The organism is Gemmobacter caeni (assembly GCF_003054195.1).
Classification (GTDB): Bacteria; Pseudomonadota; Alphaproteobacteria; order Rhodobacterales; family Rhodobacteraceae; genus Gemmobacter; species Gemmobacter caeni.
In genome coordinates, this window is the sequence record NZ_QBKP01000008.1 from 166,199 (window position 1) to 219,950 (window position 53,752).

At 58.5% G+C, this 53,752-nt stretch carries 72 protein-coding genes (2 of these 72 cut by a window edge); 46 read left to right on the top strand and 26 right to left on the bottom strand.

Going from position 1 to position 53,752, the window contains the following annotated elements:
* The 18 genes from C8N34_RS13955 to C8N34_RS14040 all read left to right on the top strand — a co-directional run.
* On the top strand, positions 1-426 hold the 3' portion of the coding sequence (locus C8N34_RS13955; RefSeq protein ID WP_108129325.1) for a hypothetical protein. The gene continues 201 nt to the left of window position 1, outside the view; 426 of the gene's 627 nt are visible here — the last part of the coding sequence; its start codon lies off the left edge, out of view; its stop codon occupies positions 424-426.
* Positions 419-943: a hypothetical protein gene (locus C8N34_RS13960; RefSeq protein WP_145693619.1), complete on the top strand. Its 525-nt coding sequence runs from the start codon at positions 419-421 to the stop codon at positions 941-943. The genes C8N34_RS13955 and C8N34_RS13960 overlap by 8 nt, the downstream gene beginning before the upstream one ends.
* 46 nt (positions 944-989) lie before the next feature.
* Positions 990-1,775, top strand: a complete 786-nt coding sequence (locus tag C8N34_RS13965) for a phage tail tube protein (protein WP_108129327.1) — start codon at positions 990-992, stop codon at positions 1,773-1,775.
* 15 nt (positions 1,776-1,790) lie between these two features.
* Entirely contained in the window at positions 1,791-2,228 is a 438-nt protein-coding gene (locus C8N34_RS13970) for a phage pre-tape measure protein (RefSeq protein ID WP_108129328.1), read from the top strand.
* 8 nt (positions 2,229-2,236) lie between these two features.
* Positions 2,237-2,494 carry a hypothetical protein gene (locus C8N34_RS13975; protein WP_108129329.1) on the top strand — a complete coding sequence of 86 codons (258 nt, stop codon included), beginning with the start codon at positions 2,237-2,239 and terminating at the stop codon, positions 2,492-2,494.
* Entirely contained in the window at positions 2,494-6,306 is a 3,813-nt protein-coding gene (locus tag C8N34_RS13980; protein WP_108129330.1) for a phage tail length tape measure family protein, read from the top strand. The genes C8N34_RS13975 and C8N34_RS13980 overlap by 1 nt, the downstream gene beginning before the upstream one ends.
* A gap of 70 nt (positions 6,307-6,376) precedes the next feature.
* A complete protein-coding gene (locus C8N34_RS13985) occupies positions 6,377-7,651 on the top strand; it encodes a hypothetical protein (RefSeq protein WP_108129331.1) in 1,275 nt (424 codons plus the stop codon).
* On the top strand, positions 7,648-12,093 hold the full coding sequence (locus C8N34_RS13990; RefSeq protein WP_108129332.1) for a coiled-coil domain-containing protein: 4,446 nt from the start codon (positions 7,648-7,650) through the stop codon (positions 12,091-12,093). Before C8N34_RS13985 ends, C8N34_RS13990 begins: the two co-directional genes overlap by 4 nt.
* Before the next feature lies 1 nt (position 12,094).
* Positions 12,095-12,550 carry a tail fiber assembly protein gene (locus C8N34_RS13995; RefSeq protein WP_108129333.1) on the top strand — a complete coding sequence of 152 codons (456 nt, stop codon included), beginning with the start codon at positions 12,095-12,097 and terminating at the stop codon, positions 12,548-12,550.
* A 73-nt stretch (positions 12,551-12,623) separates the two neighbouring features.
* Positions 12,624-13,844, top strand: a complete 1,221-nt coding sequence (locus C8N34_RS14000) for a hypothetical protein (protein ID WP_145693617.1) — start codon at positions 12,624-12,626, stop codon at positions 13,842-13,844.
* Positions 13,845-13,854: 10 nt separating this feature from the next.
* Positions 13,855-14,547 carry a hypothetical protein gene (locus C8N34_RS14005; RefSeq protein WP_108129335.1) on the top strand — a complete coding sequence of 231 codons (693 nt, stop codon included), beginning with the start codon at positions 13,855-13,857 and terminating at the stop codon, positions 14,545-14,547.
* Positions 14,547-16,991, top strand: coding sequence for a baseplate megatron protein TIM-barrel domain-containing protein (locus C8N34_RS14010; protein ID WP_108129336.1), 2,445 nt, complete (start codon positions 14,547-14,549; stop codon positions 16,989-16,991). The genes C8N34_RS14005 and C8N34_RS14010 overlap by 1 nt, the downstream gene beginning before the upstream one ends.
* An 8-nt stretch (positions 16,992-16,999) precedes the next feature.
* Positions 17,000-17,239, top strand: a complete 240-nt coding sequence (locus tag C8N34_RS14015) for a hypothetical protein (RefSeq protein WP_108129337.1) — start codon at positions 17,000-17,002, stop codon at positions 17,237-17,239.
* Complete coding sequence (locus C8N34_RS14020) at positions 17,236-17,439, top strand: hypothetical protein (RefSeq protein WP_108129338.1); 204 nt, start codon at positions 17,236-17,238, stop codon at positions 17,437-17,439. Before C8N34_RS14015 ends, C8N34_RS14020 begins: the two co-directional genes overlap by 4 nt.
* A complete protein-coding gene (locus tag C8N34_RS14025; protein WP_108129339.1) occupies positions 17,426-19,759 on the top strand; it encodes a phage tail protein in 2,334 nt (777 codons plus the stop codon). Before C8N34_RS14020 ends, C8N34_RS14025 begins: the two co-directional genes overlap by 14 nt.
* A gap of 71 nt (positions 19,760-19,830) precedes the next feature.
* Positions 19,831-20,547 carry a peptidoglycan-binding protein gene (locus C8N34_RS14030; protein ID WP_145693616.1) on the top strand — a complete coding sequence of 239 codons (717 nt, stop codon included), beginning with the start codon at positions 19,831-19,833 and terminating at the stop codon, positions 20,545-20,547.
* 1 nt (position 20,548) lies between these two features.
* On the top strand, positions 20,549-20,728 hold the full coding sequence (locus C8N34_RS14035; RefSeq protein ID WP_108129341.1) for a Pam3-gp28 family putative phage holin: 180 nt from the start codon (positions 20,549-20,551) through the stop codon (positions 20,726-20,728).
* Positions 20,729-20,762: 34 nt separating this feature from the next.
* Positions 20,763-21,131, top strand: a complete 369-nt coding sequence (locus C8N34_RS14040) for a hypothetical protein (protein ID WP_108129342.1) — start codon at positions 20,763-20,765, stop codon at positions 21,129-21,131.
* Here the strand turns inward: C8N34_RS14040 and C8N34_RS14045 are convergent.
* From C8N34_RS14045 to C8N34_RS25930, 24 genes are all read right to left on the bottom strand, one after another.
* Positions 21,128-21,406, bottom strand: a complete 279-nt coding sequence (locus C8N34_RS14045) for a hypothetical protein (protein ID WP_108129343.1) — start codon at positions 21,404-21,406, stop codon at positions 21,128-21,130. The genes C8N34_RS14040 and C8N34_RS14045 overlap by 4 nt on opposite strands.
* Positions 21,403-21,882, bottom strand: a complete 480-nt coding sequence (locus C8N34_RS14050; RefSeq protein WP_199750683.1) for a hypothetical protein — start codon at positions 21,880-21,882, stop codon at positions 21,403-21,405. The genes C8N34_RS14045 and C8N34_RS14050 overlap by 4 nt, the downstream gene beginning before the upstream one ends.
* Before the next feature lie 170 nt (positions 21,883-22,052).
* A complete protein-coding gene (locus C8N34_RS14055; protein ID WP_108129344.1) occupies positions 22,053-22,346 on the bottom strand; it encodes a hypothetical protein in 294 nt (97 codons plus the stop codon).
* Positions 22,347-22,434: 88 nt separating this feature from the next.
* Positions 22,435-22,734, bottom strand: a complete 300-nt coding sequence (locus C8N34_RS14060) for a hypothetical protein (protein WP_108129345.1) — start codon at positions 22,732-22,734, stop codon at positions 22,435-22,437.
* Complete coding sequence (locus tag C8N34_RS14065; protein WP_108129412.1) at positions 22,731-23,612, bottom strand: FAD-dependent thymidylate synthase; 882 nt, start codon at positions 23,610-23,612, stop codon at positions 22,731-22,733. Before C8N34_RS14065 ends, C8N34_RS14060 begins: the two co-directional genes overlap by 4 nt.
* A gap of 421 nt (positions 23,613-24,033) precedes the next feature.
* Entirely contained in the window at positions 24,034-24,480 is a 447-nt protein-coding gene (locus tag C8N34_RS14070; protein WP_108129346.1) for a hypothetical protein, read from the bottom strand.
* Entirely contained in the window at positions 24,477-24,749 is a 273-nt protein-coding gene (locus tag C8N34_RS14075; RefSeq protein WP_108129347.1) for a hypothetical protein, read from the bottom strand. The genes C8N34_RS14070 and C8N34_RS14075 overlap by 4 nt, the downstream gene beginning before the upstream one ends.
* The gene (locus tag C8N34_RS14080; RefSeq protein WP_108129348.1) at positions 24,746-24,976 is read right to left on the bottom strand and encodes a hypothetical protein; all 231 of its coding nucleotides are present in this window, start codon (positions 24,974-24,976) and stop codon (positions 24,746-24,748) included. Before C8N34_RS14080 ends, C8N34_RS14075 begins: the two co-directional genes overlap by 4 nt.
* Positions 24,973-25,227: a hypothetical protein gene (locus tag C8N34_RS14085; protein ID WP_108129349.1), complete on the bottom strand. Its 255-nt coding sequence runs from the start codon at positions 25,225-25,227 to the stop codon at positions 24,973-24,975. The genes C8N34_RS14080 and C8N34_RS14085 overlap by 4 nt, the downstream gene beginning before the upstream one ends.
* Before the next feature lie 7 nt (positions 25,228-25,234).
* Positions 25,235-25,546, bottom strand: a complete 312-nt coding sequence (locus C8N34_RS14090; protein WP_145693615.1) for a hypothetical protein — start codon at positions 25,544-25,546, stop codon at positions 25,235-25,237.
* Positions 25,543-26,127, bottom strand: a complete 585-nt coding sequence (locus tag C8N34_RS14095) for a 3'-5' exonuclease (RefSeq protein ID WP_145693614.1) — start codon at positions 26,125-26,127, stop codon at positions 25,543-25,545. Before C8N34_RS14095 ends, C8N34_RS14090 begins: the two co-directional genes overlap by 4 nt.
* Positions 26,124-26,405, bottom strand: coding sequence for a DUF2312 domain-containing protein (locus C8N34_RS14100; protein ID WP_108129352.1), 282 nt, complete (start codon positions 26,403-26,405; stop codon positions 26,124-26,126). Before C8N34_RS14100 ends, C8N34_RS14095 begins: the two co-directional genes overlap by 4 nt.
* Positions 26,406-26,464: 59 nt before the next feature.
* On the bottom strand, positions 26,465-26,596 hold the full coding sequence (locus C8N34_RS27150) for a hypothetical protein (protein ID WP_277878236.1): 132 nt from the start codon (positions 26,594-26,596) through the stop codon (positions 26,465-26,467).
* A 22-nt stretch (positions 26,597-26,618) separates the two neighbouring features.
* Entirely contained in the window at positions 26,619-27,167 is a 549-nt protein-coding gene (locus C8N34_RS14105) for a dATP/dGTP diphosphohydrolase domain-containing protein (protein WP_199750682.1), read from the bottom strand.
* Positions 27,168-27,195: 28 nt separating this feature from the next.
* A complete protein-coding gene (locus tag C8N34_RS25920) occupies positions 27,196-27,378 on the bottom strand; it encodes a hypothetical protein (RefSeq protein WP_145693613.1) in 183 nt (60 codons plus the stop codon).
* Between the two features lie 74 nt (positions 27,379-27,452).
* Positions 27,453-28,085 carry a hypothetical protein gene (locus tag C8N34_RS25925; RefSeq protein WP_145693612.1) on the bottom strand — a complete coding sequence of 211 codons (633 nt, stop codon included), beginning with the start codon at positions 28,083-28,085 and terminating at the stop codon, positions 27,453-27,455.
* Positions 28,069-28,230 carry a hypothetical protein gene (locus tag C8N34_RS26385; protein WP_158640699.1) on the bottom strand — a complete coding sequence of 54 codons (162 nt, stop codon included), beginning with the start codon at positions 28,228-28,230 and terminating at the stop codon, positions 28,069-28,071. Before C8N34_RS26385 ends, C8N34_RS25925 begins: the two co-directional genes overlap by 17 nt.
* Entirely contained in the window at positions 28,230-28,937 is a 708-nt protein-coding gene (locus C8N34_RS14115) for a hypothetical protein (protein ID WP_108129354.1), read from the bottom strand. Before C8N34_RS14115 ends, C8N34_RS26385 begins: the two co-directional genes overlap by 1 nt.
* Before the next feature lie 15 nt (positions 28,938-28,952).
* On the bottom strand, positions 28,953-29,168 hold the full coding sequence (locus C8N34_RS14120; protein WP_108129355.1) for a hypothetical protein: 216 nt from the start codon (positions 29,166-29,168) through the stop codon (positions 28,953-28,955).
* A gap of 63 nt (positions 29,169-29,231) precedes the next feature.
* The gene (locus C8N34_RS14125) at positions 29,232-29,441 is read right to left on the bottom strand and encodes a hypothetical protein (protein ID WP_108129356.1); all 210 of its coding nucleotides are present in this window, start codon (positions 29,439-29,441) and stop codon (positions 29,232-29,234) included.
* Between the two features lie 108 nt (positions 29,442-29,549).
* Positions 29,550-29,765, bottom strand: a complete 216-nt coding sequence (locus C8N34_RS14130) for a hypothetical protein (RefSeq protein ID WP_108129357.1) — start codon at positions 29,763-29,765, stop codon at positions 29,550-29,552.
* 28 nt (positions 29,766-29,793) lie between these two features.
* Positions 29,794-30,198, bottom strand: a complete 405-nt coding sequence (locus C8N34_RS14135; protein WP_108129358.1) for a nucleoside triphosphate pyrophosphohydrolase family protein — start codon at positions 30,196-30,198, stop codon at positions 29,794-29,796.
* Between the two features lie 48 nt (positions 30,199-30,246).
* Positions 30,247-30,450, bottom strand: a complete 204-nt coding sequence (locus tag C8N34_RS14140) for a hypothetical protein (RefSeq protein WP_108129359.1) — start codon at positions 30,448-30,450, stop codon at positions 30,247-30,249.
* Positions 30,447-30,641: a hypothetical protein gene (locus tag C8N34_RS25930; protein WP_145693610.1), complete on the bottom strand. Its 195-nt coding sequence runs from the start codon at positions 30,639-30,641 to the stop codon at positions 30,447-30,449. Before C8N34_RS25930 ends, C8N34_RS14140 begins: the two co-directional genes overlap by 4 nt.
* 329 nt (positions 30,642-30,970) lie before the next feature.
* Between C8N34_RS25930 and C8N34_RS14145 the strand changes: the two genes are divergently transcribed.
* From C8N34_RS14145 to C8N34_RS14175, 11 genes are all read left to right on the top strand, one after another.
* Complete coding sequence (locus C8N34_RS14145) at positions 30,971-31,384, top strand: hypothetical protein (protein WP_108129360.1); 414 nt, start codon at positions 30,971-30,973, stop codon at positions 31,382-31,384.
* 50 nt (positions 31,385-31,434) lie between these two features.
* Positions 31,435-31,764, top strand: a complete 330-nt coding sequence (locus tag C8N34_RS14150; protein ID WP_145693609.1) for a hypothetical protein — start codon at positions 31,435-31,437, stop codon at positions 31,762-31,764.
* 36 nt (positions 31,765-31,800) lie between these two features.
* Positions 31,801-31,935, top strand: a complete 135-nt coding sequence (locus C8N34_RS27155) for a hypothetical protein (RefSeq protein WP_277878235.1) — start codon at positions 31,801-31,803, stop codon at positions 31,933-31,935.
* Positions 31,932-32,111, top strand: coding sequence for a hypothetical protein (locus C8N34_RS14155; RefSeq protein WP_108129362.1), 180 nt, complete (start codon positions 31,932-31,934; stop codon positions 32,109-32,111). The genes C8N34_RS27155 and C8N34_RS14155 overlap by 4 nt, the downstream gene beginning before the upstream one ends.
* Before the next feature lie 12 nt (positions 32,112-32,123).
* Positions 32,124-32,324 carry a hypothetical protein gene (locus tag C8N34_RS14160; RefSeq protein ID WP_108129363.1) on the top strand — a complete coding sequence of 67 codons (201 nt, stop codon included), beginning with the start codon at positions 32,124-32,126 and terminating at the stop codon, positions 32,322-32,324.
* Entirely contained in the window at positions 32,321-33,511 is a 1,191-nt protein-coding gene (locus C8N34_RS14165) for a helicase HerA-like domain-containing protein (protein WP_108129364.1), read from the top strand. The genes C8N34_RS14160 and C8N34_RS14165 overlap by 4 nt, the downstream gene beginning before the upstream one ends.
* A gap of 1,242 nt (positions 33,512-34,753) precedes the next feature.
* Positions 34,754-35,047 (top strand): hypothetical protein, encoded by a 294-nt coding sequence (locus C8N34_RS25935; RefSeq protein WP_145693838.1) that lies wholly within the window; start codon positions 34,754-34,756, stop codon positions 35,045-35,047.
* Between the two features lie 11 nt (positions 35,048-35,058).
* Positions 35,059-35,277: a hypothetical protein gene (locus C8N34_RS25940; RefSeq protein ID WP_145693840.1), complete on the top strand. Its 219-nt coding sequence runs from the start codon at positions 35,059-35,061 to the stop codon at positions 35,275-35,277.
* Positions 35,278-35,289: 12 nt separating this feature from the next.
* Entirely contained in the window at positions 35,290-35,700 is a 411-nt protein-coding gene (locus C8N34_RS25945; protein ID WP_145693842.1) for a hypothetical protein, read from the top strand.
* A 12-nt stretch (positions 35,701-35,712) separates the two neighbouring features.
* Positions 35,713-35,904, top strand: a complete 192-nt coding sequence (locus tag C8N34_RS14170) for a hypothetical protein (protein WP_108129365.1) — start codon at positions 35,713-35,715, stop codon at positions 35,902-35,904.
* A gap of 324 nt (positions 35,905-36,228) precedes the next feature.
* A complete protein-coding gene (locus tag C8N34_RS14175) occupies positions 36,229-36,474 on the top strand; it encodes a hypothetical protein (RefSeq protein ID WP_145693844.1) in 246 nt (81 codons plus the stop codon).
* 1,333 nt (positions 36,475-37,807) lie between these two features.
* Here the strand turns inward: C8N34_RS14175 and C8N34_RS14180 are convergent.
* Together C8N34_RS14180 and C8N34_RS14185 are read right to left on the bottom strand one after the other, a co-directional pair.
* Positions 37,808-40,306 (bottom strand): VapE domain-containing protein, encoded by a 2,499-nt coding sequence (locus tag C8N34_RS14180; protein WP_108129367.1) that lies wholly within the window; start codon positions 40,304-40,306, stop codon positions 37,808-37,810.
* A gap of 11 nt (positions 40,307-40,317) precedes the next feature.
* Positions 40,318-40,605: a hypothetical protein gene (locus C8N34_RS14185; RefSeq protein ID WP_108129368.1), complete on the bottom strand. Its 288-nt coding sequence runs from the start codon at positions 40,603-40,605 to the stop codon at positions 40,318-40,320.
* Between the two features lie 159 nt (positions 40,606-40,764).
* Between C8N34_RS14185 and C8N34_RS14190 the strand changes: the two genes are divergently transcribed.
* From C8N34_RS14190 to C8N34_RS26880, 17 genes are all read left to right on the top strand, one after another.
* Positions 40,765-41,295, top strand: coding sequence for a hypothetical protein (locus C8N34_RS14190; RefSeq protein WP_108129369.1), 531 nt, complete (start codon positions 40,765-40,767; stop codon positions 41,293-41,295).
* Positions 41,296-41,319: 24 nt separating this feature from the next.
* Entirely contained in the window at positions 41,320-41,529 is a 210-nt protein-coding gene (locus C8N34_RS14195) for a hypothetical protein (RefSeq protein ID WP_108129370.1), read from the top strand.
* A 146-nt stretch (positions 41,530-41,675) separates the two neighbouring features.
* On the top strand, positions 41,676-42,221 hold the full coding sequence (locus tag C8N34_RS14200) for a winged helix-turn-helix domain-containing protein (RefSeq protein ID WP_145693846.1): 546 nt from the start codon (positions 41,676-41,678) through the stop codon (positions 42,219-42,221).
* On the top strand, positions 42,211-42,591 hold the full coding sequence (locus C8N34_RS14205) for a hypothetical protein (RefSeq protein ID WP_108129372.1): 381 nt from the start codon (positions 42,211-42,213) through the stop codon (positions 42,589-42,591). Before C8N34_RS14200 ends, C8N34_RS14205 begins: the two co-directional genes overlap by 11 nt.
* Complete coding sequence (locus tag C8N34_RS27160) at positions 42,588-42,710, top strand: hypothetical protein (protein WP_277878418.1); 123 nt, start codon at positions 42,588-42,590, stop codon at positions 42,708-42,710. Before C8N34_RS14205 ends, C8N34_RS27160 begins: the two co-directional genes overlap by 4 nt.
* Positions 42,707-44,005, top strand: a complete 1,299-nt coding sequence (locus C8N34_RS14210; protein WP_108129373.1) for a DUF2800 domain-containing protein — start codon at positions 42,707-42,709, stop codon at positions 44,003-44,005. The genes C8N34_RS27160 and C8N34_RS14210 overlap by 4 nt, the downstream gene beginning before the upstream one ends.
* Before the next feature lie 12 nt (positions 44,006-44,017).
* Positions 44,018-44,260 carry a hypothetical protein gene (locus C8N34_RS14215; protein ID WP_108129374.1) on the top strand — a complete coding sequence of 81 codons (243 nt, stop codon included), beginning with the start codon at positions 44,018-44,020 and terminating at the stop codon, positions 44,258-44,260.
* Positions 44,257-44,454, top strand: a complete 198-nt coding sequence (locus C8N34_RS14220) for a hypothetical protein (RefSeq protein ID WP_108129375.1) — start codon at positions 44,257-44,259, stop codon at positions 44,452-44,454. The genes C8N34_RS14215 and C8N34_RS14220 overlap by 4 nt, the downstream gene beginning before the upstream one ends.
* A gap of 53 nt (positions 44,455-44,507) precedes the next feature.
* On the top strand, positions 44,508-45,188 hold the full coding sequence (locus tag C8N34_RS14225; protein WP_108129376.1) for an ssDNA-binding protein: 681 nt from the start codon (positions 44,508-44,510) through the stop codon (positions 45,186-45,188).
* Positions 45,189-45,249: 61 nt separating this feature from the next.
* Positions 45,250-47,211: a hypothetical protein gene (locus C8N34_RS14230; protein ID WP_108129377.1), complete on the top strand. Its 1,962-nt coding sequence runs from the start codon at positions 45,250-45,252 to the stop codon at positions 47,209-47,211.
* 213 nt (positions 47,212-47,424) lie between these two features.
* Positions 47,425-47,730, top strand: coding sequence for a PDDEXK family nuclease (locus C8N34_RS14235; protein ID WP_108129378.1), 306 nt, complete (start codon positions 47,425-47,427; stop codon positions 47,728-47,730).
* The gene (locus tag C8N34_RS14240) at positions 47,727-48,158 is read left to right on the top strand and encodes a deoxycytidylate deaminase (protein ID WP_108129379.1); all 432 of its coding nucleotides are present in this window, start codon (positions 47,727-47,729) and stop codon (positions 48,156-48,158) included. The genes C8N34_RS14235 and C8N34_RS14240 overlap by 4 nt, the downstream gene beginning before the upstream one ends.
* Before the next feature lie 4 nt (positions 48,159-48,162).
* Positions 48,163-49,329, top strand: coding sequence for a DNA-methyltransferase (locus C8N34_RS14245; protein WP_199750760.1), 1,167 nt, complete (start codon positions 48,163-48,165; stop codon positions 49,327-49,329).
* Complete coding sequence (locus C8N34_RS14250; RefSeq protein WP_108129380.1) at positions 49,326-50,897, top strand: SNF2-related protein; 1,572 nt, start codon at positions 49,326-49,328, stop codon at positions 50,895-50,897. Before C8N34_RS14245 ends, C8N34_RS14250 begins: the two co-directional genes overlap by 4 nt.
* 97 nt (positions 50,898-50,994) lie before the next feature.
* Positions 50,995-51,678, top strand: a complete 684-nt coding sequence (locus C8N34_RS14255; protein WP_108129381.1) for a hypothetical protein — start codon at positions 50,995-50,997, stop codon at positions 51,676-51,678.
* 1 nt (position 51,679) lies between these two features.
* Entirely contained in the window at positions 51,680-52,117 is a 438-nt protein-coding gene (locus C8N34_RS14260; RefSeq protein ID WP_108129382.1) for a hypothetical protein, read from the top strand.
* Positions 52,118-52,184: 67 nt separating this feature from the next.
* Positions 52,185-53,752: the 5' portion of a DNA cytosine methyltransferase gene (locus C8N34_RS26880; RefSeq protein WP_108129383.1), read on the top strand. It continues 25 nt past the right edge of the window; 1,568 of the gene's 1,593 nt are visible here — the first part of the coding sequence; the start codon lies at positions 52,185-52,187; the stop codon falls past the right edge of the window.

Here is a 53,752-nt window from a genome sequence, read left to right on the forward strand (position 1 = left end):
CAGACGAAGGCGTCGAACCAGTCGTTACAGGCGGTCATCCGTGGCCGAGGGCAAACCACTTCGCTTGCGAGGTTCGCCGGCAACACCAAACCCACCAGTGGGAAGCAGCGTCCGAAAGGTGGCGGGGTTCAGGTTCAGGTGAAAGCCGGTGGCGCGAAAAAGTTCATCGAGCGGGCCTTCATCATGCAGTTGCGCGGAGACAACCGCGGGCTTGCGGTGAGGACGAAAGACGGGATGCGTCCTCGCGGGGCTTATGTGCCCAAAGAGATCGGCAAGAACCTGTGGTTGCTCTACGGACCGTCTGTTGACCAGGCTTTGATCAATTCCCGGCACGAAGGCATCTACGAAGACCTTGGCCCCGAGGTGCTGGACGCGCTTGACGCAGAGTTTCGCCGCCTGATTGATCTGAGGATTTCTGATGCCTGATCCGTTTCGCCTCCGTGTTATGAAAGCCGTGAGCGCGGCGATCAAGGGGATCACCCCTGCAAATGGTTTCACTCACGACCTTTCTGATTACGTCGACGCGGACGGCATCACGAGGGAGCGGGTATTCCGTGGGCGTGATCTTTTCGGCCCCTCTGACGGGCTGCCGATGATCTCGATTCTGGAAGATTTCCGCGCGCAGCCGATCAAGGCTCAAAGCCCGGAAGGTGGAAACCAGCGGAACTCTTTCCCGATCCTGATTCAGGGATTCGTGAAGGACGACGTGGATCATCCTCTGGACCCGGCATACATGCTTGAGGCGGAAGTGCGTCAGGTTATGGCTGCGGCCAATGTGCGGTACAACATCCTCGGGACGGGCGACCGCGCCCCCTGTGTATCTGACATGGTGATCGGGGCTCCGATCTGTCGGCCGGCAGACAACGAATATTCCACCGTCGCCTACTTCTTTCTTTCGGTGACACTCACCCTCTCGGAAGATCTGACGAGACCCTTTGCGTGATGTGAAAATCACGTTATAAGTGCAACAAACTCAAGGAGTGACGATAATGGGCGTCGAGAACTACAAAATCGGTCGAGGGGAGTTCATGTTCTCCCTGTTCGTTGACCCGCTGACCCGCGTCGAACGCGGTTTCCTTCCGTTCGGCAACTGCCCCGGTGGCACGTTCAATCGCACTGTCGAGCGCATCGAACACATGAGTTCGATGACCGGCGTCAAGACGAAGGACTTCTCGCAGATCGTGTCTTCGACCATGGCCGGGTCTGTCACCACGGACGAAGTTTCCGCGAACTCGATGGCGATGTTCCTCGGCGGCACCGCTGCCGACGTGTCCTTCACGTCCGGTACCGGGGTCACTTCGGTGTTCAACGCCTACAAGGGGGCGACCTATCAGCTCGGCGTCACCGCATCCCGCCCGAATGGTCTGCAACAGATCAAATCGACGCCGGCTGTCACGGTGACGGGCGGCGCCGGGGGTAGCACCAGCTACACCGCAGGCACCGATTACACCATCGACTACGAGCGCGGCACGATCACGTTCCTGCTGGGTGGCACCATCACGGACGGCGGTCAGGTGACCGTCACCTACAGCCACGACGCCTACAGCCGGTTCCAGATCAATTCCGGTGCCATCGAAATCGAAGGCGCGCTGCGCTTCTACGACCGGGCCGAGTTCGGTCAGCGGATGGACTGGTATCTGCCCTGGGTGAAGCTGACGCCGAACGGCGACGTGAACCTGATCGGTGACGAACTCACCTCGATCTCGTGGAACGTCGAGGTGCTGAAGAAGGGCGCAATGGCCGAGGCGTATATCGCCGGCAAGCCGATCGTCTGACGGGGGTGATGGAGGATGACCACCGTTTTCGGAAACTACAGTCGGCCACGGCAGATCGTGAATATCGCCAGCGGTGACGGGGAGATGATCCCCGTCGCTTGCTACGGGCTCGGTCTGGATCACCTCGTTCTGCTGGTCCGCGAATATGCCGAAGTGCTGACGCCGATCTATGAGCAAACTGCATCCGGTCAACTGACTGCGGATCAGGCTATCGCTCTCGTCACATCTCTGATCGAGGAAGTTCCGGCGCTCGTCAGCATGACGATTGCTTTGGGTACCGATGCTCCCGCCGACGAGATGGACAAGATCACCGCACTGACGGTGGGCGCGAAGGTTGAGCTGGTTCACGCGATCGTCAAGGTCACGATGACCAGCGAAGGTGGGCCGGAAAAGATCGTGGAGATCGTCACGTCGGCGTATCGGGAACTCAGCAAGAAGTTCCGCCCGACCTGAAGGAATGGATGTGGGGGCTCAGGAAACAGGCGAGCCTTCTCATCGAAGCCGGGCATCTGAACGCAGGGTCATACACCGTCGGCATGATCCTGGATGAGGCCAGAATTGTTCAGGAACGGCTGAACGCCAGAACCGCTCTGAACGCAGACCTCATGCACCTGGCGATCTCCGCTACTCCGACAGAATACAACAAGGCGGGCGTTGCTCTGGCGAAAAGTGCCGCAAAAGCGCTCAAGGATACGCTGAAGAAACTGCGAGGTGGCTGATGGGCCGTGAGACATTCTCCGATCTCAAGATCAGGGCCACCGACCAGTTCAGCTCGACCCTTGAAAAGGGCAAACGGAACTTTGACGAGTTCAGGAAATCCCTGACCCGCAAGGAAATTGTTCAGGAATCCCTGAAACAGAAAGACGCGATCCGGCAACTTGGGACCGAGATCGAGACGCTTCGCGACAAGTATCGTCAGTATGCGGAGCAGACGCGGCAGGGCGCGGCTACCCGGCAAGTCGGGATCGAAATGGTCCAGACCCGGGCGAAAATTCTGCAAACCAAGGATGCGATCGAGCAGCAGCGCGAAAGCCTGCAGCGCCTTCGCGGCGTAGCTGGTGGAACCTTTCGTGAGTTTTCTCAGCGTGCATCTGAAGCGGCTTCTGCCGCGATCCGGCAAGCTGAAGCCGAACGCAAGGCCACTGCTGTATCGCAGAAGAAAGCGGAAATTCAGGCCCGGCTGAACGCACAGGCCCGCAGTGGTTTTGCTGACTGGAATCATTACATCGAGACCATTCATCGGCTGCAGGCGGCCGAGGAACGCAGCGCGCGGCAGGCTGCCCTGAAGGAGCAAATTCAGGCCCGGCTGACTAGCCGAGTGGTCAGCGGGTTTTCGGCATGGCAGCGACAGATCGGTATTTACGATGCGGAGTCCGCAGCCTTTGTTCGCAGCCATGCTGCCCTGAAACGCGCAGAAGGTGCTGCGACACAAGCTGCCGGTGCGCAGAAGCGTCTGAAGCAAGCCGTGGATGCCACGACGGCATCGGTTCAGCGTCAGAATGCCGTTGAAAGCCGCGTCCTTCCGTTCGGAAGTGCGGCCGGTGGACGCGCATCGCGGGGCAAGAAGTTCGGCGGCGAAGATGCCGGTGTCGAGATGTACGGTCTTCGGCCGTATCAGATGGTCAATCTCGGGTATCAGATCAACGACGTGATCGGTGGCGTGGCGATGGGGCAGGCGCCGTTGCAGATTCTCGCGCAGCAGGCCGGTCAGTTTGCGCAAATCTGGCCGGAAGCCATGGTTGCGCTGGTTCGCGGAGTCCCGATCCTTCTCGCCGCAGGCGCAGCTTTCAGCCCTCTGATTGCAGCCATGATGCGGGTTTCTGAGCAGAAGGAAAATCTGCGGTTCTTCAACCAGCAACTTGCTGTCAGCGCAGACGGCGGCCGATATAGCGCTGAAGGATTGAGTCAGGCGACGCGCGAAATGCGCAAATTCGGCGTAGCGACCGAAGATGCCAGGACTATGCTGATGGGATTTGTTTCAGCAGGCATTGACCAAGGTCAGTTCGTCGGGCTGGGTAGGCTGGCGAAAGACCTGGCCGAAGTTACAGGGCAGGACGTACCTGCTGCTGCTGAAAAAATGCTGACGGCTTTCCGTGGTGGTTCGCAAGGCGTGCGCGACCTTGATCGTGAGATGAACTTCCTCACGGCCTCGCAACTTGATCAGGTTCGTGCGATGGAGCGTGCCGGTAACGCCGCTGGTGCGATGGCACTGGCACAAGGCGCATTGCGTGACAAACTCGCAGCAACGAAGCCTGAACTGACCGAGTGGCAAAAAGCCACGAAAGAAATGGGTCAGGCTTGGGACGATCTCGTCACCGCAGTCGAACAATCCGGTCTCATCGAACTTGCATCAAAGGGCCTGATGCTCGTTGCCATGTCCGCGAAAGGTTGGGCGTATCTTGCGCGAAATGCCAGTGGCGCGATCCAGTCTACCATCGCTCCGAATGACCTCCAACGGATGACAGCACTGACGGATCGCCGCAACAAGATTCTGAACGACATAGCGCGTGACGATGGTGCTTTTGCCCCAAGAACTGCCGCACTGCAGGAAGAACTCGCGGCTGTCGAGGCTGAAATCGAAAGCATTCTCCGAGATCAGAACGAAGCCTACAAAGAGGCTTCCGATCTTCGGGACCAGAACAAAGATGCTTCGGAAGCCGAAAAGAAGATCCAGTCTGACATCAATTTCGAATTGGATCGGCAGATCGAAACTGCTCAGCGTGAAGCCGAACTCGCTGCGCTGACCAATCGGGAACGGTTCATCGAGCAGGGTCTCCTGGAAGCCAAAACCCGCGCAATGGAAGCGCAAAAGGCGCTTGGTCTCGATGCTGTCGGCCTCACCGAGGAACAGAACAGGCTTCTGCGCGAACGTCTCGGAATGGCTTTCGATACCCAAGCCAGTGCCGAACTTATGACCTCATCGGGCATGAGCGGTCTCGTCGACAAGATTGTTGGCGTGGAAAGCGGCGGCAATGCCTCTGCTAAAAATCCTCAGTCAACTGCCACAGGTCTCGGTCAGTTCATCGCAAGCACTTGGCTGGATATGTTCCGGCGCTACTTCCCAGATCGCGCTGCGAGCATGAGTGAAGCGGCTATCCTGGAACTGCGGAAGGAGTCGGCTATCTCCCGCAAGATGGTCGAACTTTACGCAATGGAGAATGCGAAAGTTCTCCAGTCGGCCGGCGTAGCGGTCAACGAGGCATCGCTTTATCTCGCCCACTTCCTCGGTCCTCGCGGTGCAGCAGGCGTCATGGCTGCGTCTGCTTCTACCCCGGTTTCCAGCATTCTTGGGGCAGACCAGATCGCCGCCAACCGCAGCATCCTCGAAGGGAAGAATGCCGGGGAAGTTCGCGCCTGGTCGCAACGGAAGATGGGAGTTTCGTCAGCCGAACTCGATATCAGCCGGGAAATGGTCAAACTGGATGAAGACCGGGCGAAAAAGGCTGCCGACGAAGAAGAAAAGCGCCTGAAGCGTGAAGCCGATTACATGCGTTCTTACGCGGAGCGCATGGAAGGTCAGAAACTCGAACTGTCTCTGCAAACCCAGGAAGCCCGTCAGGCAGCAATCACCAAGGCGCTGTATGACGAGGAACTGAAGGCAAAGGAGGCCGGGCTTCAACTCACCAAGGAGCAGCGCGACGAAATCGCCTCTCTGACCGGGCGGCAGTTTGATAGAGAGAATGCTGAGACGAGGGTGAACCAGATCCTCGAACGGCGCCAGTTGCTCGTGCAAAACCTCACGATGGCGCGCGAAGCCGGCGACGCCGAGGCGATCTCAAAGATCACTGGCGAACTTGATGGGCTGGAAGGCGACCTCGGGAAGGCTATCGACGATGCCATTGCGTTCTGGCAGGCGATCGGTGGGCCGCAGGCGGATGCTGCAATCCTGAAACTGAAGACCCTCAAGGTCGATGTTCAGGTGATGCAGAATGAAAGCCAACAGGTCATCCGGTCATGGAATGAATGGGCCGCAAATCAGGCATCGTCTGGCATCAGCCAGCTCGCGCAGGATATCGCAGCGGGTGAGAACGCCATTGACTCCCTTGGTCGTGCGTTTGCGAAATTCGCGGCCGATTTCCTGATCAAGATGGGCGAGATGATCGTTCAGGCGAACATGCTGAAGATCCTGCAAGGCAGCGGTTTCGGCAATATCGTTGGCGGATTCCTTGGCGGTCTCGGGGTTCCGGTTCCCATCGCCCATACTGGCGGCGTGATCGGCACGGATGCCCTGTCCACCAAAGTCGTGAACCCGGCTGTGTTTTCCGGCGCCATGCGGTATCATGGCGGGGGTTTCCCGGGTCTGAAGCCGAACGAAGTTCCGACGGTTCTGGAAATGGGCGAAGAGGTCTTGACCGCAAGCGATCCCCGGCATCGCAAGAATGGCGGCGGCGCAACCCAGGTTCGCGTCGTCAACGTGCTCGACCCCAACGAAATCCTCGATACGGCAGTGAGTTCCCCCTCCGGTGAACAAAGCCTGATCAATTTCGTCACGAGGAACAAGCGGGCGATCTCGGGCATTCTGGGCAGTTGACGAGGCAGTTGCGAAAACGGCGTCTCGCTGGTAGTTTCACTTAAAACGTGATCCTGTCGGGAAAGGTGAGATGAGCGTATTCCTCCCGGTGGTCCCGAATTGGCGTTTCCCAGTCAGGGACACCTATGAGTTTCGCACCGAGATCCTTTCTTCCCGCGACGGGACTGAAAGCCGTTCGGCATTGCGCGAGCATCCGCGCAGGAAGATCGAGTTCACGGCACTTCTGGACGGAAGTCGGAACCGTGACATGGCAATGGCGATGGCTGCGGGTCGGGACGGACGGTTTGAGATTGCGGATTACACCGCAGAACCGGCCTTCATAACGGCGGTCGCAGCCACGGCAACCACGCTCACCCTGCTTTCTGATGGCCCGCCGTGGCTGGACGGGGCGTTGTCCGAAGTTGCAATCGTGTCGTCGAGGACGGCGCGCAAGGTCACGGTGGCCGGGATCGCGGGGAATACCATCACGCTTGACGGTCAGATTGGCGTCGCAATTCCCGACGGCGCAGCGATCTATCCCGTTCTCGATGTGATCCAGTCGCAGTCGCTCACGGTTTCGGTTTACACTACCAGGCTGACCTCTGTCGACATGGCTTTCGATGTCACGCCGGGCACCAGTCTCGACGATAGCAGCGACAGCGACATTCTTTCGGCCGGCGCCTTCTACGGGCGCTATGTGCTGCTGAAAAAGCCGAACTACATGCGCTCCCCCCGTCTCAATTTCGAGATGACCTTCGAGCGCGTGGATTTCGAGCGTGGGATAGTGAACACCTACGCCCCGGTCCCATTCACGCGCCGCTCGCTGTCTGCTGAATATGTCGGCTTCGACCGACCGGGCGTGCGCGAACTGCTCGACCTGTTTCTGCGGAACAAGGGGAAACTCGGTGAGATTTACGTCCCGACATGGGGGGATGACTTTCCCCCTGTCATCGGGATCACCGGCACCACGCTCACGGTGGCCGGAAGAACGTTCTACGATGCCTATGCGACAGATGAAGCCCACACCGCATTTCTGCTGAAGAAGTCGAACGGGGATATGGTTCCCTTCGAAATCCAGAGCATGTCGCTTTCCTCGGGAAACACGGTTCTGACGCTGGACAGAACGGTTGGGTTGAGCCCCGTGGAGGTTTCATCGGTGTCGTGGATGCACGTCTGCCGGTTTGCAAACGACGCACTGGTGATTGACTGGGAGACGAACACCATCGCCTCGGTCGTCCTGCCATTCATCAGCCTGAAGAACATGCCGGTGGAAAATCTCTATGGGTCCAACTGGATCCTCGCGACCGGCTATTGGCGCGATCTCGGCCAGTGGGAAGACACGGCGACCTGGAAGGATTTCCCATGACCATCGAACCGATTGCAAATGGCGAATCCGGCCATTCGGTACGCCTGAAGCTGAACGAGCTGATCGGCAACCACTACACCAACGCGCAGGGTGCGGCGCTTGAGGATAACGTTGCCCAGCAAATCGCTGATGTGATCGAAAGGGCGCAGGCCGCCGAGAATGCGGCCGAAGCTGCTGGCACGCAGGCGGTTCAGGCCAATGAAACCGCAACCACTTTGCGCAACGAGTTCGACAGTCTGACGGTCGATTTCACCGGATCGTTGCTGGATGCCCTGGATGCGATTCAGGCAGAAGCACAGGCCCAGCTCGACAACGTTGCTCAGCAAGTGAACACCGATCTGGCTGCCGTGCAGTCGCAAGTGAACACCGATCTGGCTGCCGTGCAGTCGCAGATTTCAACCGACCTGTCAGCGATTGCGAGCGACCTTGCTGCCGTCGAAGGCGATATTGTTCAGATTCAGGTGGATCAGGCCGCGCTGGATGCCGTCGTCTCGAATGGGCTTGCTCAGGTAAATTCGGACATCGCCGGGCTTCGGACGGAAATCAACATCGACGATTTGCGCATCTTCAAGGAAGAGGATGCAACGGATCGTGTTCTGGAACTGCTCGCCGGGTTGAAGATGGAACTGGCGTTCACTGACAAAAAGGTCAGGGATGCGGGCATCTATGTCGACCCAGCCAACGGCACGGTGAAAATCCGAGCCCTTGAAAGCACTTCGGAAAGGGTTTCTCAGGCTGAAATCGACATCAACGGCGTCAAGTCGGAAGTCGCGCTGAAAGCGTCCGTGACCTATGTGAACACGGCGATCAGCAACGCGCTTCTGGACCCGTCACAGATTCCGATCGTCGACGAACTGTCGCTGCGGGTCACCGCCGCAGAGGTGCGACTGGATGGTCAGGACGCATTGATTGAACTGAAAGCCGATGCGCTCACGGTGAACGGTATCGAAGTCAGGCTCAATCAGGCCGAAGTGGACATTGACGCACTGGGCGCAGCTATCGCGCTGCGTGTGACCACCGCAGAGTTTCAGGCGGCCGAAAGCCGGCTGACGGCTGCCGAAATCGTGCTGAACGCTCTGGACGTGCCGAGCATCACCGCCACGGTCACAGATCAGCGCGGTCTCGATGAATCCTTCGACGCCAGCGCCTTCTCTTCGCTGGGTGCTCTGCTTGGGGGATATCGCGACCGGCAGAATACGCGCGAGGCGTTCGCATCGGCGCAGCAACAGCTGCGTGCCGTGGTCGATGAAAACTACGCCGCAGAGTCTTCTGCTCGACTGACCCTGGCAGCACTCGTCGATGATACGCGGGCCACGTTGCAGGTTGAACAGATCGCGCGTGCGACCGCAGACGAGGCGATCTCCGTCCAGCTTACCAACCTTGATGCCTCGGTGACCGGCGTTTCAAGCAGCCTGAGTGCCAACTATTATACCAAGGCCCAGACTGACGCGGCGACGGCAGCCGCTACCCTTGCGCTCAAGAGCGAGATGGAAGGTGCCGGGGGCAGCATCGGCCTGCTGTCGGCAACCTTGTCGCAGGACTATTACACCAAGGTTGCAGTCGATTTGCAGCTTGCGCAGGCATCCACGACCCTCACCTCGGGTTACGAGGGTGCGATCGAGGATGAAACCGCGTTCCGCAACCTCGCCAATCTGCTGCAGGCCTATGATGCGATCAAGGGCCAGAGGCAGGCTCTCGCTTTCGCTCAGCAGCAAATCCGAACCGTGGTGGACGAAGGCTTCTCTGCCGAAGCGACCGCGAGAACGCAGCTTGCCGCTCTGCTCGACAATACGCGCGCCACGCTTGAAGTGAACTATTACACGAGATCGCAGACGGATTCTGCGATCTCCACCGCGACGCTTGCGCTGGAAGCCGAATTGACCGGGCCGGACGGTATCGTCAGTCTGCTGGAAGCCTCGCTCGAACAGAACTACTATACCAAAGCAGCGACAGATTTTGCGATCGCGACTGCAACCCTTGCCCTGAAAAGCCAGATGGAGGGGCCGACCGGCAGCATCGGGCAACTGTCCGCCAACCTCACGCAAAACTATTACACGAAGACCGCCGCTGATCTCGCGACGGCAGCGGCAACCCTTGCCCTGAAAAGCCAGATGGAGGGTGCCGGGGGCAGCATCGGGCAGTTGTCGGCCAATCTCTCGCAGAATTATTACACGAAGACTGCAGCAGATACCGCTACGGCGGCGGCAACCACCGCGCTGAAAAGTCAGATGGAAGGTGCCGGAGGCAGCATCGGACAACTGTCTGCCAATCTCTCGCAAAACTATTATACGAAGACTGCGACCGACAGCGCGATTTCCACGGCGACGACCACTCTGAAAAGTCAGATGGAAGGTGCAGGGGGCAGCATCGGGCAACTGTCTGCCAATCTCTCGCAGAATTATTATACGAAGACTGCAGCAGATACCGCTACGGCGGCGGCTACCACCGCGCTGAAAAGCCAGATGGAAGGGTCAACCGGCAGCATCGGGCAACTGTCGGCCAACCTGTCTCAGAATTATTACACGAAGACCGCGGCTGACGTGGCGATGGCTGCGGCCACCGCGACCTTGAAAAGTCAGATGGAAGGCGCCGGGGGCAGCATCGGGCAACTGTCTGCGACCCTGACCCAGAACTATTACACGAAGACCGCGACTGACACTGCGATCTCGGCCGCTTTCACCACGTTGGAAAGCACGATCAATGGCGTGGGGGCGAACGTCGCGTCTCTTTCGGCCAATCTCTCGCAGAACTATTACACGAAGACTGCGGCAGACACTGCGATCTCTGCTGCAAACACGAGCCTGCGGAGCCAGATGGAAGGCTCCACCGGCAGTATCGGGCTGCTGTCTGCCAACCTGTCGCAAAACTATTATACGAAGACCGCAGCCAATACCGCGATCTCGAATGCAACCACCACGCTGAAAAGCCAGATGGAGGGCCCGACCGGCAGCATCGGGCAGTTGTCGGCAACCCTGAGCCAGAATTATTACACCAAAGCTGCTACCGACAGCGTGGTTGCCGGCGCTGTGACGACAATCAATACCTCGATCGGGGATCTGAACGGCGACATCACTGATGTCCGGGCACTGCGTCTGAATAACCTGAACGGCACATCGTTCGGTACGCTGTTGCAGAACCTCGGCGTTGCGTCGAACGGGACATCCGCTTTCGTCACCAACGTCGGCACGGCGATCAGCGATCTTCAGGGGAATGCTTCTGCTGGCTATCTGATCAAGGCTCAGGCCGGGAACGCGGTGTCGTTGCTCGATCTGATTGCGGCCGACGGAAGCGGGGCTCCGGTTTCGATTGCAAAGATTTCGGCGCAAGACATCCTGCTGGAAGGTTCCGTCGCGGCATCGCAACTGGTTGTCACAGATTTCAGCGGCAACCTTGTGCCCAACCCGGCCTTCATTTTCGGGGATCTTCGCGGCTGGTCCGGGGTTCCGTCCAGCTTCTCGGTTGTGGCGAAAGGCGGTACACATTCGGCGCAGCAAGGTTCTCCGACCAAGAACATGCTTCGGATCGAAACGGATACCGGGACGACCCGCAGCGCCATGCTCGCATCTTTCCCGGTTGAAGGGGGGCAGACGTTCCGGTCCCGCTATCAATACGCCACGGGTGGCTCGTCTCGGGATGTTTCGCTTTCGCTGCGGTTCGCCTGGTACGATGCTGACGATGTGCAGATCAGCATTTCGACCGTCGCTGTCGCCAGCAATGCTTCCAACACTTCCTGGGTGACTTCGCCGCTGGGGCAGGCTGTCGCGCCGACGGGTGCAGCGAGAGTCGAAGTTTCGATGCGGCGTCTCTCCGGTGGCGCCGGCAATGCGTATCTGACCAACTTCGAAATTATCCGCCAGCGCACCGGCTCCACGCTGCTGACACCGAACAGCATCACGACCGATCTCGTGACCACGGATGATTTTGTCGCATGGTCGACCGCTCTGTTTGGCGGGCTGATGGCCTCTACGAACTATGTCAGCGGGGAGAGCGGCTGGAGGATCAACGTCAACGGCGACGCCGAGTTCGGCACGCTGGCACTGCGCAAGAATGCAATCACCGTGCCGGTGCGTTCCTACTCGCCGGATTTCGTCGATGTGACTTCCGACAGCAGCTGGACGACCGTCGCCCTGATCAAGGTGCGCAGAACCGGCGTGGCGACCGAGTTCATGTTCACTTGTTCGCTTGACGGCTACGGTTCCGGCTCCGCTCAGTTCAGGTTGCTGCGAGGTACAAACAATGTCGTGCGCAGCGCAAGCGCGGTGACCGGGGAACGCGGCCGGCAGGCGCAGGTGGCCTTCGCAATGATCGACTGGGATGAAGGCACCGGCATGACCACCTACCGCATCCAGTGCAAGAAATCCGATCCGAACGTGACGGCGGGCTGGAACGCCAATCTTCGCGTGTTCCGTCGTTACTTCTCTGCGATCCAGTTCAGGAGATAAAATGCCAGCCTTCATCGTCTATTCATCCCTTGAAGGGGGAACTGATCGCACTGTCATCCGGTACGGGGAGGCACCGGCAGAAGACATCGAGGATCAGGCCGGAACAAATGAGATCGCCGTGGCGGTGCTCGCCTCGCAACTGGATAATTTCTACACCTATGCCCGCATCGTTGAGGACGCTCCCGAGAACACGAGCGGCAGCTATGTGGCGCAGATCAAGTATTATCCAGGTGACCAGTCGTTCGGTTTCTTCATCGGCTCCAGCATCAGTTCCGACATCACAGTGAAGCAGCAACGCGACATTCTGCTTGCGGACAGCGACTGGACGCAGCTTGCCGATGCCCCGTTGACCGCGACCAAGAAGGCGCAGTGGGCGACGTACCGGCAGGCTTTGCGGGACATTTCTTCGCAGCCCGGCTACCCCGGCAGCGTGACCTGGCCCACACCGCCCTCATAATCACTTATTAGTGGAAACTCACTCTGTAATGGTGTAACTCTTGACCTAACTTTGTGGGCGAGAGGTTTCCAGCATGGCGTGGTATCGCACCGGAACGGTGGCCGTAACGAACGGCAGCGCGACCGTGACAGGCACGAGTACACAATGGGTGTCGGCGGCCAAGACGGGCGATGCCATTCATCTTCCTGACGGTCGGATTTACGAGATCCTGACCATCAATTCCAATACCTCGATCACGCTGGCGACGAACTATCTCGGGACCACCGCCAGCGGGCAAGGCTATGCCATTCAGCCGACGCGGGGCGTTGTGCAGAATGTCTACGATCTGCTGGTCTCCTATATGTCGTCGCTGTCGGCGCAACAGGATGGCCCGCTGTCTGGTCGTTTCGGTGACGGCACCGCTTCGGCCCCCGGCATCACCTTCCTCTCGGATCAGGATACCGGCCTCTATCGTCCGAGCGCAAACCAGCTTGCAGCCGTGACGAGTGGTGTCATGCGCTGGCTTCTCACGACCACGGGCTTCACGCTGAACCTGCCGATGACAGGCACCGCCGTGACCCAGAACGACAAGGATACCACGGCCGGGCGGCTGCACAGGACCGATGACAATATCCTGTTCCATGCCCTGCGCCGGTTCGGCGGCTATTATCCGGCCGGGGGCAGTGCAAATATCGACACTGCTGTAGCTGGTGATGCGGGGCTGTATGATGCCACACTCGCAGGGACATTTCCCGCTGCATCAGGTTTTTGGTGGATCACCTCGCAGGCGATATATTCGGGAACGGCACTGTTACAACGCGCCATTCGTTACACCGGAGTGGGTACGCCACCGGCGACGGCAGATGAATATATGCGTATCCGGGCAAACGACGGCACATGGGGCGCCTGGCGGCGGGTCTACAATAGCGGATCGGTTGTCGGTCCAGTCAGTCAGTCAGGCGGTGTGCCTACCGGGGCGCTGATCGAGCGCGGCAGCAATGCCAATGGAGAATACGTCCGCTTTGCCGATGGCACCCAGATCTGTACTGCTCAGAGGATTGATACTACCGGATTAACGGTGGCAGAGGGGCCATTCTACATCTCACCTAATGATCTGACGTGGACTTTTCCCGCGAGCTTCGTCGCCGGTCCTTCCGTGAATATCATGGGTTCTCGGAGTGACCGCTTTGGTGGCGCGTTCTTGCGAGGGGCATCGTCAACGACAGGACAAGGCTTCCGTCTATTTTCAACGGTCGCATTATCAGCATCAGTGAACCTACCGCACTCGTGCATCGCCATCGGCCGCTGGTTCTGAGGGATATACCATGGACATCGTTTTTTCGCCTCTCCGCAGCGACGACAGCCTCTCGCTTCACGTCTCGGGCGACACCGTTACCTTCAACGGCATTTCGTTCAATTTCTCGCAGATCGCGGAAGGAGAAATTCTCCCCGCCTCCGCAGTCGGTTGCAACATGCTGAAAGGGAACGTCACCCGGAGCGGCGGTGCGTTGCAGCTGGAAATCCTGCTGCCCTATTCGCCCGCGGGGGATGTGAACGGGGATGGCGAGATCACCGATATGGATGTGCCGGAAGCAATCCGGTTCCCGGCCCCGCTGTCGATCTCTGAAAATGGTCCGATCTCTGCGCCGGGTCTTTCCGAGCATCAGGGTATCACGGGGCAGGGGACAATCGACTGGTCCAAATTGGTGACCGTCGCACATCAGAAGCAGGATCGCCTGAACGAATGGCGCGCTTCCACTTCGATCCCGAAGCTGGAACTGCTTCTGAACCTGGTGAAAGCCGAAATCATCTCGGAAGAAAGCGCGATGTCGTCGGACATCCCTGCCGAGTTCGTGCCGATCATCGACGCGATGCCCAATCCGCCGCGCGCTGAAATTCGCATTCGCTGGGCGCATCTCGTCGATGTGCCTCGCTCCAGCCCGTTCGTCGGCATCGTGCAGAACGCATTCGGCTGGACTGATGAAACCGTCGACGGGCTGTTCGGCTGGGAGGACTGATGAGCTTCAGCATCATCGAAGCCAGCCGGACTCTGAAGCGCCCCGTGAACCTTTACCTGTTCAAGGGCGCCGATCCCACGCTTGAATCCATGGTCCGGTCGATGGTGATGATCCCGGGCACCACGCAGTTCGGTTACGGGACCACCAAAGTCACGACCGACGACGTGCCGATGAACTTCCTCAACGGCAGCGAACTCAGCGATATCGAAGTGTCGCTGAACGATCTTCTCTCCGTCGCCCCGGACCTTGTGTCGGTCACACTGGTTGTCGCCTGGCACGGCACGGACTTGCGCTGCGGGTCGTGCCAGATCGTGCCCAAGGTAGAATCCGCAACCGGGGCAGACAGCCCTTACGTCTGGACTGTGGGGAATGTCACCCGCGGCAACGCGCAAGTGGTCTCACAGATCAGCAGCAAGCCTGCAATCGGCGGGGCGCCATCAGATCGCTCGATCTTCGAAGCGATTGCTGCGATCAAGGCGCGCGGGCTGAAGGTGACGCTTTACCCGTTCATCATCATGGATATCCCCAGCGGGAACAGCCTGACGGACCCTTACGGTGGCGTTCGGCAGGCAGCCTACCCTTGGCGCGGTCGGATTACCTGCAACCCTGCACCCGGTCAGCCGTCCACCGTCGACGGAACGTCCGGTGCGCAGACGCAGGTGAACTCGTTCTTCGGAGTGGCGGCGTCCAACCAATTCTCATGGGACGCGACAAACAAGAAGGTCAACTACAGCGGCCCGGTCGAATGGGGCCTGCGCCGGTTCGTCCTGCACATGGCAACCATCGCGAAAGCTGCCGGTGGGGTGGATGATTTCCTTGTAGGCTCGGAACTTGTCGGGCTGACCAGGGTGCGTGCCAGCGGCAATACCTATCCTGCCGTCTCGGCTCTGGCTTCGCTGGTCACCAACACCAAATCCTACCTGCCCGGAACGCGCGTCAGCTATGCGGCCGACTGGTCGGAATATCACTCGCATCAGCCTGCGGGCGGCGGTCTCGTGTTCAACATGGACCAGCTTTGGGCTGCCTGCGATTTCGTGGCGATCGACAATTATCTGCCGCTGACCGACTGGCGCAACAGCGGGTCGAACATCGACTCCGAGATCGCCTTTTCTCCCTACGACGAAACCTATCTGCGCGATAACATCGAAGGCGGCGAATACTACGACTGGTATTACGCCTCGTCGAATGATCGCACCAATCAGACGAGGACGCCCATCGACCACTGGCGGTGGCGGCAGAAGGATATCCGCTCGTGGTGGAAGAATAACCACTACAATGTTTCTGCGGCAGGGGTCGTCAGCACCACGGCGACCTCCTGGACGGCTCAAGGGAAGCCGGTTGTATTCACGGAACTCGGCTGCCCTGCGGTGAACCTCGGGGCCAATCAGCCGAACGTCTTCGTCGATGCCAAGTCGTCCGAAAGCGCGGTGCCCTATTTCTCGAACGGAAATCAGGATCCGGCGATGCAGCGCGCCTACATCGAGGCGTGGCTTTCCTATTGGCGCGTCTACAACGAACCCGGTTTCATCGAATACGACAGCATCGGGCTGTGGGCATGGGACGCTCGCCCCTATCCGACATTCCCTTCGCGGTCTGATTTCTGGGGCGACAGTGACAACTGGCTGAAAGGTCACTGGCTCACCGGCAGACTGGTGCCGGGCCGGGCCATCGAGTCCAGCTTCTCGCAGTTTTTCGCTTTCACCAATGCGGAAAAGCCGGTGATGCGGGATGGCATTACCTTCCAGCCGTGGCCGGTTGAGCATGGTGACTTTTCGCAGGACGGCACGCTCGACAAATCCGGCCTCGACGTGACGCTTGCCGTCGGCACCGGGATCGACGCCCTGTTCAGCGCAGGGGCTCCGAGCGGTGTGCTGAATCTGATCATCTACAAGGGGCATCACGGGCTCGGCTCTGATGCGAAAAACTGGCCGGTGGAATGGAGCGGTCAGGTTGCCGGCGTCAGCTTCAAGAACAACAACCGCCTGACCGTCAGCGCGCAGTCGATCGCCACTTCCATGTCCCGGCCCGGTCTGCGCCGCAATTACCAGTTGCATTGCCCCCATGCGCTCTACGGGGAATCCTGCCGGGCGTCACTGCGGAACGCAAGTGCACTGGTGACGATCTCCGGTGCGACCTCCACCTATGTGGCCCTGAGTTCGGCGCCGCCAGTCGCGCGCGGAAAATATGCAGGCGGCCTGCTGTTCTGGACAGATGCAAACGGCACCCGCCAGGTGCGGACTATCCTCAGCATTTCTGCCACCAACCGGGTCAATGTGCGAGGGATCATCTCCGGTCTGTCGTCCGGGGACGAAGTGACGATCGCTCTGGGCTGCAATCGGAAAATGAATGATTGCCGGGATTTGCACGGGAACATTCTGAACTTCGGCGGGCAGCCCTTCATTCCGCTGCAAAGCCCGGTGTCCAGCACCTCCATCTTCTATTGAGGTGAATCATGCCGTTTCAGTTGCTGCCTCTGCTGTTCAATGTGCTGATCGGCTTCGCCATCCAGTTGATCGGCTACATGTTCATGCCTCGCCCGAAGGGTCCGAAGCCTGACGAGCTGAAAGATGCCGAGAGCCCGACAGCCGAAGCGGGAATGCCGATCCCGGTGCCGTTCGGGGACATCACCATCACAGGGGTGAATTATCTCTGGACCGGAGAGAAGGAGACGACGGTGGAGAAGGTCAAATGACCGACAGGATAACCGTCGACGATCTGCGGAAGGTGACGCTCTGCGTCAAAGGGCTGCGGCGATATTTCAATGAACGAGGTCTGGATTTCAAGGACTTCGTGAAGAACGGAATGACGGTCGAAGATGCCATGCTGCACGGTGACGAGGCGTTCATTCGGCGGGTGATCGAGATGAAAGGGCAGGGCGATGGGGAGCAGTAAGGCAGGCGGCTATGCCGAAATCCCGAAGTATCACCTCAGCGCACATCTCGGCGTTTGTGTCTATCGCCAGGGCACCGAGGTGTTGCGCGTGATGGTTGGCGACAAGGTGGCCCGCAGGCAGCGCATTTCCTCCAACACGCGCCTCGATATCGACCGGCCAAACCTCTTTGGTGGCATCAAGAAGGAAGGCGGCGTATCGGGGCTGGTGGAGGTCCTGCTGGGTGCTGCCGATCAGGTGATGCCAGAACACCTCGCCCGTCGCCTCGGCCTGACCAGTGCGACCTGTCCCGGTTTCCGTGGCATCGTCAGCCTGTTTTTCACCGGCCGCGCGAACAGCGCCGAAGACCTCGAAGCCCAGGAGGGCTACTGGGTCGAACGTGAAGTCGGGAGCGAAGGAAATATCGTGCGGGAGTTCGTGCAGCCTCCCGCCCCCATGGAAGGGGAAACGCTCGGCTTCTACTGGGGGTCGAACAATCCCTATTTCAAGCAGCCGGCTGTGCGTGTGCGGGCTATCCCCATCGGCCTGAATCCCTCCATCGCGATGATCAGGCTGCCCGATGACAGCAAGGGGCGGCAGCAATACGGGGCGAACCCGGCCCACATGATCTTCGAGTGCCTGATCAACCGGGAGTGGGGAAAAGGCGGCAGCCTCGGGCAATTCAATATCGCCTCCTACGAACGCACGGCTCAGACGCTCTACGACGAGGGCTTCGGCCTCGCGATGCTCTGGAAAAGGCAAAGCAAGATCGAGGATTTCATCAACGAGGTCATCGACCACATTCAGGCTGTCCATTACGAGGATCCCGAAACCGGGAAGATGACGCTCGATCTGCTGCGCAATGACTACGACCCGGAAAACCTGCCACTGATCGACCCGTCGAATGCCGACATGCTCAGCTTCGACCGCAAAGCATGGGGCGAAATCGTCAACGAGGTGACAGTCACCTGGACGAACCCGGAAACCGAAAAAGAAGAGACGGTCACCGCTCAGGATCTGGCAGCCATCGCCGCGCAGGGCGGGGTGAACAGCACCTCTCCGAACTACCACGGCGTCAGGTCTCAGGCGCTTGCGCAGAAACTCGCGCAGCGTGATCTGGCGGCGCAGAGCTATCCCATCGCCATTTGCGAGATGGAAGTCATTCTCGGAAACTGGAAGCTCCGTCCGGGTTCCGTCGTCAGGCTGACGTGGCCGGAACGCGGTCTGAGTGAAGTGCTGATGCGGGTTGGAGATGTGACCCGGGGGTCGTCCATGTCGAAGAAGGTCAGGGTCAAGATGCAGGAAGACATCTTCGGCCGCAGCCGTTCCGAATACAACGAGCCCGAACCGTCGCTGTGGCAGGATACCACGGTCGATCCGGGCAACGTTACCACGCTCAAGATCGGCACCGCGCCGATGTTTCTGGCGCACCTCGCACTGGATCGGGCAGACCCGGCCGACGTGCAGTATCCCAGCGCGGTTGCGGTCGTGCTTCCGGTGCGGCCGACGGCTGATTACACGGGCTACACGCTCTGGTCGACGCGCACCAAGCCGAACGGCTCCATTGTTCCGACGCAGATCGGCAGCAGAGATTTTCCGGCATCCGCACAGCTCGCTGCCGCACTTCCACAGGTTGCCAGCGGAACCCTGTCGTTCAAGAATTTCTACGGTCCTGCTGTGACGCCTGGCGATTTCGTGATCATCGGCACCACTGCCGACAGTTCGCAGGAAATCGCCATGGTGGAATCAATCAGCAGCAGCACCATGACTGTTTCGCGCGGCATGATGGACACGGTTCCGCGGGAATGGGCCACCGATACCCGGCTGTTCTTCGTTTCCACGGAAGACGTGTTCTTCGACAGCACGGAGCGCGCAGCCGGCGAAAGCGTTACCTATCGTCTCGCAACCCGCACCACCGCAGACGAGATGTCGTATGAAGATGCAACAGCGCGCAGCCTGACGCTGACCGATCGCGCCCATCTGCCGCTGCGGCCGGCGAATGTGAAAGTCAACGGACAGGCGTTCGGCGACTTCAATGCAGCAGGGATGTCGTCGTTCAGCATCACCTGGGCCAACAGGAATGCTACCAGCGAAAGTCTGCAGGCTCTGCGCTGGACCGAGAGCACAGTCACACCCGACACCGGGCAAAAGACGCTGGTGAAAATCCTCGACTACAACTTCGCTGAAATCTGGGTTTCCGAGGAAATCACAGGAACCAGCTACACCCTTCCGGTAGCCCGTTTCGGGGCTTTCAACACAGCATGGGTGCAGGTTGTGTCGATCAGGGATGGGGATGAAAGCCTTCAGGGTCATGCGATCCGGTTCATCAACGTCGGTGCCTGACGCACGTTTTGGTTGACTTTCAACTTTTGATGCGAGATTCATGCTCCAACGGCAATGTCGGAGGATGCGTCATGCCTGCTATGAATATCGGGTACACTCAACTGATCCTGGACCATGCACACGAAGCGCGGTTCTCGATCCCGATGAAAGCCTATGCGCTCGCCACTGCATTCTGGGAAACCAACCGGACCATGCTGCCGGTCGAAGAGGCATATTACCTCGGGGAGCGTGCGGAGGCTTATCGCAAGAAACTTCGTTATTACCCGTGGCACGGTCGGGGTTTCGCGCAGCTGACGTGGGAGTCAAATTATATCCGGGCCGGGAAAGAACTGGATGTCGACCTGATCAGTCGCCCGGAGCGCGCAATGGAACCGGAAATCGCGGCCCGCGTTCTTGTCTGCGGGATGCGCGACGGGTGGTTCACCGGCAAAAAGATGTCGGACTATTTCACCCGCTTCAGCACCGACTACACCAGTGCCCGCCGCATCATCAATGGCACCGACAGCGCCAAGGCGATCGCAGACATCGCGCTGCAGTATGAGCACCAGCTTTCCCCGGAACCGGACTACCCGAACATCCGCCGCGGTTCGGTGGGGGCATCTGTCTCCAAAGCGCAGATCCTGTTGTCGGCCATGGGTTACTCGGTCGGCCCGGTCGACGGCATCTTCGGCGCCAGAACCGATGCGGCGACGAGATACTTCCAGCGGTCGGAAGCCTTGAACGCTGATGGCATCATCGGCCCGCAGACATGGGCTCGCCTTCTTTCCCACGAAACCGGAGACATCTGAGATGCAAACCGAAATCGCACGTCTTGTTCGCCACGGCTGGCCCATGCTCGTCGGCTATGCCGTTGGTGCCGGCCTCATCCCGTCCGATCTGCAGCAGCCGATCATCGAGGTCGGGCTTGCCGTGGTCAGCCTCGCCGTCTCCCTCTGGGTCAGCCGCCAGCGCGACGTTGCGCGGTCCTGAGTCCGAAGGCGTCTGATCTATGCAGGGGACAGTAATGCCGCTCAACGAAAACGACAGGGCCGAGCTGGCGGTTCTGAACGTCATCGCGGAGTCGATGAAGACGATGAGCGGCCTCTTGCAGGCCCAGACCGAAGAACTCAAGGGCCTCGCCAGCAAGGTTGACGACGTGCAGGCCCGCGTCATTCGTCTCGAAGAGGCGAAGCATGGTCGAGATATCGAGCGCCTGATGCGGCAGGACGAAGATTTCCGTGCCAGGATACAGGCGCTCGAACTCGCAAACGCAACGCTTCACGGGCAAATCGGCGGTGTGAGCGGATCAGCGAACTGGGTCTATCGCCTTGGGCCTTGGGCTTTTGCCGTTGCCATGGCGGTGTTCCTCTTCTTCGAGAAACGTGGGGGTTAGGCTGCAGGATAACGCAGCCCGACTGCCTTCATGGCAATCGCCGTCAGGAAACCGATCTCCACAGCCCCGGTTTTAGCGGGCATCGCTTTGACGATGTGGGCGAAGACCGTAGGGTTGCCGGTTTCCTCCATGAACTTCACCAGATCGGCGGCATAGGCGTTCCCGGTCGCGCAATCCTTCTGGTAGTCGCCGGTTACTTCCGGCGCCCAGATGTGGAGTTCTTTTCCGTTCGTCTTCACGAAAGGCAGATCAGATATTTTTCGCATCTTTTTCATCCAAGCAATTGAGAAAGTTCGGGTATGTCGAAAGACAACCTTGACATTTCTCTGGCGGAAGGGCGTCGAATTGGTTCGAATCGTGTTTCGGTTTCACCTTTTCGCCAAACCATCCAGCTCACATCCATCAGAGGACTGGTTCCGCGTTCCAATTCAAGAAAAGCCGGACGCCATGTGAGAGGTAAAACCCAAGATGGAGGGTGCCTCTCGAAAAGATGTATTCTGGATTTCGCGTGCCAGTACTGGCTCTTTAAAAGCATTGCCACATTATCGGTGAAACTCAGCGCCTTTTCTATGAAGGCTGCTGCCACGTCGAAGGGCGGATTTGTGATGATCCAGTCTGGTGAGTAGGTGGTGGCCACCCTTGGAACGCATTTCAGAAAATTCACACCACCTCGACCGAAGCCACTATCTTCGCGCAGATCAGAAGCCAGAACATTGCTCTCTCCGACGTACTCCATAAGCACGCGGCTCATGGCTCCGTCTCCGCAGGCAGGCTCCCATACCTTCGTGCCGTAGGCTAAATTCAGCCATCGCAGCAGGGCAACAGTCACGTCAGGTGGGGTAGGGTAAAAATCTGCTGCTTTTCTTTTGTGAATCTTCTGAGATCGCACAACAGCAGATGCGTAAGTGTGGTCGTCGGGATTCACTCCAGCACCCCGAGCAATTTCGTCTTGTTGTCGCCTTCGAGCAGCTTGGCACCAGCAACCGTGCCGTCACAAAGGCGGCCGAGGGCATCCCGCCTCAGCTCGCCGTCATAGCTGATCTCGTCGAGGCGACACTTGGAGACCGTGGTCGAACCATCGTGATACAGCCGAACGAAGCCGCCCCCGTCCTTGGCGTAAAAGTAGCCATTCCGAACGTAGAGCGGGCACTGACGATAGACCCCGTTCTTCACGATGACGGCGACTTCGCCTTCGACTTCCTTGAACATGCCCATGCTGATCTCCGCGTGAATCGGACTAGACGACTTTACCGGATGAAAGATTGATAATCAATCTTTGCGTGATTTTGTATCCGACAAAACGTCACTGCTTCAGTCGGACAGGCCCCTCACTGCCGAGCGCTTCGGCGGCGATGCGCCCGATGCGTTTCACGGTTCCGTTCGGCGCCCGGCCAGAAGAAGCGATGCCAGAAATCTCGACGAGAGCCTGCCTGAGGCTGCGAGACTTCATCACCGCAGTCTCTGCTATATGGATACGCGACTTCATCAGCGCCCGAGCATCGCGGCTGGCAGTCAGCGCATCCTGTGCGCTGTTGAGGTTATAGCGCAGAATTTCCAATTCGCCGCGGGTCAGCCAATTGGCCAGTTTGTAACGGAGGTTCATTTCGTCACCATCATATCGGGATTGGATTCAAGGAGGACGCGGTGCTGCGCCCATCCGACGAAGTTCGCAGAACGGATGTTTCTGTCTTTGATCGCCATGCCCTGATGCTCGAACGGGCTCATGTGGCGGGCTTCCAGCAGCCGCTTCGCCAGCGCCAGATCCTTCTCGATGTCGGGGTCTGTGCCATCGTGGTTCAGATAGCTTACGCGAGCGCAGCGGGCGGCGCTGATCATTGCCCACTTCGCCCAGACCTCTTTGCCGGGCATATTGCCGACATCTGCAAAGGACTCTTTCAGCGTGACGTAAGGCAGGTGGTTGGGCACACGGTGCGGGTTCGACTTAGCAATCGCATCCCGTATCGCCTCGGCCAGTGCCCGCATCGTGGGATCGGCGTCGGGATGGCAGCGCAGCGCGAAGAAGTTGTCCCACTCGGTCGCGGTGACGACGACGCTGATGTGGGCGAATGGTTCGAGCAGCCGGTTGACGATCTGCTTGTGGTAGCCTGCCTTGGCAAAAGCGCTGGCGACCTCTACGGCACGGTTGCGAGCGCTGCACCATGCCAGTTCCCGTGTAAGTGTCTGGTCAAAAGGTTCTCCGAAGCTGTTGACTTCGGGAACATCCACCAGTTCGCGGCATTCCTCGCCAGCCTGCATCCCCGGCTTGTTGCTGCCCCACGCCACGGGCATCGCGGGATCGTCAATCACGTCCTGGATCATGCGTTCGATCGGGATAGCGCGGCTGCTGCTGGCGTTCCGGCTGAACACCCGATGCGTCATAAACTCGGAATGGATAAAGCGGGGATACCGCAGTTGCAGGGTGATCAGATCAGGGACGCCCTCGGCGCGGCTGTGAGCGATAACTTTGGCGGTGATGGTCATTTTGGGTTCCATTCAAAGAAGGACGGATGTCTGGGTACGATTTACATGTATATCAGGGTGACGTTCAGTATCAGCAGAACGAACAGGAAAACGACAAACCCGATTGCGATTGAGGTGATGAACCCTGCCCAGGTGCCGTTTTTGGGTACAGTGTCAGGGGGAGTAGGCATGACTGGTTATCTCTGCCCCCAGTCGTTCAAAGTGGGCGAGAAAACCGCAGGCCAGAGATGCGGGTTTTGTTCCAGCGTTTCTGCTGCGCATTCGCACTTTGATCGGCAGTGCTTGACCGAGAACATTTTACCGTCCACGGTCCCGGTGCTTATGAAGTAGCCCTCACCCCGGCTGATACGACCGCCGCAGAGCCAGCAGGTATGATCCTTCGCCGCGCGCCGCCATTGATGGCCGAATATTTGAAGGTTCATTACGCCAGACCTCCGACAAAGACAAAGCGTGACCCAAAGCCCATTTCTTCGACGCTGCGGGCAAACTTGACCTTGCTCGTGTTGACCTTGACCGTAGCGTAAGTCCCAGCGGTCCCCCGATATTCTGCCGGGCAGTATACGATGCAAACCGCCATGTCAGATTCGCGGAAGTGGACGCCAACGATGTCATAGAGCCCACCACTCCTGACGTGCTGAATGGTTTTGCCACACCACTGTTCGCTCGCTTCCTTTAGAATGGCGGCGAGTTCGTCGTAGCTTTTGCGTTCTTTGCTCACTTCTTTCACCCCTTGAGTTTTGTATTTGCCGGAAACGAGTTCGAAAATGGCATGCCCGACGATAACCGAGATCACGACGGCAATAAGGATTACCGTGGGCCACGGATTGTGAACCATTTCGGAGATCGGCTCAGCTAAGAAGAACCTCATCCGAGCAATCCTCCCAGATCCCCGGCATCAGCATCAGGTGGAGATGGTTCCGGTTCCTTGATCGACACATTGAAGTTGCGCAGCGCGTCGCGGATTGCTTCTTCAGTGGTGTCCCCGCGGCCCTTGAAAGCGTGAAACGCACCGTGGTCGAGATGCACCTGACACATGCGCTTTTCGCCACCGAGGTTCACCATCACCGACCGGCCGATCAGCACCGTGGCGATCTTGCCTTCGTCAATCAGGCGTTCGAGTTCGGAAAGAAGAGTCATCCCAGCAGACCTCCAAGGTCATCGTCACGGGGCTCATCCTGAATGCCGAAGAAAGAACGGAGCCCCGCCTCGATCGTCGGAAATTGCTGGTCGTAAGGCTTCTGCCAGGCCATCTCGCTGATGCGGAAGTTCATCACCCAGCCGCCGCGCTGCCCGGGGCGAATGGATACGACCTGAGTTCCCCGCTTCAGCATTTCGGCTTCGACGCGCAGCAGGAAGTCGTTCATCCGAGCATCCTCAGAAGATCGGCTTCAGAGTAGGCTTTCCGCTTCGGGAAGTCTTTCGCCTTTTCGCAAGCGGAGGCGAACGCGGCTTGAAGGGTAGGGCAGGGATCTCCGGTCACAACCCACGCACCGCTTCGCACGGTCACCTGCCAGCCGGTGCCCAGATACTCCGGGCCGCAGATCGTGACGTGGCAGAACTGCTGTTCAGCTACGGCATCTGCGAACTGGCTGAGGGTTTCGATGGTGGCGGCCATCTTTCCCTCACAGTTCGTCGGGTTCGTCGAGATCGTCCGGTTCACCCACAGCGTCAAGGCTGTCGAGATCTTCGGGTTCTTCTGCCATGAGCGCCGGCTGAACAGCTTCGCTCATGGTTTCGAGGATCAGCCGGTTACCGGCGTCGATCATCAGGCCGGTCTCGGTCGTCTTGCCGGTCGGAAACATCACGTCGAGCGTTTCGAGAAGGGACTTCTTCTGAACGGTGACAAGGCCGCGCGCCGGGCCGCCATAGTTCATATAGACTTTCGGATTCCCGTCCATGCTACGGATGTGGGCTTTCAATTCTCCGAGTTTCACAGCTCGATATCCTCTTCGAGATCATCGGGAACCACCGGAGGTTTGGCGATCCCGAGTTTCGTGAAGGCGGCGTGCAGGCAAGCCACCTGATGAATGCAGTCGTCCAGCGCATTGTGATGAGAACCATCGCGCACGACAGATTTCGGTTCGAAGGACGCGACCGCATATGCCGTGCGGGTGTCGCGCTTCTCCCAGAATTTCCACGGCACCTGGCCGTTGGTTGCCCGGTACATCGCTTCGAGAATGGGGTAGTCGAAATCCATGCCCTGCGACCACCAGTGCGACGGAGCGCCACCTTCGTGCGCCCATTTGGCGAAGCTGACAGCCACGTCCTTCGGATCGTCGGTCCCTCCGAAGGCTTCCTTGCGCACTTCTTCCGCCTGCCGCTGCCACCATGCGTAGGTGGTCGGATCGCATTTCAGGCCCAGAAGGACCGATTGCTTGAAGTTGATTTTGCGGTAGAAGCGCGACTTGATCTCGCCGGTCTCCGGGTCGAAGCGAACGGCACCGAGCGTCAGGACGATGCACCCCGGCTTTGTTCCGAGCGTTTCGAGGTCGAGCATGATGCTTGATGCGGTCACAGCGTATCACTCCTGCTGCCGATGGCCTGTTCGTAGAGTTCGAGGATCGCTTCTTCTTCTGCGAGCTGATCCTTGTCCTTCTTCCGGCGCTTGATTGCCGTTTTCAGAACCTTGGTGTCGTAGCCGCGCCCCTTGGCTTCGGCCATGACCTCCTTCATCTGCTCCTGGATGTCCTTCTTCTCGGATTCCAGTTGCTCGTAGCGCTCGACAAACTGACGGAGTTCGTCCGCTGTGATCGCGTAGGGATCGCTCCCCGAGTTGTGGCCGATATTGCCCATTCTGACCTCTTTGGTTGAATGAAACTTTAAACGTGACTTTGAGTCACGTCAAGTTTGATTCACAGGTTCAGGAGACGCCACCCCTTTTGCAGGCAGATTTTCTCCACTTCGTTCACCGGGAGTCCGGTTTTCTCTGCTACCTGCTCGACGGTCATGTTCCAGTCAGCAGGAGCGGCGGCGCGGTAAACCATGAACGGTTTCACATGGATGGAATTATTGATTATGGTTTACCGAAATCGACGTTCCTTCGATGCCCGAGACATCGGTACTCCAGTCCGAAGCGTTGATTATCGCCTGAATCTGACCGAACAATGCCGTCGTCGCCGCCACCTGAGTGAACGGTGGCTTGACCACATCGTCCGGGTACTTCTCAAAGAGCGCATCCACGGCCTTTTGCAGATCGGAGCGCACCTTATCGAGATTTCCCCGAGGCGGGCGATCGTCTACCAGCATGTCCTGGATCATCGCATCGCGCAGCACGATCAGGGAGCAGATGGCTTTGGTGATGTGGGACAGGCCGCTGTCGGCATCGGTGTCTTCACCCTCCCACCACTGACCGATGTGTCCCATCGCGGCATCGACATAGACAGAAGCGCGGACGCCGGCTGCACGATAGTTGTGCCGGCCATACTTCATCGCACCTTCCATCATGCCTATGCCGACTTCCCAGAGCACGGTCATGGGAACAGAAACGATGTGCCGCCATTTGCGCACCCCGATCTGATCCTTCGGGTTTTCAGGATTGGTTGGTTTTGCAGTCATTGAGATTTCTTTCGCTGGATACAGACAGTCAGCCCTTCGGTGGTGGTGGCGTGGTCGGTGCTGACGCTATCGGTCGAAGCGCCCCGCCGTCGTAGTGCCTTGCGCCACGATCTGCCTCCACCGCCTGCCGGATCAGCGCCTGCACCTCGGGCAGCGCGGCGATGGCGTCACGGTCGCGGCGGACGTATTCGACGAGGCCGTAGGTATCCAAATCTTCATCGTCAGCATGGATACTCGTGAGCGCCGTTGTGAGTGTGGGCCATGCCCAAATCCGATCCGGCCCTGTCATGCGTCACCCCCGATAGCGCGGAGGGCTACGTTGAGAGAGACCAGCGCGTTGCAAAACTTCCACGATCCCGGCCTATCAGATGCCTCATAAACTTCCGCAGCTTTCTCGATCAGCGCGGCGATTTCCGGCACCCGCGCCGCGTCCTGTGCTGTCAACGCCACCGGCTCCACCGCAGGCGCAGGCGTCAGGTCAAGCGCGGCGAGGATACGCGAGATGAAGTCCTGCAATCTGTCGATACCAGTGGAAAAATCTTCGTGCAGCGGAAGATCATCCAGCCAAGATTTCCACTCATCGGCCTCTTGGCCGCATGTCCTCATGAAACCACAATGCTCTGGATCGGAGCAATGGACCATGCCAACAGACCGACACGGATTGCACCACCACGCAGTCCGCACCTGTGCCGCTGTCACCAAATCCGGTTGATGACAGTCAGGGGCCGCGCGGCTGGCGGCAAGGGCGGCGCGGGCAAGTGAAAGCCATCTGGCGCGCTCATCGTCGCTTGCCTCAGCGAACATATCGGCAGTCCTATTGCGCCTGACATTCGGCGCGGCGCGGTCAGCATCAGCTTTCCACATGGCAAATGCTACACGATCTTCCAGCGCCGTGATGCGGTCATTCATTGTGGTCATGTGGTTTTCTTTCCATCTTCACATCCATTGCGTCGAGGATTTGTTTTGCCCACAAGCCGACGTCGGCTGTTGAAAATTTCCAGCCAGTCTTGATCAGCATGCGCTCTGCGATTTTCAGGGCTACGGCCTTGTGTTCGTTGCCCATCACTTCCCCTCCGGCTCGATCATGGCGAGGATGGCGTCGTAGAAATCACCGAAGTAATCCCATCCACCCAATCCGGGGCCTCCGCCATTTTCATACAGCTTGGCCACCTCCCTGCGCACCTTGTTCCGCTCGGCCCGCAGTCTGGCATTCATCGCGGCGGTGGCGGCGGCTGTGGGCATGGCGCGGATGAGACCTGCTGCTTGGTTTAAAGCCCATCCCTCCGACCCGTCTATCAACGTGTCATTCTCTATAGTATCAGCGTAGTCGTCGCACTTTTCCGCCGCCGCCTCATACGCCGCAGTCACCAGCGCATCCTGACCTGCGCGCAGGGCGGTGAGTTCGGCGGTCAGGCGCGCAATGTCATGCCGCATCGCCACGTTCTCGACCAACGCCTTGCGCTCTGCGTCATAGGTGGAAAGCAGCGCTTGCTCGCGAGCCTCTGCCGCATCACGCGCGACCTGAAGCTGCTGCACATTCGGCAGCAAGGAATCGAGAACGGCAAATATCGCCCGCAACTCCCCGAGCGGAACCAGCACCGTGATCTGGTCATCCATGATCTGCCGCATTTCCACCCGGTTGCGGAGATTGGCGACCCGGTCGCCTTCATCCGGCAACGGTGGATATTGGCGCGCGAGTTCCTCCGCAGTGCCCTGGACGGACACATAAGGGCTCAGGTGAATGGTTTGCATGCGGGATTTGTCAGACATGGCTGTCCTCGCGGGCTACTTGGGCTGGTCGAGTTCGGTTTGCAGAAGGATCACGCGAGCACTGTTGCTGACCACCGCGCAGCCAGATCCGCGCTCGTGCAGGACGCGGGAAACCTTGCCGACTGCTTCAGCGGAAGCCTGATTGCGGATCTGCTCTGCGGTGCATCCGTCGGCCCAAGGGCCGAGGTCTTTCACCTCGACCGTGATTGTGACTGTTGCCTTCGTTTTCATGGTTGCCTCGCTGGTTATCTGGCCCTCTGGATTCCGCCCGGCGCGCGGACGGTCACCGGAATGTCAGGCAGCTCGACCCTTCGCCTTCTCACGAGCAGCAGCGCGGCGAATTTGACGGGTTTCGCGCAGGATCACGGCAGGCTTCCGCGCGGCACGAACCTGCATCCGATGCTGGCGGCCGAAGCCTGCCGGTGTCGGGATGCGAGCAATTTCGGCTTCACCGATGCTTTCGACCAGTGGCTTGATGAAGTAGGCGAGCAAAGAATCGAACACGGAATCTCTCCTTGGTTGGCTTTGTATTTTTGCGTGATTCTGAAAAGAGACCCCGGCCCCTTTTCCGATGCGCGGATCGGTACTTCTTGCCGCCTCCTACTTGGATTCCTACGAAAGGTGCACCTGACCTCCCCAGTCGATCAGACCAAGTGCCAATCTGACCTCACGGCGCGCGTGCGCCTTTCCGATGCGGTAAGCTCGGTTTATGGCGGCGGCGATCTCGTCCGCCTCCATCTTGCTGTTCGCCTTGATCCACTGCCCGCCCGATTCGATGACAAAACTGCCAATCTCAGGTTGGTGGACGCTTGCGATTTCGTTGGACATTTCCTTGCCCCTTTTTTCGATGCGCAGATCAGTATTTCTTGCCGCCCTCGGCTACCCGGTTCTGCAACTTGTGATCGGCGCGCTGCCGATTGTAGCGGTTCTTCTCGATCAGGGCGCCGGCAACATCGAGATTGAGAGCGGCGGCGGTGTCGAGGATACGCAGGATGCAGTCGGCAAACTCGACTTCGCGGCCATCGCGCCAATGCAGCTTGTCGTCCTTCGATCCCTTGCGGTCAGCTTCCAGAGCCTCGCTGAGTTCCGAATGCATCAAGGCGACAACTTCTCCGAAATTGCGCTCCACCTTCTCCCCGGTGGCAGGATCCGTGTACCATCCGGCATTCTTCGCCGTCTCGTGAGCGAGTTGCTGAAGCGCCTCGATGCCATTGTGAGCTTCGTTTTCGAGATGCGACATTTTCGGCGGGAAACGTGTCATGCTGTGATGTCCTTTGTTGATGAAGGTGAAGTGCAGTTCAGCGACCGATCACGTCTGCACCTCTGTCTCTTTCGGGACAAGGAACTCGCGCAGACTGTCGAGATCGAACATGTGCATTTCCTGCGGCACCTCGATCACGTTGCGAATGGTCTGCCGGGTGCCGGACTCGCTCTTCGCAGTCGGCCGGTCAGGCGAGGTGCGAGGCTGCCAGCGCCCGTAGATGTCTTTCTTTTCGTAATAGAACATGCTCATTCCTCGTTCCAAACGTCCTTGGCGACGGAAAGCGGAACTTCCGCTGTGGTGATCGAACGCAGACAGCTCCTGCACTGCTTGCGCCGCACGACGCACATGACGCCGTGAATGCTGCGCGGTCTCGATTCCAGCGTGGAAAATTTCTCGTGACCACATGCGCAAACTGCGGTGTGATTGTGGGCCTCGTTCATCTTTTTCCCCGAGGTATCGTTTTCTCTGAGATGCAATTCTCAGGTGATTCTGCGCGCAAAGTCAAGTTTAATGTGATTTTCTCCGGGGGCTGATTTTCTCCGGGGTCCAGTCGGATGTGCTCGGCCTGATCGCATCGGATAAATCTGAATCCAGAAGGATTGAGATGGTGCCAGGGGCGAGAGGGGCTGCAGGTAGGTTGCGATGAGGCCCCAGGGCGTTATCGGGGAGGCGACGGGGCAGGAAGATTGTCACCGATTGACACAACTTCAAAATCACGTTCAAATTGAGTTACAAGCCGAATCGAGGCGTTTACACAAAGGGGTTGACCATGATTGACGATCAACTGAAGCGGGCTTTCCGGTGGCATATGCAGGAAGCGCGCGACCGGGAACAGAAGATCCAGCGGGGGCAGATTGCGGAATTTCCCGCCAAAGTGCAGCGTGACCGCGACGCCCTGATGCGCGGCAAAGCCGCCCGCGCATTGAATGATGCCCGCAACGATGTTGCCCAAGGTGTGAACCGCTATCCGGTCCCCCATGTGCCTTTCGGCGCCCGTGGCGGATACCGCGAAGATGCCGACGGGCTGCGCTATGTGCCTTTCGGCGCCCGTGGCGGATGGCGCGAAGAGGCCGACGGGCTGCGCTATGTTGGTCGTGTGAGTCCTGAGTTTCGCCGCGGTCCCTTCGGAGGGCGGGAATCCGAGGGCTGGCTGAATATTCCACTGGGTCCGACTGGACTCTGAGCTTCGATGCGGTGGAGGTTTGGACCAAGGCGGGCCGGGCCGAGTGTTCGGTGGATATTTCGCCCCGCTTCGCGCACCTGTATTTCCGGTTTGCCGATCCTGACCGGGCGAAACCGTTCGATGCGCTCAATTTTCGCCTCAATCCTTGTTCCGGCAAATGGAACAACTTCGCCACCGCCGACGGTTGGCTGAAGGGCGGTAAACTGCACCCGGCAACTGCGCTTTCGGTCTTCATTGCCGAATGCCGCCGCGATTTCCGCAAGGTCGCAGAACCGAACCCGGATCCGGTCGAGGTTGCGGCCTATCGGGAAGCCGAGGCCGCCCGCGCCGCGCAGTGGGCGCAATATGTGGCCGAGATGCAAGCCGCGCCGCCCGTCTGAATTTCGACCCCCGCCCCTTTTCCCATGGAGTCCAAAATGCACCCCGAAGACCTGACCCCGAAACAACGCCGCACCGCCGCGCGCCACTGGCAACGCCTGCAGGTGACGTTGCCGGGCATGGGCACCGGGCGCATTTCGACCCGAAACCCGATCAAGGAGTCGCTGCAATGATGAACCCCTGCGAAGCTGCCCACATTGTCACGATGCTGGATGAACCCGAACTGCTGTTGAACCCCGGCGAAGTGGCGCCGACCTATTCGCCCGAAGTCGAAGCCGAGGCGCGCAGGATCTGCGCCGAGGAATACAACAACTGGTTTTCCGAAACCTACGGCCAGTTGCCGAACTGAAAGGGTGCCGTCATGTGCGAGCTGCAATTCTGGAAGACCGAAGCCGAAGTTCTGGACTACATCCGCAGCGAATTTCTCGCTACGCTGAATGACGATCTGGAGCGCATGGAAGGGGCCGAGCGGCAACACTATGAGGATGAGGACCGCGAAGAGATGCGCGCCCGGATTGCCGATCTGGAATCCATCATGCCGCGGCTGACGGTGACGCCGTGAACGGAATCCAACTGGCCCAGGGCGTCACTCTGCCGCTTTCCCATGCCTGCAAACATGCCCTTATCACTGGCGCAACGGGGACCGGCAAAAGCACAACCGCGGGCGCCATGGTGGAAGGGCTGTCAGCCGCAGGCGTTCCGGTGCTGGTATTCGACGCGAAAGGCGACCTTGAGTCGCTGGGGGCGCGCGTCTGGTGCCCATTCGGCCAGCGCGGCGCGCATCGTGCAATCAATCTCGGGGCAGCTGGTGCCGATCTGGTGGCCCGCGCCCTGGACCTGAGCCCGGCGCAATCCGGTGCCGTGGAAATTGTCGCGGCCTATGCCGAAGATAAAGGCTATGCTTTGGCCTGTCTCGACGATCTGCAAGCCGGGTTGCGAATCTGCACCGAACAGCGCGCCGCCGTATCCGCTCAATATGGCCTGTTTTCCCCTGCCAGCGCTGCCGCGGTTTCGCGTGCCATTCTGCCCCTGCGCCGCGCTATCGGTGACGCTTTCGGGTTGCCCGGTCTCGACCCTTTCGAAGCGGCTTCGGCGGGCGGGGTGACTGTTTACAGTTGCGGGCGTCTGGCACAGTATCCGGGCGCCTATGCTGCCGCCGTGACCGCCTGCCTTTTGACGCTTTATCGTGATGCGGCCGAGCTGGGGCAGGTTGACCGCCCCGCGTTGGCGGTTCTGGTGGATGAAGCGCATTTGATATTTGACGGCGCGACTCCGGCGCTGGTGCGAAAGCTGGAACAGGTCGCTCGCCTGGTGCGGTCCCGTGGCGTGATGCTGATTTTCGCCACGCAATCGCCCGCCGATCTGCCGCCCGTCATTTCTGCCCAGTTGATCACGCGAATCCAGCACGGACTCCGCGCCACCACGCCGGGCCAAGTCGCAGCGGTGCGGGCGGCAGCTATGGGGCTGCCGAGTGCAGGCGGCCGTGATCTGAGCGGCGAGATTCTGGCACTCGGGGTAGGGGAGGCGCTTTGCAGCGTGCCAGATATGCGAGGGCGACCGGGTGCCGCGGTGCGGGCGAAGATGCGCCGGGGCCGGATCGAACTTCGCCCGATCGAGGTGGCGCGGCCCGCCACTGTGCCGGTGGTCAAAGCGTTTCGGCCGGATCCGCCAGGCCCGTTGCCGGTGAAAGAGGATCGGGGATTGTGGCGCTTGCTCAATCCGATTGCGCGGCTTTTCGTGCGAATTTGAATTTCTCCGACCTGTGACTCTTTTTCTCTGGCCTGCCCCGGGTGACCGCGGCGGGCTTTTCGTTTTCTCTGGCCTGAATTTCTCTGGCCCAGGTGCAGCCGATCACCGGATCGGGCAGCCGATCACCAGGTCGGGCAGCCGATCACCAGGTCGGGCAGCCGATCACCAGGTCGGGCAGCCGGTCACCAGATCGGGAAGCCGATCACCAGATCGGGAAGCCGATCACCAGATCGGGAAGCCGATCACCAGATCGGGCAGCCGATCACCAGGTCGGGCAGCCGATCACCAGGTCGGGCAGCCGATCACCAGATCGGGCAGCCGATCACCAGATCGGGCAGCCGATCACCAGGTCGGGCAGCCGATCACCAGATCGGGAAGCCGATCACCAGATCGGGCAGCCGATCACCAGGTCGGGCAGCCGATCACCAGATCGGGAAGCCGATCACCAGATCGGGCAGCCGATCACCAGGTCGGGCAGCCGATCACCAGATCGGGAAGCCGATCACCAGATCGGGAAGCCGATCACCAGATCGGGAAGCCGATCACCAGATCGGGCAGCCGATCACCAGATCGGGCAGCCGATCACCAGATCGGGAAGCCGATCACCAGATCGGGCAGCCGATCACCAGGTCGGGCAGCCGATCACCAGATCGGGAAGCCGATCACCAGATCGGGAAGCCGATCACCAGATCGGGAAGCCGATCACCAGATCGGGCAGCCGATCACCAGATCGGGAAGCCGATCACCAGATCGGGAAGCCGATCACCAGATCGGGAAGCCGATCACCAGATCGGGAAGCCGATCACCAGATCGGGAAGCCGATCACCAGATCGGGAAGCCGATCACCAGATCGGGAAGCCGATCACCAGATCGGGAAGCCGATCACCAGATCGGGAAGCCGGTCACCAGATCGGAAAGCCGGTCACCGGAGCGGGCAGCCGATCACCGGATCGGGCAGCCGGTCACCGGATCGGGCAGCCGGTCACCGGAGCGGGCAGCCGGTCACCGGAGCGGGCAGCCGGTCACGCAAAGTCACGTTTAACTTGACATTCAACCCGAATCGCCGCTTTCTTGTTGTCAGACAGAGACACAAGCCGGGATGACCGGCGGAAAGGCTGACAATGGGAATCGCTCAATACCTGCTGACCTGTGCCGCGCGTTGTGAAGCGCGGGGGATGATCTGCAAAGCTGCCGAATATAGGTCGCTTGCAGCAAAATTCGAGATGATGGAGGGTTGAAGTAATGAAAGAAATTATCAACATGCCCGGATATATGGGCAAGCCGTGGCAAGTCACCGGATACGCTAAATCCGGGCTGATTGTTCACAAGATGGGTGAAACATGGGTTGTTTCCCATATCGTGACCGGATGCCGCATCGGACCCGGAACAAGACTCAAGCGCGATGCAATCGCTAAACGCGATAGCCTTCTCGGGCTGATAGACGACTGGACGGCGGAAAGCGTTGAGGCACTCGGAAAACAATATCCTGAGGGAACCCGCGCTTTTACCGATGCTGTCCGCTCAATCGCGTACTGAGGGACAGAACAATGGCTAAAGATGAATTGACCATTTGGCGCCTGACTTGGAGTCACGCCACCGGAGTTTATTGGCTTGGCATGCGGATCTGTCAGGCCAGCGACGCGGAATCTTGGTTGGATATTTTCCGCAAAAACGAAAGCGGCGTTACTTTTGAAGCAAGCCGAAAGAAACCCGCTTTACCTGACAATGCGCGCCAAATGGCGCGCCATGTCGCAATGTTTCGCTGATAGGGGGATGGGATGAAAACTAGCGTCACAAATAAATTCACGACTGGCCATTATGGCTTGCGCGATACTTTCGACATACCAGAGGGGACTCCGGTCATCTTCGGCGCGCCGGATTGTGAGGGGAAGCCTTTCCCCCATTGGACTCTTTCGGTTGAAACGGCCGCACAGCTTTCCGGGAATCTGCATGACTCCGCGCATCGCTTTGTCGTCGTGCATCCCGATCACGTCACGCCGGCTGACGGTGACGGATACGCTGCACAATTGGCTTATAGCCGGTCACAGCTGCCAACGCTGGCCGAAGTCAGATCCAAGGCGCGACGCGAAAAGAGGGAAATTGTCGAACGCGTGCTAATGGCAAATGACTCCGTTGCATGCATCAAAGCCGGGCCGCGCGGTGGCCTGAAAATTCTTGGCCGGTTCTGAGGAGTCCATACCATGAAACCCGACAACTGGGGCGAAGGCTACCAAGCCGGACTCACTGGCCTGACCTATGACGACAACCCGCACAAGGCGGAACCGGCCGGAATGGCATGGGCTTTCGGATGCGGCGAAGGCATGAAGGAACGGAACCGGCTGGCGTTTGCCGCTATCATGTCAGCGCTGCAGGAACAGGCGAAGCCGGAATGACCGCCGTCAGCTACACGGCCGCCCATATCGGCCGCGACGGCGCGACGCTGAGCAGCTCAGGAAGCCGGTTCACATGCAGCGCGGCGTTGCGCAGCTGGATCCGTAACCAGTGCCAGATTGCGGGTTTTCCTGCAAATGCCAGGCGCCAAGTCTGCACGCTGACCCTGTGGCGCAACATTCGGGCAGGGCACGCGGAGTCTTTCACAATCCGAAACTACCAGCCCGGTCGCGTTAGCGCGATCCACTTCACCGGAGTCCGTCACTCTTGACGTGCAGGCGGAACACCTAGAGCCTTTACCAGGGCTAGAGACCTAAGGGGGAAAAATGTCTTCACTCAAAAAATTCAACGTAACTCTCGACGGCGTTACGCTTGGTCAGGTTAATGCCATGTATTCGCATCCCGCCTGGCCTGACTACGCCGCGGCGGTTCACATGATCCCTGCGCGCAAGAGGCAAATGTATAGCCGCCGCATTCCGACGTATGACGGCCGCCTGAGTCTGACAATCCAGATGACCAACAGCCGCGGCAAAATTTCCGGGCAGGTGAAATTTGTGCCTGTTGAAGAGTAAAGCGGCCGCCCACAATGAAGGGGCGGCCTATCCCCGCGTGGGCGGGGAACGCATATCTCCCTCACAAGAGGAACCCCGATAGTGAGGGTCATCCCCGCGTGAGCGGGGAACATCAACAGGATACATAATGGCGACATATCGTCAACAGAAATACAAATAACATCACCAGCATAGGGCGCCGCAAGGCGCCTTTATCTTTTGACCTGTGACCGGCCGCCCTGTGATCTGGGGCGGCCGTTTGCATTTGTGGTGCTGCTCTGCTGCCCTGCGAGGTGCTGCCCTGCTGCCCTGCGTGGTGCTGCCCTGCTGCCCTGCTGCCCTGCGTGGTGCTGCCCTGCTGCCCTGCGTGGTGCTGCCCTGCTGCCCTGCGTGGTGCTGCCCTGCTGCCCTGCGTGGTGCTGCCCTGCGAGGTGCTGCTCTGCTGCCCTGCGAGGTGCTGCTCTGCTGCCCTGTGATCGGATGCAAGCAGGGGGATTGTGCGCGTTGCGTGCATCCTGGCGCCGATTGATCTGGATTCACCTGTAACACATTGATCTGAATGCGCTTTCCGTGCATCTGGCTTTGGGTCCTTCCGGTGGCGGGTGACGGGATGCGGGCAGCCCCGACCCCGATTCATGCACCTGTTCAATTTTTCCCTAGTAAAACATCAAGTAAAACAATGCCTTACACCTAAACTAAACCGTATAGTTTACTTGCAATGTTATAATATAACAAACTGAACCGTTTAGTTTAGTTTCCGGTCACCCGATGCGTTGCAGTCCGAGGTCGGGGTAGGGCTGCGAAAGCATGTGTTTTCAGGAGATAAGTCGCACACGACAGAATTTTCGGAATCAGGGGAGAAGATGCATTTAAATCGACCACGGTTGGGCTTTATGCCGAAATCACGAGGGTAAACAGAGTAGTCAGAGTGTAGACAGGTAGAGTAGTCATGTTAAGTCTTTGTTTTTACAGTTGAAGTCTCATATTCTACTCTGTCTAGTCTATTGTCTAAGGAAGCAACGTAATAAGGGCAAAGTGTTTTATATCAACCGGGCATATAATGCCGACCAGTGGTCGGGATAAAAACACCCCTGTACGTATACTATATAAGAAGGGGGTGTAGGCATGTAGTAAGAGTAGCCAATCGTTTTTTTTGTATAAAATTCAATAACTTAACCTGACTACTCTAGTGGCTACACCCGTGGCTACTCCCAGCAGACTAGTCGGCCTGATTGGAAACGCAGGCAACGGTGGATTGATTTATGTGAATGATCGACTTGAAACGAAAAAACCCGACGCGATGCGCCGGGTGTAATTCAGATCAATGATGCGTTTAGATCAATCTTAGATATTATCACAGATCTAAGATTTCGGTCACATTCAAAGAATACCCGTCTCTGACGTACAGCCTTTGTCTGCCGTACTTCTTCGTTCTGATCTGATATTTAGAGACACGCTGCCACCCCGGAACCCGGTTTATCGCAGTGCCGATCTTGACCGCAGAAGCCTGATCCAGTTCTCCGATCTTCCGACCCATCATCCCGATCCAGATATCCGCGACGCAGGTGACGTTCCGCAGGCTTTGCGGTGCGCTCGGGTCAAGATCATCAGAACCTTCTGCCGGCCCCGTGGGCTCGTTCAGCCACGCCTCGATCTGCCCGGAAAGGGTATCGGCCACCGTCTCGACACGCCGGCTTTCCTGAAGCTCTTTTGCCTCACGCTTCGCGTCGTCGTGCTGGAGGTAAAGGGGCAGGTTCCGCTTTTTGCACGTCCTGCGCATCTCGACATAAATTTGATAGGCTTCCGCCCAAACCTGGTCGATCACGCTTTCGAGCTTATCCGTGTCGATATCCACGTCATCAGGCAGCTGGCACTTGATCGGCCAGAAGCGACGGCCCCCGGTATGGTCCCGCAGATATTCGTCATCATTGGTGCTGCCGAGGAAGACGCATTGACGCTGGAAGATCTGCGCTCGGCGGGCATAGGCCATTCGCACCTTGTCGAACGTGGCCGAGATGAAGCCCTTGAGCACGTTGGTATCCGCCCGGCTGAAGCCCTGCAGTTCCGGTATCTCGATGATCCATGCACCCTGAATCTGCTCGACCATCTGCTGCCGGTTATGGAAGTCTCCGCTCAGCTCTGCGAACCACATCGAGCGGCCGAGAATGCTGATGAAGGTAGACTTCCTCTTGCCCTGCAATCCTTCCAGGATCGGCACGAAATCGAACTTGTGCCCGGGTTCCATGACGCGGGCGACTGCGCCAACAAGGATCAGCCTCGCGGCCTCCCGATGGTAGGGTGTGTCGTCGCATCCGAGGAAGTCGACAAACAGCTGATCTGCGCGCGACTGACCGTCCCATTCGAGAGACTGAAGATACGCGCGTACCGGGTGGAAGCGCATGTTGTTCGCCACGATATCCACCGCGGCTTTCATATCGCGATCGGTGACCTTGAACCCGTAACCGCCCTGACCCTTGGGCGCCTCGACGACAAGCCGAAGACCCTGATCGTGGGAATCAGTCCAGAGGTGCCCATTCACGGGGTCAGATACGCGCCAAATCTCCGAATCGAGGTTCAGGACCGGCTTCGCGCTGTCCCGTTTCTTTGACACCCTCTTGGGCTCGTTGATCAGCACCGCCTCGCTCGTGAACTCATTCAGGGCGAGGATGCCGTGGCATCGAACATCGTTCTGCAGCACGAGTTTGATGTTGTGGAGGGTCGATGTGGGTTGCCCGTCGTCATTTCTGGTCAGATAGCTGGTCCAGTTTTCGTCGATCTCGGGGGCTTTGGGTGCGATATCGGGCGGCGCTGCTGCGCCGAGCAACGACATCAGCTCGTCGTCATAGGCAGAATCAGCTACGACTGCCGGCAAGTTGCGCTGCAACCGGGCTTCGTTCGCCGCCTGAATCACAGTGCGAAAGGTGACCGGCCGAAGGTCTCCCTTGAAGGATTTCCAGACCGATTTCTGGGTCTTCGGGTCATATTTTGCCGACTGCTTTGACCATTCGCACCAGAGATCGAAGCCTTTTTGGCCACCCTGATACTGATGGTGCAGTGCTGAGCCGAGCGTGACCCAGGTATCCCGGTCCTCTACCCAGTTTTCCGGCAGATCTTGTACTGCCTTTTCGACTTCTTCGTCTGAAATGTCGACTGGCGCGGTGCGCAGTTCGCGGATGAGGTCGTCTTCGTCATCATCGAATGGATTTTCGTCAGAAACGACCTTTGCGCCCCATTTTTCGACCGTTTCCGACGAAATTGCGTCAAAAATACCCATTTCGAGGCTGAAAAAGTCAAAAGGACGCTCCCAAACGTAGGCGAGGCCGGTATCCGGGTGGATGCTCGGGGGGATGACCGCATAGGAACCAGTGCCGAGCAGGTCGATTTCCCAGTGGTTTTTCTTCACATCCCGGTTCTTCGACGGGTCAAAAACCATCGAATATCCGTCTGATTTTGCCAGTTTTCGCTTGGAAAACGGCTTGTCGGTGACGAACCAGATGTGGCGAGAATGTCCGCCCGATCCGCTGATCACCGAGGGGAAGGTTTCCCACTGCGGAAACAGATCGGACAGGGCTTTGCGAGCCTCGTCGGCCAGATCAGCGTTGCGAATGTCCAGGTCGATGATGTGGATGAAACCGAAAGGCGTGGCCGAGGGCTGTCCGAGACGGATACCGACGTTTGATTCAGGCAGATAGGACCGTCGAAGCGCATCCAGATCAGGTCTCGGTTGCGATGACCACTCAGCCTGCCTGGGGTTTTTCCGCCTCGGCTGCAGCCACATGAGACAAGCCCCGTTCCCGATCAAACCGGAACAGGCAGACAGGACGCTCTCAAGCGTCAGGGACGTATCCGTCATTACCGTGCCCCTTACTTCAGGAGAAACGGTGTAAGATCAACGTCTTTCAGGGGCTTGCGCTTCGTGCCCGTGGGTTTTGCTTCTGAAAGTTCCAGCAGCTTCTTCGCGTTCGACGGCGAAACACGCTCATTGCGGAACATCTGATAGAGGGTCTGCGTTCTGCGACCCATCGCCTCAGCGAGCAGCGTCACTGAGAGGCGCCCGTACTCGTGAAACTCGGGCAGCCGCTCCGAAATCAGGGCGAACAGCGCAGTTTCCCGGTAATCGAGACCTTTAGGCTTACGCCCGGCCTTGCTCATGGGTGTGGTCCTTCTTGCTTGCACCGGCACACTAGCATCCCGCTGATGGCAAAATCAACCGTTTCGTGATTTTGTGCAATTTATACTTGAGGCGAGGCGGGCAATGTGTTTATGATTGGTTCATTCAAGACGACCATCAACCACCGCCAGGGGAACACTATGCCTGCATTGGAAGACCTTACCGCTGCGCTGACTGCGAACACCGCGGAGATCCAGCGCCTCACCGCCATCACCGAAAAGCTGCTCGCAGTCCGCACCGACGCGATCGAGACCGTGAAATCGGCTGCGGCTCCGGTCGACAAGCCCGCGACCTCGAAGAAGACCGAAAAGCCGGCTGAAACCGCTGCCGCCTCGGCCGAAGAGAAACCGCAGCCCGCTTCTGCGCCGCCGAAAATCACCATCGACGAGCTGAACGCGATCATTTCGGGCGAGAAGAAAGCCAGCGATGACGACATGCGCGCCATGGGCGCCTTCTATGTCACCTTCGGCGGCACCGACACCGATCCCGTTCCGCAGGACGAGGCCAAGCGCCGCATGGCGACCGTCCGCACCGAGATCCTCGCTCACCCGAAGATCAAGGCCGAGACCATGGCGACGGTGCCCGAGAACATGCGCAAGGCCGCTGCGAAGAAGATCGGTGACCTGATCGCGGCGATCTCGGCACCCGCAGCCGATCCCGACGAACTCTGATCCAGGAATCAAGGAAAACGTGAAATGCAACTTTCCGACAAGCAGCTTTCCGCACTTCGCGCCGTCCGCACGGGTGGCCTCATGCCGATCATCCACGCCGGGGCGCTGAGCGACGCCGGTCTCGTCGAGAAGCTGAAGGGCCAGCACGCCTTCGGCTCGAAGCGGGGATACTCGGCGGTCATCGCCACGCAGGCCGGCAAGGCGAGGCTCGACGCGAGCAGCGACGAACTTTGATCGGCTTGAATGACTGTCGGTGCCTCGAAAGGGGCACCCTCAGCGATGCTCGCTCCCTGCCTTTGCTGCCTGGGGGTGGGTCAACAGAAGTCCGGCTTTCGGGGAAGTCGGTCGGATTTCAGAGCGAGCATCGCTGAGGGTGTCAGGTGACTGCGAAGATCGAATGGGAAAACGAAGACCTGGCCAGAAAATTCGCTGGCGAAGGCTATTCGGTCGCGGACGCAGCACGGCTCTGCAATGAGAAGTTCGATCTGTTTCGTTCGAGAGCGAGGCGGAGAGGAATAGTCTTCACGGAACGACCGGAGATGACCTTGGCGAAGCATCAGATCCGCAGCCTTGTTGAGGGAATGAAAACCGCCGAGGCTGTTGATTTCTTGCTCAACTACATAGAACTCAATGATCGGGCACACGATCCGCACGAAGTTGCGCTTCATATCCGTGATTTTGGCCTGACTCCGAAAGAAGCGCAGCTTTTCGCAATCCTGTTCGAGAAACCTGGCAGGGTGTTTGACAAAGAGCACCTTCTGTCGCGGCTTTATCCGAACCCTGACGATTATGCGGTCAGCAAGATCATCGACGTTTATGTCTGCAAGATCAGGAAGAAGCTGAAAGACGCATGGCATCCCGGCGAGATCAAAACGCAATGGGGACTCGGGTATTACTACGAAAAGGCGAAAGAGGATGCGCGCTAATAAGCATTTCCTCGAACGCTGTCAGCAGCGCGGCATCACGAGAACCAATACGCAAACCCTTTATAGGGAGCTTGTTAAAGCGTGCTCTGATCCTGTGAAATATGCGGACTTCGTGGAGTTTGTTGTCCGGGGCCTGACACCGGAGGATCGCGGATTTTACCGTTTCCGGGTCGAAGAAGGCGTATTTTATGCCTTTGTGAAAGCTGACGGGACGCCTGTAACCGTGGTCGATGGTCGGCAGATCAATATGCACAAGCTGCGTGCAAAAGGGCGCCGTATTCCGCGAGGGGCATGGGAAGAGATGGATGTTCTCGGAACATCCGTAAAGGGGAAGCGCAAGTTCTCCAAAAGGCAAAGGGGAGCAGTGTGAGCGTGTTTCTGGACTTCTACACCCATTCGTTCTGGACGTGGCTCGGGCTGAATCTCGGCATCTACACCGTTTTTATCGGCATCGCGATGGTAGTTGCTGCTTTCAGGGGTGGAAAATGAGCGCGCATGCCCGTCTTTCGCCTTCGGCTTGTGCGCGTTGGTCAACCTGCACCGCGAGTGTTCGCTTCGTCGAGGAATTGACTGCACGTCGCGTGGTTCCCGCGGACGATGCGACGGAATGGGCTGCCGAGGGGACGATTGCGCATCTGGTGCGCGAGATGTGTCTTGCCGAAGGCTTTGAACCTGACGATTTCGTCGGCGCCTGGATGTCTGCCGACGGTTTCACGTTTCAGGTGACTCAGGCGATGGCTGATTACCTGTTTGAGGGTATCCAGTGGGTGCGTGAACAGTCTGATGAACTGTTGATCGAGAAGCGCGTTGATCTTTCCAGCTGGCTGCCGGGGCAATTCGGCACCATGGACGCCGGCTGGTTTCGGTCAGGCACGGCAATCGGTCGCGTTCTTGGGTTGTCCGACCTCAAGTTCGGCATGAACCCGGTCAGCGCCGAGGATAACGAGCAGCAGAAACTTTACATGCTCGGTCTCTGGGATGATCTCGGGCGGCCTGATTTTGACGTGGGCATAATCAATATCGACCAGCCGCGGGCGTTCGGCGGTGGTTCCGATATGCCTGAAGAAATGCAGGCCGTGATCGAGGCGAACGACAGCGACATTCCGTCGGTGGGCATGAAGTTCTGGACCATCAATCAGCCCGATCTAATCGCTTTCGGTGACCGGATCAGGAACGTCTACAACGACATTGCGACGGGCAGGACGAAATTCGCGCCGTCGATCAAGGCTTGCACCTACTGCCCGGCCCGGCAGGCGCGCTCCGCAACCGGCTACATGGGATGCCCGGCGTTCAATCAGTGGATGATGGACATTATGCTCGGTGTCGTCGATTTCCGGCGCCCTTTCGGGGAAGAGATGCCTGATCCGCGCGAACTTGATCCGGCCAAGCGGTTCGAGATCGTTCGCAACGCGAAGACGTTCATCAAATGGCTGGGCTCACTGCATGCCGCCAGTGTCGAGGCTGCAATGTCCGGTGAACCTGATCCCGGTTCCAAGCTGGTGATCGGACGCAAGGGATCGCGTGTCTACACGGACGACAGCAAGGCCATTCAGATCATGGTGCCAGTGCTCGGAGACGAGGCACTGAAGCCGATGGCGCCTATCGGGATCACCGATGCGCAGAACAAACTGAAGCCTGCGCGCAATCGCGCCGGGCACCCGGGCGCTTGGGAGCGCCTGAACGAGATCGTGACGCAGGCGCCGGGCAAGCCGGTCCTGGTTCCCGATACCGATGCGAGGGAAGCCTATGTTCCTGACACGCATCAGTTTGACGATACCTTCTGAAAGGAGAAGACAATGGCTTTCAAATTCAAACTCAACCACGAAGTCATCATTGAGGCGTCGGGTGAGTGCGGCGTGGTTGTCGGTCGCGCCGAATACGCCGACGGCAAACCGCAGTATCTGATCCGCTACATGGCGGCCGACGGCCGGGCTGTCGAGCAGTGGTGGAACCAGAGCGCGCTGACGACCCTTCAGGTGCTTCAACAGCATGTGCAGGACATGGGCACGCAATCGAAAAGCGGCGGGGCGTCGGAATGATCGCGGCGTCCAACCCGATCATGCGCTATTTCGAGTATGCGCATCTTCCTCCGCAGCTGCAGGAAGTGAGCAAGCCGATAGGGGAGCTTGCCGTTCTGATGAACGACAACCTTCCCGATGGTCCCGAGAAAAGCGCCGGTCTGCGGAAGCTGCTCGAAGCCAAGGACTGCCTGGTCAGGGCTCGTCTCGGCTGAAACCTCGAAATCAAGCAACCTGAAACCTGAAACCTGAAAAAGGAAACACGAAAATGGCTACCATCGAAGAACGCAGCGACGGTCGTACCGTTCAGTTGAAACGGGTGCGGCTGTCGTTCCCCGGCTCGCTCAAGGACAAGAAATCCACGACCAAGGATGGCAGCGGGAGACCGAAGCATACGGTCAACATCATCATGGATCCGAATGATCCCGTGGGAAAGAAGTACCACGAGGAAAACAAGGCCAAGGTCATCGCTGCGCTTCGTGCTGCTGGCGAGGCGTACAAGAAGAAGCCTGATCTCTACAAAATCCTGATGGATGACGAGCCGAAGCGCTGCTGTCTCCGCAAGGGCGAGAAGATGAAAACGGCCGATGGTCAGGTTCGTGATCACTACAAGGGTACGCTGTGGATCGCTGGCGCCGGGCCGAAGGCTGGAGACGAGCGTCCTGTGCTGAAAGGCAAAGACAAGCGGATCATCGGCTACGACGAGATCAATTCGGTCTTCTACGGCGGCGTTTACGCTGACGTTGTGGTCTCCATGTATGGCACCGACAAGGGCGGAAGTGACGGTCTGTTCAACTCTGTCGAGGTGATCCGGTCGTGGGAAGTCGGTGATCGTTTCCCCGAAGGCGGCGGCGTGCATGTCGACGACGACGACTTCGATGACGATGATGATGATTTCGTCGGCATGGGCGGCGGGTCCGACAGTTCCGGTTTCGACGACGAACTCTGACGGCATCGGCACCGGGCGGGAAAGGTCTGCGCCCGGTGTCACTTTTTAATGGATAATCACCTTGCATCGCTATCTCGTCGACATTGAAACCTACTCGAATTACTTCTTCGTCGGTATCAAGCGGATCGGTGAAGAAGCTCGCAGGGGTTTCGAACTCAGCGACAGGTCTGATTTTGACCGCGCCTGGATGCGGCGTTTCATCATCAACCGGGCCACAGCTACGTTCAACGGGATGAGCTATGACCTTCCGGTCCTGCTCTATGCCTGCACGCCTCTCGACAATGGCGAATATCCGACCAATGCGCAGATCAAGGAAGTGTCCGACCGGATCATCCTTGGCATGGTGAAGTATTGGGAAGTCGAGAATGTTATCGGTTTCAGGATTCCATGGGGCATCAACCACATCGACTTGATCGAGCCCCAGCCGAACCCTTTTGCCAGCCTCAAGATTTTGAATGGCCGGCTGCACGGCAAGCAGATGCAGGATTTGCCGTTCGCCCCGGACAGGATCCTGACGCACGAGGAAATGGACCTCGTATCGCATTACTGCCTTCAGAACGATCTGGATGCCTCCGAGAACCTGTGGAACGCGATGCGCGAGCCCATGGAACTGCGCGAGGTGCTGAGTGAAGAAATTCTCGTCGATCTGCGGTCCAAGTCCGATACGCAAATGGGCCTGGCGATCATCAAGCATCGGGCAGAAGAACTTCTTGGTCGCAAGATCGAAAAGGCATCGGTGAAACCCGGCCACAGTTTCAAATACAAAGCTCCCGCCTTCATCAAGTTTCAGACGCCGCAGTTGCAGGCGATCCTTGAGCGCATTCAGGAGCACAGGTTCGTTGTTCGGGATGACGGCAAGGTAGATCTGCCGCCGTGGCTGGCGGATACCCCTTTAACGATAGGTGACACGACCTATGCAATGGGTATCGGCGGCCTGCACAGCACCGAGGCCAATCGGGCTGTTGTCAGCGACGAGGACTTCGTTCTCGTGGACGCCGATGTGGCCTCCTATTACCCGGCGATCATCCTTTCCCTCGGTCTTTACCCTGAGGCGATCGGACCCCGTTTCCTTGAAATCTATCGCGGCATCCGTGATGACCGGGTGAAGGCCAAGAAGGCCGGAAACAAGACGAAGGATAAGGGGTTGAAGATCGCCCTGAATGGCACCTTCGGCAGCCTCGGATCGCGCTTTTCGTTCGTCTATGCTCCGCATCTGATGATTTCGGTCACCCTGACCGGGCAGCTTGCCCTGCTCATGCTGATCGAGGCAGCCGAATTGCAGGGCATCCCGGTTGTCAGCGGCAACACGGATGGTATGGTGTTCAAACTGCTTCGTGAGCACTTCGAAGGGATCACGAAAGACAGGCTGAACGGCGGGCTGCTGGCAGACATCACCGGGCGCTGGGAAAAGGCGACAGGCTTTGATCTTGAGTTTGTCGAGTATCGCGCGATCTATAACGCTTCGGTGAACAGCTACTTCGCCATCAAGGCGAATGGTGGGCACAAGCGCAAAGGACCGTTTGCAAACCCGTGGTCAGAGGACAAGAACGACTACGATCTGCGCGGGCAGATGATGAAGAACCCGCAGGCTACGATTTGCAGCGATGCGGCCTTGGCCCGGATCAAGCATGGGACTCCGCTGCGCGACACGATCATTGGTTGCCAGGATATTCGGCAGTTTGTCACCGTCATCAAGGTCAGCAAGGGCGCGACGTGGCGCGACAATTACCTTGGAAAAACGATCAGGTATTACTGGTCAACCGATGGTGATGAGGTGATCGAGGCGGAACCCAACAGCCTCGGTAACTTCAAGAAGGTTCCGAAAACAGACGGCGCAAAGCCGGCGATGCGGCTGCCGGACGATTTCCCAGATGATGTCGATTACGAGCGGTACATCTCGGAGGCTGAGCAAATCCTGAAAGACATCGGCTTCTATGGCGCCCCGGAGCCCAAAGAGAAGCGCATCCGCCTGACCAAGGTGAATAAGCAGAGGGTTTTGAGTCTATGGCTACTCTCGGCGTGAACAAGTACCCCGGCATCTGCTTTCGGTGTGGAGGCAGAGTTCCGGCCGGAGAAGGTGTCTTTCAGTACGGCAGCGGTTCAACGCCGTGGCCGTGGCCTGAGTTTCGCTTCCAGCGGGGCATTCCGCTTGTTGAGCATGTCAACTGCAACGTGATTTACAACAATACCGGGATACATTATCAACTAAACCCTGACACGTCGAAAGAAGGATTCGATGGTGACCTCGGACTTCAAACTGACATCGACCCTTGAGGCGACGGTAGAGGACACCGTGATTGCCTGGGCCGAGAACAATGGCTGGGTTCACCGTTTCATGTCCTACCGCGGGCGCCGTGGGTGCCCTGACAGCTTCTTCTTTGGTTTCGGGGTGATCGTGATGATCGAGTTCAAGAAGCCGAAGAAGGGTCTCGATCGCCTGCAGATCGAAGAACATCGCCGGCTTGAAGACGCCGGTCTGCGTCCGTGGGTCGTCTCGAAAGCTGAGACCGGCATCGAAATTCTCAGGAGGATGATGAAATGAATCCCGAATGGTCCGACTATCTCATGGGTTTCGCGCTGCATGCGGCGAAGAAAAGCAAGGATCAGACGCAAGTTGGTGCTGTACTGGTCGGTCCCCAGCGGCAGGTTCTCCTGACTGCCTACAATGGTCCCCCGATGGGTGTTCGCGACATGCCGTCCCGGCGCGACGTGCGCCCGGAGAAGTATTTGTGGGTGTCGCATGCAGAAGCGAACCTTGTCGCCTTTGCCGCTCGTCTTGGCATCCGAACCGAAGGCTGCACGGTCTATGTGACGCATTGCCCCTGTGCCAACTGCGCGAAGGCACTGGTGCAGGCTGGGATCGGCGCGGTGGTCTACGGGCCGGGAACGACCTCGATGCCGGAACACGAATTTGATGTCGCCCGCACCATGTTCCGCGAGGCTGGCGTCAAGCTGTCGGTGGCTGAGTGACATGATGCAGACATTGCTTGCCGGCGACTGCATCGCGGGCATGAAAACTCTTCCCGACGGCTGTGTTCATACTTGCATCACCAGCCCGCCATACTTCGGACTTCGTGACTATGGGCATGAAGATCAGATTGGGCTCGAAGAGACTCCCGAACAATTTGTCTCTCGCTTGGTCGAGGTGTTCCGTGAGGTGCGTCGCGTTCTGCGGGATGATGGAACTTTGTGGCTGAACCTCGGGGATAGCTATAGCGGTGCGGCAGCCGGGAAGCGTACGGGCGGAAATCTGGCGGAATGGAAAAACGGCGGCCGCAGGAACCCTGATGTCGGGGAGACCGGGCACAAGAAGCCGGGACAGTCGAAGCAGTTGCTTGGCATACCGTGGCGTGTGGCCTTCGCGCTGCAAGCAGATGGCTGGTATCTGAGGCAAGACATCATCTGGTCGAAGCCAAACCCGATGCCTGAAAGCGTGAAGGATCGCTGCACCAAGGCGCACGAGTATATTTTCCTGTTTTCGAAATCGCCTCGCTACTTCTTTGATCACGAAGCGATAAAGGAAGATGCAGTCGGTCAGGCCAGCGGAAATTTGGCTCGAAAATCCCGCCCGTCTCAAAGCAGCCTGGGTAGAGGGGATCAGAAGGGATCGGTTCCGTGGGAGGGAGGCAGTCTTCGCAGCAGGCGTTCGGTCTGGACTGTGACGACAAAGCCTTTCAAGGGCGCACATTTTGCAACCTTTCCTCCTGACCTGATCGAACCTTGTGTTATGGCCGGTGCGCCGGAACGCTGCTGCTCGGCATGTGGCGCGCCGCAGGAACGGGTGGTCGAGAAAACAACGTCATTCTGGGGAGGTAGCGGCCGCGCTGGCCGCACCGCAGAAGATGTGAACGCATCGGGAAAATGGGCGGGCCAGCAATACGGCAAGAACCTGAAACTGGGTCCTTTGGTCACATCGGAAACTGTAGGCTGGCGTCCGACCTGCGTCTGTGACGCCGGCGCACCTGTCGGCGGCACGGTGCTTGACCCATTTTTCGGTGCCGGAACCACCGGGCTCGTCGCGCAAATGAACAATCGCTCATGGATCGGCTGCGAGTTGAATCCGAAGTACGTCGAAATGGCTCGCGGTCGCCTTGGGATGCCTCCCTCGTTTGCCAGGGAACTTGAAGGGTTGCTGGGATGAGAACCCGCCACGACCTTCGGGAAGATCAGAATACGATGTATTCCGAGATCATGGCTCGGATGGCCCTGATGCTCGTGAGCGGTATGGGCTCCGGCAAGACAGGCGCGACGGCGACAGCCATTTTGGATATGCTCATCACTTTCGAAATTCGGAAGGCACTGCTGATCGCCCCGAAGTTCGTTGCGCTGAACACATGGCCGGATGAGTTTGCCGCCTGGGCGCATACCCGCAACATCTCCTATGCGATTTGTGTCGGCACCGAAGCTGAGCGGATCGCTGCCCTGAATCAGGATGCCGATGTCCTGATCATCAACAGAGACGTGCTTCCATGGCTGGCGAAGCATATCGGATCGGTCAAGAACTGGGTTTGGGATCTGTTGGTCATCGACGAGTCCTCGATGTTCAAGGAAGGTGCGAAGAAAACCACGCGCGCCCGGGTGAAGGCAAAAATCGGTGAGACTTGGGGCATCTATTTCGAGGACACCGATCATCTGCTCTATGTGAGTGATCCGCTACCCAAGGCTGACATCCCAGCTTGGAAGAGAGACATGTCGCGCATGTGGGCGCTTCTTGGCTTCGATCACATCGAAATGCGCAAGATCGGGGACGTTCGCGGCACGAAGATCCGGCAGGGCGGCAACATGACCAGGTTCGGTGTTCTTTCGATTGCCCGCAAGATGGTGAAACGGGTTGTCGAATTGACCGGCACACCGACACCGAACGGGATCGAAGACATCTGGGGTCAGGTGTATTTGCTGGATCAGGGGCACCGCCTCGGTCGCAGCCGCACAGAGTTCAGGAAGCGCTGGTTCATCGAGGATCGCTACACCTATGAACGCCAGCCGAAGGCGGGGGCAGAGCAGGAAATCCTGTCGCTGGTGAAAGACGTGGTGATCTCGATACCGCCGCGCAAGCTTGTCGATGACCCGGTTTACGTTCCCGTTCGCGTCGATCTGTCGTCAAAGGTGATGGACGAGTATCGGCGCTTCGAGAAGACACTGTTCGCGGAGCCCTATGACGTTGAAGCCGTCACCAAGGGTGTTCTGGTCAACAAGCTGCTACAGTTCAGCAACGGTTCCATGTTTCGCGCTGACGGGTCAATCGCCCACGTCCACAGCGAGAAGCACGACGCCTTGGACGAGCTGTTCGAGAGGGCGGCCGGCGACCCGATGCTGGTCTTCTACTCCTATAAATTCGATCTCGCTGCGATCAGGAAGCGGCACCCGGATGCCGTGGTCGCAAATGAGTGCGACGATTTCATCAGCCGCTGGAACAGCGGGAAAATCAAGAAGCTCCTGGCGCACCCGGCCTCGATCGGGCACGGCACAAATTTGCAGTTCGGCGGGCATCTGGCGTGCTGGTTCGGCCTGCCGTGGTCGCTGGAGCTGTACCTTCAGGCAAACATGCGTCTGCCTCGGCCGGGCCAGAAAAATCAGGTGGCGATCTATCAGATTCTCGCTAGAGGAACCTACGACGAGGTGCAACTTGAAGCGTTGCACGAGAAAAATGTGAACCAGGACAGGATCATAGAAGCAGTTCGCTTGCGCCGGAACCAAATGCAACATTAAGGTGAATTTAATATCTCTATGAATCACCTCTTGATTCCAAGGGGGCGGTTTCTTATTGTCAATTAGTAATTGACTATCGGCGCAAGGAACCGTGACGATGAGTAAAGAGAAACGCAGGCATCCTGAGTTCGGCGCACGGTTCGAATTGGCCTGTGACGGCAACCCTCTTGTTCCGCCGCAGAACTACGGACGCCTGAGCTGGATTGTCAAGCAGTTCAAGGATCGCTTCGACACTGACGTGACCATCGAAAGCGTCCGCAAATGGTCGATCGGGGTGACATATCCGAGACCTGACGCCATGATGAAGCTCGCTGCAATTCTCGCGGTGGATCAGGCGTGGCTGGCCCTCGGCACCACGTCGGAGATCAGCGAAAAGGATGCCAAAATCAGGAAGGCAGAGATGAGCGGTGCGGTGAACCTGCTCGCCGGTATCATTCAGATGTCCGGGTGCCATCCCGCCTTCCCTGATAATGCAGATGACCGGGCTCGCGAAGAGAGCACCGACTTGTACGCGATCATCCGCGGCGCGCAGTATCGTCTGCACGTCGCGCTCGGGCAGAAGGAAGGGGCAGCGGTGACCTTCTCGGTTCCGGTTTCAGCCGTTGACAACAATATCGTCATCGGCGTGGTGCAGGAGGAAGGATTCTGCTTTCGGTTCTTCGAGATCAACCACGATACCCTGGCCGAGGGTAAACGGAAGGATGGTGCGGTGATCGTCCGAGTTGACGACGCGACCCAAATGCCGTTCCGTGAGATCAAGTCATTCGCTGAAAGGTTGTGACATGCGACTCCTTGCGCTTTGCCTTGTTCTTGCGGCTTCGCCGGCTTCGGCCGGTTGGCGCAATACCGAATGGGGGATGAACGAAGAAGAGTTCAGGAGCGCGGCGCCGTCGGAAGTGACGATCACAGGTAAAGGTGTTGGTGTCGATCTGGATATGCAGTTCGCTGTTTCTCCGGTGTTCGATGGCGGCAAACTGGTCGAGGTGAAACTTGTTCCCACTGAGAACCGCTTCTGCCCGGCTGCCTTTTATGGGGTCACCGAAACCTACGGGGAACCCGCCTATAAGACCGAGAATGTTTCGGCGTGGGAATCTGACGGCAACGTCGTCTTGTTCTCGCAGCGCGCTGACAGTTGCGTCGTCTCGTATCAGGATCCGGCCAAGGGGCAGCGCTCGAAGGCGGCGGATAGCTGGCCGGCCGCAAATACGACAGGGTTCTAAAATCACTTTTTGCGTGGACTCTTTCACGTTTTGAGGGTATTTTCGGGGCATCCAGCAGGAGCCCTAAATGCGTTTTGGATCAGTTTGCTCCGGGATCGAGGCCGCGTCTATCGCATGGCATGAACTCGGATGGGATGCGGCATGGCTTGCTGAGGTTGATGTCGCAGCATCTGCAGTTCTGGCCCATCGCTTTGGTGCTACCGCCCCTCGGTTCCCTCTCGAAGGCACGGAAAAATCTCTGAAGCGCATTCGGTGGGGTGATCGCCTGGTGAACTGGGGAGACATGACCCGGTTGCCTGATATGGTGCGATCCGGTGCAGCCGAAGCCCCGGACATCCTCTGCGGAGGAACCCCTTGCCAGGGCTTCTCTCTTGCCGGCCTGCGCGGTGGCCTGAACGATCCCCGGGGCCAGCTCACCCTTTCATTCGTGGAACTCGCCAATGCAATCGACGATCGACGCGCTGTTGACGGACAGCACCCATGCGCAATTTTCTGGGAGAACGTACCGGGCGTCCGATCTGACAGCGGAAACGCATTCGGACATTTTCTCGCCGCGCTCGTGGGTGTGGAAGATCCCATCGAACCGGGTCCACGACCTGAACCGGGACGGTCCTCTGCCCACTGGACATGGAAAAAAGAAACCCGTGAGCATGTGGCGAAGTGGTCCCGTGCAGGTGTTGTTGCTGGACCCCGACGGACAGTCGGCTGGCGGTCCAGCGATGCCCAATATTTCGGTCTGGCCCAACGACGCGAGCGTCTGTTCGTTGTCGCAAGTGCTCGTGAGGGGTTTGATCCCCAAAGCGTATTACTTGAGTTCGACAGCCTGCGCCGGGATTCTGCGCCGAGCCGAGAGCCGGGGCGAGACGTTGCCGGAACCCTTGCTGCGGGCACTTATGTCGGCGGTATCTCGGGAAAGTGTGAAGCCGGCCTCGGCTATGTCCAGCCTGCAGGAGATGTTGGGTTAGTTCCGCAATGGTGGGACGGATCGCCGGTCAGCCAGACCCTTGATGCCGTTCTCCACAAGGGGCAGACGATGCCCGAGAAGAACCGTTTCCCGGCTGTTTTGCAGCCTGTTCCTGTCTGCATCCACGGAACCCAAGACCCGATTGTCGGCGTCGATCTGGCTCACGCGCTCGGCCGCAATTCGGGACAGGAGAACGCTGTTTGCGTGACCGGCGACATTACGCATGCGCTGAAAGTAGAAGGATTTGACGGCAGCGAAGACGGCACGGGACGAGGGCATCCTATTGTTCCATGGTCAATTATGCCGATGAACAGCGGCAAAGATTTCAAAGCACGCATAACAGATATCTCTCAACCGTTAATGGCGGCCGGCCCGGTGAGCGGCAATCAAGGGGGAGATTTAGTTCAGATCGGAGAAATGGCCGTGCGCCGCCTGATGCCGGTCGAGTGCGAACGGCTGATGGGTTTCCCCGATGGGCACACCCTTGTTCCTGTGGGCAAAGGGATGGCAGCAGACGGGCCACGCTACAAGCAACTCGGCAACAGCTGGGCGGTGCCTTGTGTGACATGGATCGGGCGGCGCCTCGACATGCACCTTGCCAATTTGAACGGACAGATCATCGACGCAGTGCCTCTTGGTGAAACGCCGACTGTGGCAGGCGGTGATGCCCT

Excerpts from the sequence above, each read along its gene's own strand:
- C8N34_RS14105 (WP_199750682.1), bottom strand. The coding sequence starts at position 27,167 with ATGACTGCAAAACCAACCAATCCTGAAAACCCGAAGGATCAGATCGGG.
- C8N34_RS13975 (WP_108129329.1), top strand. The coding sequence starts at position 2,237 with ATGTGGGGGCTCAGGAAACAGGCGAGCCTTCTCATCGAAGCCGGGCAT.
- C8N34_RS13970 (WP_108129328.1), top strand. The coding sequence starts at position 1,791 with ATGACCACCGTTTTCGGAAACTACAGTCGGCCACGGCAGATCGTGAAT.
- C8N34_RS14250 (WP_108129380.1), top strand. The coding sequence starts at position 49,326 with ATGAGAACCCGCCACGACCTTCGGGAAGATCAGAATACGATGTATTCC.
- C8N34_RS14050 (WP_199750683.1), bottom strand. The coding sequence starts at position 21,882 with ATGAGCCGCGTGCTTATGGAGTACGTCGGAGAGAGCAATGTTCTGGCT.
- C8N34_RS14130 (WP_108129357.1), bottom strand. The coding sequence starts at position 29,765 with ATGTCCAACGAAATCGCAAGCGTCCACCAACCTGAGATTGGCAGTTTT.
- C8N34_RS14000 (WP_145693617.1), top strand. The coding sequence starts at position 12,624 with ATGGCGTGGTATCGCACCGGAACGGTGGCCGTAACGAACGGCAGCGCG.
- C8N34_RS14135 (WP_108129358.1), bottom strand. The coding sequence starts at position 30,198 with ATGACACGTTTCCCGCCGAAAATGTCGCATCTCGAAAACGAAGCTCAC.
- C8N34_RS14075 (WP_108129347.1), bottom strand. The coding sequence starts at position 24,749 with ATGACTCTTCTTTCCGAACTCGAACGCCTGATTGACGAAGGCAAGATC.
- C8N34_RS14155 (WP_108129362.1), top strand. The coding sequence starts at position 31,932 with ATGATGAACCCCTGCGAAGCTGCCCACATTGTCACGATGCTGGATGAA.
- C8N34_RS13990 (WP_108129332.1), top strand. The coding sequence starts at position 7,648 with ATGACCATCGAACCGATTGCAAATGGCGAATCCGGCCATTCGGTACGC.
- C8N34_RS14175 (WP_145693844.1), top strand. The coding sequence starts at position 36,229 with ATGTCTTCACTCAAAAAATTCAACGTAACTCTCGACGGCGTTACGCTT.
- C8N34_RS14060 (WP_108129345.1), bottom strand. The coding sequence starts at position 22,734 with ATGAACCTCCGTTACAAACTGGCCAATTGGCTGACCCGCGGCGAATTG.
- C8N34_RS14070 (WP_108129346.1), bottom strand. The coding sequence starts at position 24,480 with ATGAGGTTCTTCTTAGCTGAGCCGATCTCCGAAATGGTTCACAATCCG.
- C8N34_RS14065 (WP_108129412.1), bottom strand. The coding sequence starts at position 23,612 with ATGACCATCACCGCCAAAGTTATCGCTCACAGCCGCGCCGAGGGCGTC.
- C8N34_RS27150 (WP_277878236.1), bottom strand. The coding sequence starts at position 26,596 with ATGGTTTACCGCGCCGCCGCTCCTGCTGACTGGAACATGACCGTCGAG.
- C8N34_RS25925 (WP_145693612.1), bottom strand. The coding sequence starts at position 28,085 with ATGACCACAATGAATGACCGCATCACGGCGCTGGAAGATCGTGTAGCA.
- C8N34_RS14170 (WP_108129365.1), top strand. The coding sequence starts at position 35,713 with ATGAAACCCGACAACTGGGGCGAAGGCTACCAAGCCGGACTCACTGGC.
- C8N34_RS25935 (WP_145693838.1), top strand. The coding sequence starts at position 34,754 with ATGAAAGAAATTATCAACATGCCCGGATATATGGGCAAGCCGTGGCAA.
- C8N34_RS14010 (WP_108129336.1), top strand. The coding sequence starts at position 14,547 with ATGAGCTTCAGCATCATCGAAGCCAGCCGGACTCTGAAGCGCCCCGTG.
- C8N34_RS14045 (WP_108129343.1), bottom strand. The coding sequence starts at position 21,406 with ATGAAAAAGATGCGAAAAATATCTGATCTGCCTTTCGTGAAGACGAAC.
- C8N34_RS14080 (WP_108129348.1), bottom strand. The coding sequence starts at position 24,976 with ATGAACGACTTCCTGCTGCGCGTCGAAGCCGAAATGCTGAAGCGGGGA.
- C8N34_RS14210 (WP_108129373.1), top strand. The coding sequence starts at position 42,707 with ATGAGCGCGCATGCCCGTCTTTCGCCTTCGGCTTGTGCGCGTTGGTCA.
- C8N34_RS25945 (WP_145693842.1), top strand. The coding sequence starts at position 35,290 with ATGAAAACTAGCGTCACAAATAAATTCACGACTGGCCATTATGGCTTG.
- C8N34_RS14220 (WP_108129375.1), top strand. The coding sequence starts at position 44,257 with ATGATCGCGGCGTCCAACCCGATCATGCGCTATTTCGAGTATGCGCAT.
- C8N34_RS13995 (WP_108129333.1), top strand. The coding sequence starts at position 12,095 with ATGCCAGCCTTCATCGTCTATTCATCCCTTGAAGGGGGAACTGATCGC.
- C8N34_RS14030 (WP_145693616.1), top strand. The coding sequence starts at position 19,831 with ATGCCTGCTATGAATATCGGGTACACTCAACTGATCCTGGACCATGCA.
- C8N34_RS14055 (WP_108129344.1), bottom strand. The coding sequence starts at position 22,346 with ATGGGCATGTTCAAGGAAGTCGAAGGCGAAGTCGCCGTCATCGTGAAG.
- C8N34_RS14005 (WP_108129335.1), top strand. The coding sequence starts at position 13,855 with ATGGACATCGTTTTTTCGCCTCTCCGCAGCGACGACAGCCTCTCGCTT.
- C8N34_RS25930 (WP_145693610.1), bottom strand. The coding sequence starts at position 30,641 with ATGAACGAGGCCCACAATCACACCGCAGTTTGCGCATGTGGTCACGAG.
- C8N34_RS14085 (WP_108129349.1), bottom strand. The coding sequence starts at position 25,227 with ATGGCCGCCACCATCGAAACCCTCAGCCAGTTCGCAGATGCCGTAGCT.
- C8N34_RS14235 (WP_108129378.1), top strand. The coding sequence starts at position 47,425 with ATGGTGACCTCGGACTTCAAACTGACATCGACCCTTGAGGCGACGGTA.
- C8N34_RS14040 (WP_108129342.1), top strand. The coding sequence starts at position 20,763 with ATGCCGCTCAACGAAAACGACAGGGCCGAGCTGGCGGTTCTGAACGTC.
- C8N34_RS14145 (WP_108129360.1), top strand. The coding sequence starts at position 30,971 with ATGATTGACGATCAACTGAAGCGGGCTTTCCGGTGGCATATGCAGGAA.
- C8N34_RS14215 (WP_108129374.1), top strand. The coding sequence starts at position 44,018 with ATGGCTTTCAAATTCAAACTCAACCACGAAGTCATCATTGAGGCGTCG.
- C8N34_RS14260 (WP_108129382.1), top strand. The coding sequence starts at position 51,680 with ATGCGACTCCTTGCGCTTTGCCTTGTTCTTGCGGCTTCGCCGGCTTCG.
- C8N34_RS14140 (WP_108129359.1), bottom strand. The coding sequence starts at position 30,450 with ATGAGCATGTTCTATTACGAAAAGAAAGACATCTACGGGCGCTGGCAG.
- C8N34_RS14185 (WP_108129368.1), bottom strand. The coding sequence starts at position 40,605 with ATGAGCAAGGCCGGGCGTAAGCCTAAAGGTCTCGATTACCGGGAAACT.
- C8N34_RS14035 (WP_108129341.1), top strand. The coding sequence starts at position 20,549 with ATGCAAACCGAAATCGCACGTCTTGTTCGCCACGGCTGGCCCATGCTC.
- C8N34_RS13980 (WP_108129330.1), top strand. The coding sequence starts at position 2,494 with ATGGGCCGTGAGACATTCTCCGATCTCAAGATCAGGGCCACCGACCAG.
- C8N34_RS14025 (WP_108129339.1), top strand. The coding sequence starts at position 17,426 with ATGGGGAGCAGTAAGGCAGGCGGCTATGCCGAAATCCCGAAGTATCAC.
- C8N34_RS14240 (WP_108129379.1), top strand. The coding sequence starts at position 47,727 with ATGAATCCCGAATGGTCCGACTATCTCATGGGTTTCGCGCTGCATGCG.
- C8N34_RS14115 (WP_108129354.1), bottom strand. The coding sequence starts at position 28,937 with ATGTCTGACAAATCCCGCATGCAAACCATTCACCTGAGCCCTTATGTG.
- C8N34_RS14160 (WP_108129363.1), top strand. The coding sequence starts at position 32,124 with ATGTGCGAGCTGCAATTCTGGAAGACCGAAGCCGAAGTTCTGGACTAC.
- C8N34_RS25940 (WP_145693840.1), top strand. The coding sequence starts at position 35,059 with ATGGCTAAAGATGAATTGACCATTTGGCGCCTGACTTGGAGTCACGCC.
- C8N34_RS13960 (WP_145693619.1), top strand. The coding sequence starts at position 419 with ATGCCTGATCCGTTTCGCCTCCGTGTTATGAAAGCCGTGAGCGCGGCG.
- C8N34_RS14020 (WP_108129338.1), top strand. The coding sequence starts at position 17,236 with ATGACCGACAGGATAACCGTCGACGATCTGCGGAAGGTGACGCTCTGC.
- C8N34_RS13965 (WP_108129327.1), top strand. The coding sequence starts at position 990 with ATGGGCGTCGAGAACTACAAAATCGGTCGAGGGGAGTTCATGTTCTCC.
- C8N34_RS14015 (WP_108129337.1), top strand. The coding sequence starts at position 17,000 with ATGCCGTTTCAGTTGCTGCCTCTGCTGTTCAATGTGCTGATCGGCTTC.
- C8N34_RS14195 (WP_108129370.1), top strand. The coding sequence starts at position 41,320 with ATGCAACTTTCCGACAAGCAGCTTTCCGCACTTCGCGCCGTCCGCACG.
- C8N34_RS26385 (WP_158640699.1), bottom strand. The coding sequence starts at position 28,230 with ATGGGCAACGAACACAAGGCCGTAGCCCTGAAAATCGCAGAGCGCATG.
- C8N34_RS27155 (WP_277878235.1), top strand. The coding sequence starts at position 31,801 with ATGCACCCCGAAGACCTGACCCCGAAACAACGCCGCACCGCCGCGCGC.
- C8N34_RS14245 (WP_199750760.1), top strand. The coding sequence starts at position 48,163 with ATGCAGACATTGCTTGCCGGCGACTGCATCGCGGGCATGAAAACTCTT.
- C8N34_RS14190 (WP_108129369.1), top strand. The coding sequence starts at position 40,765 with ATGCCTGCATTGGAAGACCTTACCGCTGCGCTGACTGCGAACACCGCG.
- C8N34_RS14255 (WP_108129381.1), top strand. The coding sequence starts at position 50,995 with ATGAGTAAAGAGAAACGCAGGCATCCTGAGTTCGGCGCACGGTTCGAA.
- C8N34_RS13985 (WP_108129331.1), top strand. The coding sequence starts at position 6,377 with ATGAGCGTATTCCTCCCGGTGGTCCCGAATTGGCGTTTCCCAGTCAGG.
- C8N34_RS14120 (WP_108129355.1), bottom strand. The coding sequence starts at position 29,168 with ATGAAAACGAAGGCAACAGTCACAATCACGGTCGAGGTGAAAGACCTC.
- C8N34_RS14180 (WP_108129367.1), bottom strand. The coding sequence starts at position 40,306 with ATGACGGATACGTCCCTGACGCTTGAGAGCGTCCTGTCTGCCTGTTCC.
- C8N34_RS14225 (WP_108129376.1), top strand. The coding sequence starts at position 44,508 with ATGGCTACCATCGAAGAACGCAGCGACGGTCGTACCGTTCAGTTGAAA.
- C8N34_RS14100 (WP_108129352.1), bottom strand. The coding sequence starts at position 26,405 with ATGGGCAATATCGGCCACAACTCGGGGAGCGATCCCTACGCGATCACA.
- C8N34_RS14205 (WP_108129372.1), top strand. The coding sequence starts at position 42,211 with ATGCGCGCTAATAAGCATTTCCTCGAACGCTGTCAGCAGCGCGGCATC.